At 56.5% G+C, this 57,671-nt stretch carries 51 protein-coding genes and 1 pseudogene (1 of these 52 running past the window's edge); 29 read left to right on the plus strand and 23 right to left on the minus strand.

The window, feature by feature from the left end; genetic code table 11:
• Positions 1-168 precede the first annotated feature (168 nt).
• Both ACIQYF_RS20720 and ACIQYF_RS20725 read right to left on the minus strand, forming a co-directional pair.
• Positions 169-1,389, minus strand: a complete 1,221-nt coding sequence (locus ACIQYF_RS20720; protein WP_402865549.1) for a CaiB/BaiF CoA transferase family protein — start codon at positions 1,387-1,389, stop codon at positions 169-171.
• A gap of 14 nt (positions 1,390-1,403) precedes the next feature.
• Positions 1,404-2,585, minus strand: coding sequence for an acyl-CoA dehydrogenase (locus ACIQYF_RS20725; protein WP_402865551.1), 1,182 nt, complete (start codon positions 2,583-2,585; stop codon positions 1,404-1,406).
• A gap of 158 nt (positions 2,586-2,743) precedes the next feature.
• On the opposite strand from ACIQYF_RS20725, the gene ACIQYF_RS20730 reads away from it, so the two are divergent.
• From ACIQYF_RS20730 to ACIQYF_RS20775, 10 genes are all read left to right on the plus strand, one after another.
• A complete protein-coding gene (locus ACIQYF_RS20730) occupies positions 2,744-3,640 on the plus strand; it encodes a LysR family transcriptional regulator (RefSeq protein WP_402865553.1) in 897 nt (298 codons plus the stop codon).
• Between the two features lie 436 nt (positions 3,641-4,076).
• A complete protein-coding gene (locus ACIQYF_RS20735) occupies positions 4,077-5,198 on the plus strand; it encodes a Re/Si-specific NAD(P)(+) transhydrogenase subunit alpha (protein ID WP_402865555.1) in 1,122 nt (373 codons plus the stop codon).
• Positions 5,199-5,209: 11 nt separating this feature from the next.
• A complete protein-coding gene (locus ACIQYF_RS20740) occupies positions 5,210-5,533 on the plus strand; it encodes an NAD(P) transhydrogenase subunit alpha (RefSeq protein WP_003438157.1) in 324 nt (107 codons plus the stop codon).
• Positions 5,530-6,966 (plus strand): NAD(P)(+) transhydrogenase (Re/Si-specific) subunit beta, encoded by a 1,437-nt coding sequence (locus ACIQYF_RS20745; protein ID WP_402865558.1) that lies wholly within the window; start codon positions 5,530-5,532, stop codon positions 6,964-6,966. The genes ACIQYF_RS20740 and ACIQYF_RS20745 overlap by 4 nt, the downstream gene beginning before the upstream one ends.
• A gap of 180 nt (positions 6,967-7,146) precedes the next feature.
• Positions 7,147-8,637: an acetyl-CoA hydrolase/transferase family protein gene (locus ACIQYF_RS20750; protein ID WP_402865560.1), complete on the plus strand. Its 1,491-nt coding sequence runs from the start codon at positions 7,147-7,149 to the stop codon at positions 8,635-8,637.
• A gap of 317 nt (positions 8,638-8,954) precedes the next feature.
• On the plus strand, positions 8,955-9,170 hold the full coding sequence (locus tag ACIQYF_RS20755) for a DUF1127 domain-containing protein (RefSeq protein ID WP_402865562.1): 216 nt from the start codon (positions 8,955-8,957) through the stop codon (positions 9,168-9,170).
• 345 nt (positions 9,171-9,515) lie between these two features.
• Positions 9,516-9,833 (plus strand): DUF2388 domain-containing protein, encoded by a 318-nt coding sequence (locus tag ACIQYF_RS20760; RefSeq protein WP_402865564.1) that lies wholly within the window; start codon positions 9,516-9,518, stop codon positions 9,831-9,833.
• 226 nt (positions 9,834-10,059) lie between these two features.
• The gene (locus ACIQYF_RS20765) at positions 10,060-10,353 is read left to right on the plus strand and encodes a DUF2388 domain-containing protein (protein ID WP_402865566.1); all 294 of its coding nucleotides are present in this window, start codon (positions 10,060-10,062) and stop codon (positions 10,351-10,353) included.
• Between the two features lie 26 nt (positions 10,354-10,379).
• Complete coding sequence (locus ACIQYF_RS20770; RefSeq protein WP_402865568.1) at positions 10,380-10,700, plus strand: DUF2388 domain-containing protein; 321 nt, start codon at positions 10,380-10,382, stop codon at positions 10,698-10,700.
• The gene (locus ACIQYF_RS20775; RefSeq protein WP_402865570.1) at positions 10,697-12,658 is read left to right on the plus strand and encodes a DUF4105 domain-containing protein; all 1,962 of its coding nucleotides are present in this window, start codon (positions 10,697-10,699) and stop codon (positions 12,656-12,658) included. Before ACIQYF_RS20770 ends, ACIQYF_RS20775 begins: the two co-directional genes overlap by 4 nt.
• 24 nt (positions 12,659-12,682) lie before the next feature.
• On the opposite strand, the gene ACIQYF_RS20780 is transcribed toward ACIQYF_RS20775, so the two are convergent.
• The 7 genes from ACIQYF_RS20780 to ACIQYF_RS20810 all read right to left on the minus strand — a co-directional run bounded on the left by ACIQYF_RS20780 (position 12,683) and on the right by ACIQYF_RS20810 (position 22,128).
• Entirely contained in the window at positions 12,683-13,570 is an 888-nt protein-coding gene (locus ACIQYF_RS20780; RefSeq protein ID WP_402865572.1) for a response regulator, read from the minus strand.
• Positions 13,571-13,734: 164 nt separating this feature from the next.
• Positions 13,735-14,496, minus strand: coding sequence for a phosphate signaling complex protein PhoU (gene phoU, locus ACIQYF_RS20785; RefSeq protein WP_402865574.1), 762 nt, complete (start codon positions 14,494-14,496; stop codon positions 13,735-13,737).
• A gap of 110 nt (positions 14,497-14,606) precedes the next feature.
• Positions 14,607-15,440 (minus strand): phosphate ABC transporter ATP-binding protein PstB, encoded by an 834-nt coding sequence (gene pstB, locus ACIQYF_RS20790; RefSeq protein WP_402865576.1) that lies wholly within the window; start codon positions 15,438-15,440, stop codon positions 14,607-14,609.
• A gap of 112 nt (positions 15,441-15,552) precedes the next feature.
• Entirely contained in the window at positions 15,553-17,223 is a 1,671-nt protein-coding gene (gene pstA / locus ACIQYF_RS20795) for a phosphate ABC transporter permease PstA (RefSeq protein WP_402865578.1), read from the minus strand.
• 15 nt (positions 17,224-17,238) lie between these two features.
• A complete protein-coding gene (locus tag ACIQYF_RS20800) occupies positions 17,239-19,524 on the minus strand; it encodes an ABC transporter permease subunit (protein ID WP_402865580.1) in 2,286 nt (761 codons plus the stop codon).
• Between the two features lie 166 nt (positions 19,525-19,690).
• On the minus strand, positions 19,691-20,677 hold the full coding sequence (locus ACIQYF_RS20805; protein WP_402865582.1) for a phosphate ABC transporter substrate-binding protein PstS family protein: 987 nt from the start codon (positions 20,675-20,677) through the stop codon (positions 19,691-19,693).
• 161 nt (positions 20,678-20,838) lie between these two features.
• A complete protein-coding gene (locus ACIQYF_RS20810; RefSeq protein WP_402865584.1) occupies positions 20,839-22,128 on the minus strand; it encodes an MFS transporter in 1,290 nt (429 codons plus the stop codon).
• Between the two features lie 374 nt (positions 22,129-22,502).
• On the opposite strand from ACIQYF_RS20810, the gene ACIQYF_RS20815 reads away from it, so the two are divergent.
• Both ACIQYF_RS20815 and ACIQYF_RS20820 read left to right on the plus strand, forming a co-directional pair.
• Positions 22,503-22,904 carry an acyl-CoA thioesterase gene (locus ACIQYF_RS20815; protein ID WP_003438129.1) on the plus strand — a complete coding sequence of 134 codons (402 nt, stop codon included), beginning with the start codon at positions 22,503-22,505 and terminating at the stop codon, positions 22,902-22,904.
• A 26-nt stretch (positions 22,905-22,930) separates the two neighbouring features.
• Complete coding sequence (locus tag ACIQYF_RS20820) at positions 22,931-23,830, plus strand: D-hexose-6-phosphate mutarotase (protein ID WP_402865587.1); 900 nt, start codon at positions 22,931-22,933, stop codon at positions 23,828-23,830.
• A 125-nt stretch (positions 23,831-23,955) separates the two neighbouring features.
• Here ACIQYF_RS20820 and ACIQYF_RS20825 read toward each other — a convergent pair whose 3' ends face one another.
• From ACIQYF_RS20825 to purE, 4 genes are all read right to left on the minus strand, one after another.
• A complete protein-coding gene (locus tag ACIQYF_RS20825) occupies positions 23,956-24,492 on the minus strand; it encodes a DUF3299 domain-containing protein (RefSeq protein WP_402865589.1) in 537 nt (178 codons plus the stop codon).
• Between the two features lie 83 nt (positions 24,493-24,575).
• Complete coding sequence (locus ACIQYF_RS20830; RefSeq protein ID WP_322236278.1) at positions 24,576-24,824, minus strand: GlsB/YeaQ/YmgE family stress response membrane protein; 249 nt, start codon at positions 24,822-24,824, stop codon at positions 24,576-24,578.
• Between the two features lie 104 nt (positions 24,825-24,928).
• Positions 24,929-26,014 (minus strand): 5-(carboxyamino)imidazole ribonucleotide synthase, encoded by a 1,086-nt coding sequence (locus ACIQYF_RS20835; protein WP_402865592.1) that lies wholly within the window; start codon positions 26,012-26,014, stop codon positions 24,929-24,931.
• An 11-nt stretch (positions 26,015-26,025) separates the two neighbouring features.
• Positions 26,026-26,517 (minus strand): 5-(carboxyamino)imidazole ribonucleotide mutase, encoded by a 492-nt coding sequence (purE, locus tag ACIQYF_RS20840; protein ID WP_003438120.1) that lies wholly within the window; start codon positions 26,515-26,517, stop codon positions 26,026-26,028.
• 466 nt (positions 26,518-26,983) lie between these two features.
• On the opposite strand from purE, the gene ACIQYF_RS20845 reads away from it, so the two are divergent.
• Positions 26,984-27,538: a reprolysin-like metallopeptidase gene (locus ACIQYF_RS20845; RefSeq protein ID WP_402865595.1), complete on the plus strand. Its 555-nt coding sequence runs from the start codon at positions 26,984-26,986 to the stop codon at positions 27,536-27,538.
• 237 nt (positions 27,539-27,775) lie between these two features.
• On the opposite strand, the gene ACIQYF_RS20850 is transcribed toward ACIQYF_RS20845, so the two are convergent.
• Positions 27,776-28,684 (minus strand): LysR substrate-binding domain-containing protein, encoded by a 909-nt coding sequence (locus tag ACIQYF_RS20850; protein WP_402865597.1) that lies wholly within the window; start codon positions 28,682-28,684, stop codon positions 27,776-27,778.
• A 180-nt stretch (positions 28,685-28,864) separates the two neighbouring features.
• Here ACIQYF_RS20850 and aspA point away from each other — a divergent pair, with 180 nt between their 5' ends.
• The 6 genes from aspA (at position 28,865) to ACIQYF_RS20880 (ending at position 36,550) form a co-directional block, all read left to right on the plus strand.
• Positions 28,865-30,289 carry an aspartate ammonia-lyase gene (gene aspA / locus ACIQYF_RS20855; RefSeq protein ID WP_402865599.1) on the plus strand — a complete coding sequence of 475 codons (1,425 nt, stop codon included), beginning with the start codon at positions 28,865-28,867 and terminating at the stop codon, positions 30,287-30,289.
• Positions 30,290-30,540: 251 nt separating this feature from the next.
• The gene (locus ACIQYF_RS20860; protein WP_402865601.1) at positions 30,541-31,359 is read left to right on the plus strand and encodes an RHS repeat-associated core domain-containing protein; all 819 of its coding nucleotides are present in this window, start codon (positions 30,541-30,543) and stop codon (positions 31,357-31,359) included.
• 493 nt (positions 31,360-31,852) lie between these two features.
• Complete coding sequence (locus ACIQYF_RS20865; protein ID WP_402865603.1) at positions 31,853-33,274, plus strand: alanine/glycine:cation symporter family protein; 1,422 nt, start codon at positions 31,853-31,855, stop codon at positions 33,272-33,274.
• 55 nt (positions 33,275-33,329) lie between these two features.
• On the plus strand, positions 33,330-34,331 hold the full coding sequence (locus ACIQYF_RS20870) for an asparaginase (protein WP_402865605.1): 1,002 nt from the start codon (positions 33,330-33,332) through the stop codon (positions 34,329-34,331).
• A 53-nt stretch (positions 34,332-34,384) separates the two neighbouring features.
• On the plus strand, positions 34,385-35,377 hold the full coding sequence (locus tag ACIQYF_RS20875; protein ID WP_402865607.1) for an AraC family transcriptional regulator: 993 nt from the start codon (positions 34,385-34,387) through the stop codon (positions 35,375-35,377).
• Between the two features lie 135 nt (positions 35,378-35,512).
• Positions 35,513-36,550 carry a histone deacetylase family protein gene (locus ACIQYF_RS20880; protein ID WP_402865609.1) on the plus strand — a complete coding sequence of 346 codons (1,038 nt, stop codon included), beginning with the start codon at positions 35,513-35,515 and terminating at the stop codon, positions 36,548-36,550.
• A 106-nt stretch (positions 36,551-36,656) separates the two neighbouring features.
• On the opposite strand, the gene ACIQYF_RS20885 is transcribed toward ACIQYF_RS20880, so the two are convergent.
• Positions 36,657-38,213, minus strand: a complete 1,557-nt coding sequence (locus tag ACIQYF_RS20885) for a PLP-dependent aminotransferase family protein (RefSeq protein ID WP_402865611.1) — start codon at positions 38,211-38,213, stop codon at positions 36,657-36,659.
• A gap of 89 nt (positions 38,214-38,302) precedes the next feature.
• Between ACIQYF_RS20885 and ACIQYF_RS20890 the strand changes: the two genes are divergently transcribed.
• From ACIQYF_RS20890 to ACIQYF_RS20905, 4 genes are all read left to right on the plus strand, one after another.
• Positions 38,303-38,932 carry an FMN-binding negative transcriptional regulator gene (locus ACIQYF_RS20890; protein ID WP_402865613.1) on the plus strand — a complete coding sequence of 210 codons (630 nt, stop codon included), beginning with the start codon at positions 38,303-38,305 and terminating at the stop codon, positions 38,930-38,932.
• 4 nt (positions 38,933-38,936) lie between these two features.
• On the plus strand, positions 38,937-39,389 hold the full coding sequence (locus tag ACIQYF_RS20895; RefSeq protein WP_402865615.1) for a GNAT family N-acetyltransferase: 453 nt from the start codon (positions 38,937-38,939) through the stop codon (positions 39,387-39,389).
• A 14-nt stretch (positions 39,390-39,403) separates the two neighbouring features.
• Positions 39,404-40,075: a GNAT family N-acetyltransferase gene (locus ACIQYF_RS20900; protein ID WP_402865617.1), complete on the plus strand. Its 672-nt coding sequence runs from the start codon at positions 39,404-39,406 to the stop codon at positions 40,073-40,075.
• Between the two features lie 252 nt (positions 40,076-40,327).
• On the plus strand, positions 40,328-40,561 hold the full coding sequence (locus ACIQYF_RS20905; protein ID WP_402865619.1) for a hypothetical protein: 234 nt from the start codon (positions 40,328-40,330) through the stop codon (positions 40,559-40,561).
• A gap of 251 nt (positions 40,562-40,812) precedes the next feature.
• Here ACIQYF_RS20905 and ACIQYF_RS20910 read toward each other — a convergent pair whose 3' ends face one another.
• The 4 genes from ACIQYF_RS20910 to ACIQYF_RS20925 all read right to left on the minus strand — a co-directional run bounded on the left by ACIQYF_RS20910 (position 40,813) and on the right by ACIQYF_RS20925 (position 46,212).
• Positions 40,813-41,241, minus strand: coding sequence for a hypothetical protein (locus ACIQYF_RS20910; RefSeq protein ID WP_402865621.1), 429 nt, complete (start codon positions 41,239-41,241; stop codon positions 40,813-40,815).
• Positions 41,219-42,316 (minus strand): polymorphic toxin type 44 domain-containing protein, encoded by a 1,098-nt coding sequence (locus ACIQYF_RS20915; protein ID WP_402865623.1) that lies wholly within the window; start codon positions 42,314-42,316, stop codon positions 41,219-41,221. Before ACIQYF_RS20915 ends, ACIQYF_RS20910 begins: the two co-directional genes overlap by 23 nt.
• A gap of 660 nt (positions 42,317-42,976) precedes the next feature.
• Positions 42,977-44,785 carry a sodium-extruding oxaloacetate decarboxylase subunit alpha gene (oadA, locus tag ACIQYF_RS20920; protein WP_402865625.1) on the minus strand — a complete coding sequence of 603 codons (1,809 nt, stop codon included), beginning with the start codon at positions 44,783-44,785 and terminating at the stop codon, positions 42,977-42,979.
• An 11-nt stretch (positions 44,786-44,796) separates the two neighbouring features.
• Entirely contained in the window at positions 44,797-46,212 is a 1,416-nt protein-coding gene (locus ACIQYF_RS20925; RefSeq protein WP_322236307.1) for an acetyl-CoA carboxylase biotin carboxylase subunit, read from the minus strand.
• 190 nt (positions 46,213-46,402) lie between these two features.
• Between ACIQYF_RS20925 and ACIQYF_RS20930 the strand changes: the two genes are divergently transcribed.
• Positions 46,403-47,365, plus strand: coding sequence for a LysR family transcriptional regulator (locus tag ACIQYF_RS20930; RefSeq protein WP_402865628.1), 963 nt, complete (start codon positions 46,403-46,405; stop codon positions 47,363-47,365).
• Here ACIQYF_RS20930 and ACIQYF_RS20935 read toward each other — a convergent pair.
• From ACIQYF_RS20935 to ACIQYF_RS20945, 3 genes and pseudogenes are all read right to left on the minus strand, one after another.
• A complete protein-coding gene (locus ACIQYF_RS20935; protein WP_402865630.1) occupies positions 47,307-47,519 on the minus strand; it encodes a PA3496 family putative envelope integrity protein in 213 nt (70 codons plus the stop codon). The two genes, ACIQYF_RS20930 and ACIQYF_RS20935, sit on opposite strands and share 59 nt — an antisense overlap.
• Positions 47,520-47,708: 189 nt before the next feature.
• Positions 47,709-48,575: a transcriptional regulator HexR gene (hexR, locus tag ACIQYF_RS20940; RefSeq protein WP_402865632.1), complete on the minus strand. Its 867-nt coding sequence runs from the start codon at positions 48,573-48,575 to the stop codon at positions 47,709-47,711.
• Between the two features lie 157 nt (positions 48,576-48,732).
• Positions 48,733-50,412 (minus strand): annotated as a pseudogene (locus ACIQYF_RS20945) (putative bifunctional diguanylate cyclase/phosphodiesterase); the annotation flags it as partial.
• A gap of 456 nt (positions 50,413-50,868) precedes the next feature.
• Here ACIQYF_RS20945 and uvrD point away from each other — a divergent pair.
• From uvrD to ACIQYF_RS20965, 4 genes are all read left to right on the plus strand, one after another.
• The gene (uvrD, locus tag ACIQYF_RS20950) at positions 50,869-53,052 is read left to right on the plus strand and encodes a DNA helicase II (protein ID WP_402865634.1); all 2,184 of its coding nucleotides are present in this window, start codon (positions 50,869-50,871) and stop codon (positions 53,050-53,052) included.
• Between the two features lie 38 nt (positions 53,053-53,090).
• Positions 53,091-53,531 carry an EamA family transporter gene (locus ACIQYF_RS20955; RefSeq protein ID WP_402865636.1) on the plus strand — a complete coding sequence of 147 codons (441 nt, stop codon included), beginning with the start codon at positions 53,091-53,093 and terminating at the stop codon, positions 53,529-53,531.
• Positions 53,532-53,809: 278 nt separating this feature from the next.
• Positions 53,810-54,679: a Tim44 domain-containing protein gene (locus ACIQYF_RS20960; protein ID WP_402865638.1), complete on the plus strand. Its 870-nt coding sequence runs from the start codon at positions 53,810-53,812 to the stop codon at positions 54,677-54,679.
• Between the two features lie 134 nt (positions 54,680-54,813).
• Positions 54,814-55,221: an SMI1/KNR4 family protein gene (locus tag ACIQYF_RS20965; protein WP_402865640.1), complete on the plus strand. Its 408-nt coding sequence runs from the start codon at positions 54,814-54,816 to the stop codon at positions 55,219-55,221.
• 83 nt (positions 55,222-55,304) lie between these two features.
• On the opposite strand, the gene ACIQYF_RS20970 is transcribed toward ACIQYF_RS20965, so the two are convergent.
• Positions 55,305-57,065, minus strand: a complete 1,761-nt coding sequence (locus ACIQYF_RS20970; protein ID WP_402865642.1) for a cation:proton antiporter — start codon at positions 57,063-57,065, stop codon at positions 55,305-55,307.
• A gap of 283 nt (positions 57,066-57,348) precedes the next feature.
• Between ACIQYF_RS20970 and ACIQYF_RS20975 the strand changes: the two genes are divergently transcribed.
• Positions 57,349-57,671: the 5' portion of an acyl-CoA thioesterase gene (locus tag ACIQYF_RS20975; protein ID WP_322236321.1), read on the plus strand. The gene runs 163 nt beyond the window's last position; the window shows 323 of its 486 coding nt (coding positions 1-323); its start codon is at positions 57,349-57,351; its stop codon lies beyond the right edge, outside the window.

Here is a 57,671-nt window from a genome sequence, read left to right on the forward strand (position 1 = left end):
CCAACTCATTGATACACAAGGAGTTTTCCGTTTCGACTGCGCCGGAAGTGGGGCGAATTATAGGCCGTTGAAAATTTGAGTCAAGGGCTAATTGAGCGACTCTATCAATTAACTTCAAATCGACGAAAATATACCTATATAGAGGGGGCTAACGCCCCCTCTATATAGCTACAGCACACCCGACTGTCGCAAAGCCTCCAACACACAGGGTCGCAACCCAAGCACCCGCGCTAAAACCTCTTGGGTATGCTCACCCAATAAAGGCGGAGCATTGCGATATTCCACAGGTGTTTCAGAGAGCCTGATAGGGCTTCTAACTTGCGGCACCAGACCTGCCAGCACATGCGGCAAATCAAATGCCAGCCCGCGAGCCTGTACCTGAGGATCCGCAAACACTTGCGCCAAGTCATTGATCGGCCCGCAAGGTACCCCTACAGCCTCCAACTGTGCGACCCACTCCGCCGTTGTCTTGAAGACAGTTGCCTGCCGGATGAGCGGCACCAGCACAGCCCGATTGGCCACCCGTTGCTTGTTACTCGCAAAACGAGGATCATCCACCCACTCCGGCCGACCCGCCACTTCAGCAAACTTGCGGAATTGACTGTCGTTACCCACCGTCAGAATGAAGTCACCATCAGCAGTCGGAAAATCCTGATACGGCACAATATTCGGGTGAGCATTACCAAGGCGCTTAGGAGAAACACCTGTCGTCAGATAATTCATCGCCTGGTTCGCCAGGCACGCGACCTGCACATCCAGCAGCGCCATATCGATATGCTGCCCTCCCCCATCATGCTGCCGATGAGCAAGCGCCGCCAAAATCGCGACCGTAGCATACAGCCCCGTCAGAATATCCGTCAGCGCAACACCGACCTTCACCGGCCCAGCCCCTTCCTCACCCTCAGGCCGACCGGTCAGACTCATCAGCCCACCCAGCCCCTGAATCATGAAGTCGTAACCCGCGCGTTTGGCATAAGGCCCCGTCTGACCAAACCCGGTAATCGAGCAATAAATCAGCTGCGAATTGACCTCCTTAAGCGACGCATAGTCCAACCCATACGCCTCCAAGCCGCCCACCTTGAAGTTCTCGATCAAAATATCGGACTTCGCCGCCAACTCTCGCACCAAGCGCTGACCTTCAGGCTTGGTGAAGTCGATCGTCACCGATTGCTTATTGCGATTGGCCGACAGGTAATAAGCCGCCTCGCCCGTGCTCTCACCATAAGCATCCTTGAGGAAGGGTGGCCCCCAGGCACGGGTGTCGTCACCATTGCCCGGACGTTCCACCTTGATCACCTCGGCGCCCAGATCCGCCAGAATCTGCCCCGCCCAAGGCCCGGCCAATACTCGCGACAAATCCAACACCCGCAAATGCGATAAAGCACCCATGAGCCAAGCTCCTATTAATAGAACGCCTGCAGACCCGTCTGCGCACGCCCAAGAATCAAGGCATGCACGTCATGCGTCCCTTCATAGGTATTCACCACTTCCAGGTTCACCAGGTGACGCGCCACCCCGAACTCATCCGAGATGCCATTGCCGCCCAGCATGTCACGCGCCATACGGGCGATATCCAGCGACTTGCCGCACGAGTTGCGCTTCATGATCGACGTAATCTCAACCGCCGCAGTGCCTTCATCCTTCATACGCCCCAGTCGCAGGCAACCCTGCAGGGCCAGCGTAATCTCGGTCTGCATGTCAGCCAGCTTTTTCTGGATTAACTGCGTCGCCGCTAACGGACGGCCGAACTGATGGCGGTCCAGCGTGTATTGGCGCGCTGTGTGCCAGCAAAACTCGGCAGCCCCCAAAGCGCCCCACGAGATTCCGTAACGCGCCGAGTTCAGACAGGTAAAAGGACCTTTCAACCCGCGCACATCCGGAAAGATGTTCTCTTGCGGCACAAACACGTTATCCATGACGATTTCGCCAGTGATGGACGCGCGCAGACCGACTTTGCCATGAATCGCCGGTGCACTCAGCCCCTTCCAGCCCTTTTCCAGAACAAAGCCACGAATGTCGCCTTCGTCATCTTTCGCCCACACCACAAACACATCGGCAATAGGACTGTTAGTGATCCACATTTTGCTGCCCGTCAGGCTGTAGCCGCCATCCACCGAGCGCGCACGAGTAATCATCGCGCCAGGATCAGAGCCATGGTTAGGCTCAGTCAGACCAAAGCAGCCAATCCACTCGCCCGACGCCAGCTTCGGCAAATACTTCTGCTTCTGCGCTTCAGTACCGAACTCATTGATCGGCACCATCACCAAGGAGGATTGCACACTCATCATCGAGCGATAACCCGAGTCAACGCGCTCAACCTCACGAGCAATCAGGCCGTAACTGACATAGTTCAGACCACTGCCACCGTACTGCTCAGGAATCATCGCCCCCAGCAAGCCCGTCTCACCCATCTCGCGAAAGATCGCCGGATCGGTCTTCTCATTACGGAAAGCTTCAAGCACACGCGGCGCCAGCTTGTCTTGAGCAAATTGCTCAGCGCTGTCACGCACCATGCGCTCTTCTTCAGTGAGCTGCTGATCCAGCAACAGTGGATCAATCCAGTTGAAGCTTGCTTTACCCGCCATGAAAGAACCCTCGCGAAATAGATCAAATGTCGTTGGCCGATCCTAGGCCCCTCTATATAGGAAGCACAAACGAGGATTCAGCACGGCGTTGTGATAATTTCTCACTCCGTGACGAGCTTAAACGCCATTTCTGCCCACCATTAGTGAGGAAGCCGTACATGCGCCGCAAGATCCCCAGCACTACAGCCCTGATCAGCTTTGAAGCGGCCGCACGCCATGAAAGCTTTACCAAAGCCGCACACGAGCTTTCCCTCACTCAAGGCGCCATTTGCCGACAGATAGCCAGCCTCGAAGAATTCCTGAGTGTAGAACTCTTCAAACGCTCCAAACGTGGCGTAAAACTGACCGAAGCAGGCCTTTCCTACAGCAGACGCGTTGCGACCCAACTCGATGCGGTAGAGCGGGATACGCTGTCCGTAATGGGCCAACAAGGCGCCAACACCATAGAACTGGCCGTCGTCCCAACCTTCGGCACGCAATGGCTACTGCCTCGCCTCAAAGACTTCCAGCAACAGCACCCCGACGTCACCGTCAATCTCACAAACCGCACGCGCCCCTTCCTGTTTGCCGACACCGACTTCGATGCCGCCATCTACTTCGGCGATGCCGACTGGTCGGGTACATCGTCTCACCGCTTGATGGGGGAAAACCCACTCCCTGTGTGCAGCCCTGCACTACTCGGCTCACATCAAAGCCTCAGTGCCCAGACCATTGCCCAATTGCCCCTGCTGCAACAAACCACCCGCCCCTACGCCTGGCGCCAATGGTTTAACGCGCAAGACATCAGCGTACCGCGCGACATGACCGGCCCCCGCTACGAACTGTTTTCGATGCTGGCCCAAGCGGCCATACACGACATGGGCGTCGCACTGATCCCTCCTTTCCTCATTCAGCGCGAACTGGCCGAAAAACGCCTGGTGATTGCCAATCAGCACACATTGCCAAGCACCAAGGCTTACTACCTGATGATTCCCGAACGCAAGATCGAGTCTGCTTCGCTGCAGGCCTTTCGCGACTGGCTTATCAAGCAGGCCGAGGCCTACAGCCTGATTTGAAAGCTCGCATCGTCCAAACAAGTTATGTAGTGACACCTTAAAAACACCTACAGATATACATAAATGTCGCCTTTTAACACGCATGACTTAAGTCTAACTGGACAACCCTGAAGGCCAGTAACCACGCGGCTTACAGGGTATTTCTGAAAGTTATGCAGCGATAACCAAAAGAAATGTGAAAAAAAATCAAAAACAACCTCAAATCTCTACAGCCCCCGTACAACAAGGCTTACAGCCGACAATTGCGACATTCGGTCACTGCATGACTTGTAGTTTAAATTCCGTCACCCTTCATAAGTTCTTGAAAGCCCCAAAAATCGCCAGCAGAATGCCGCGCCCCACCTCATATTTGGTGGGATCGTGCTGATCGGCCGCCCCAGCCGCACCACCCGTAGTGCGCTGGCTTTCTTATAAAAGATCACGCAGGAGATATGACGTGCACATTGGTGTTCCTCTCGAAACCCAAACGGGTGAAACGCGGGTTGCTGCAACCCCGGAAACCATCAAGAAGCTGATCGGCCAAGGCCATAAGGTGACTGTTCAAACTGGCGCAGGCATTAACGCCAGCGTAACTGACAGCGCTTATGAAGCCGCAGGCGCAACTATTGGTAGCGCTACAGACGCCTTTGGCGCTGAGCTGATCCTCAAAGTAGTTGCCCCAAGCGACAGCGAATTGGCCCTGATCAATAGAGCAGCCGTGCTGATTGGCATGCTCAACCCGTTCAGCAATGAAACCATTGCCAAACTGGCCGAGCGTGGGATCACCGCCTTCTCCCTTGAAGCCGCTCCCCGCACCTCCCGTGCGCAAAGTCTTGATGTGCTTTCATCCCAAGCCAACATTGCCGGTTACAAAGCCGTATTGCTGGCCGCGCATCACTATCCGCGCTTCATGCCAATGCTGATGACCGCCGCAGGCACAGTAAAAGCCGCCCGCGTGCTAATTCTCGGCGCAGGTGTTGCCGGGTTGCAGGCCATTGCGACGGCCAAACGACTGGGTGCTGTCATCGAAGCTTCTGATGTGCGGCCTGCGGTAAAAGAGCAGATCGAATCGCTGGGCGCTAAGTTTGTCGATGTCCCTTACGAGACTGACGAAGAACGCGAATGCGCCGTCGGTGTTGGCGGTTATGCGCGCCCAATGCCCGCCAGTTGGATGCAACGCCAGGCGCTGGCCGTGCACGAACGCGCTAAACAGGCCGATATCGTCATCACCACCGCGCTGATCCCCGGCCGCAAGGCGCCTGTGCTGTTGAGCGCCGAAACCGTTGCGCAAATGAAGCCAGGCTCAGTGGTCATCGACCTCGCCGCAGCTCAAGGCGGCAACTGCCCGCTGACCGTGGCTGATCAGGTGGTCGTCGAAAACGGCGTAATCATTGTCGGCCCGACTAACCTGGCCGGAGAAGTTGCCGCTGACGCATCAGCGCTGTACGCCCGCAACCTGCTGGACTTCCTCAAGCTGGTCTTCACCCCCGAAGGACAGTTCCAGATCAACCTTGAAGACGACATCGTCGCCGCGTGCCTGATGTGCCGCGACGGTCAAGTCGTGCGCAAAAACGGCTGAGGATAAAAATAATGGAAGAGCTCATCTCCCCCGGTATCTACAACCTGATCATTTTCGTACTGGCTATCTATGTCGGTTACCACGTGGTCTGGAACGTAACCCCTGCACTGCACACCCCGTTGATGGCCGTCACCAACGCCATTTCTGCGATTGTCATCGTCGGCGCCATGCTCGCCGCCGCATTGACTGTCACACCATTGGGTAAAACCATGGGCACCCTGGCGGTTGCACTGGCAGCCGTAAACGTATTCGGTGGTTTTTTGGTCACCCGGCGCATGCTGGAAATGTTCAAGAAGAAAGCACCTAAAGCTAAAGAAGAGGTGCGCAAGCCATGAGCATGAACCTGGTCACTGTTCTCTATCTGGTTGCGTCAATCTGCTTCATCCAGGCCCTTAAGGGCCTGTCGCACCCCACCACCTCACGCCGCGGCAATCTGTTCGGCATGCTCGGCATGGGCCTGGCCGTTCTGACCACCATCGGGCTGGTCTATAAGCTGGGCGCCGAGATTGCGACCGCAGGCATCGGCTATGTGATTGTCGGCCTGTTAGTCGGCGGCACTGCTGGCTCGATCATGGCCAAGCGCGTTGAAATGACCAAAATGCCTGAACTGGTCGCCTTCATGCACAGCATGATCGGCCTCGCAGCAGTGTTTATCGCCATCGCCGCCGTGGTAGAGCCGCAATCGCTGGGCATCGTCAAGCACTTGGGCGACGCTATCCCGGCGGGCAACCGTCTGGAGCTGTTCCTGGGCGCAGCAATTGGTGCGATCACCTTCTCTGGCTCGGTTATCGCGTTCGGCAAATTGTCGGGCAAATACAAGTTCCGCCTGTTCCAGGGCGCCCCTGTACAGTTCAGCGGTCAACACAAACTGAACCTGGTGCTGGGTCTGACCACACTGGGCTTGGGCATCACCTTTATGCTCACCGGCAACCTCAACGCATTCGCGCTGATGCTGGCCCTGGCATTTGTATTGGGTGTGCTGATCATCATCCCGATTGGCGGCGCCGACATGCCGGTCGTGGTGTCGATGCTTAATAGCTACTCGGGCTGGGCCGCAGCCGGCATCGGCTTCTCGCTGAACAACTCGATGCTGATCATCGCCGGTTCGCTGGTGGGTTCTTCAGGCGCCATCCTGTCGTACATCATGTGCAAAGCGATGAACCGTTCGTTCTTCAACGTGATCCTCGGCGGCTTTGGCGGCGCAGCAGATACGGGCGGCCCGGCCGGCGCTCAAGAAGCCCGTCCGGTCAAATCCGGCTCGGCTGACGATGCAACCTTCCTGCTGACTAACGCTGACACCGTGATCATCGTTCCGGGTTACGGCCTGGCCGTGGCGCGGGCACAACACGCCCTCAAAGAGCTGACCGAAAAGCTGACTCACCGCGGCGTTACTGTGAAATATGCGATTCACCCAGTAGCAGGTCGGATGCCTGGCCACATGAACGTTCTGCTGGCAGAGGCAGAAGTGCCTTACGACCAAGTGTTCGAAATGGAAGACATCAACTCCGAGTTCGGCCAAGCCGACGTGGTGTTGGTGCTCGGTGCCAACGACGTGGTCAACCCGGCCGCTAAAAACGATCCGAAATCGCCGATTGCCGGCATGCCGATCCTAGAAGCCTATAAAGCCAAAACCGTCATCGTTAACAAACGCTCCATGGCCAGCGGCTACGCAGGCCTGGATAACGAACTGTTTTATCTGGATAAAACCATGATGGTCTTTGGTGACGCGAAGAAGGTGATTGAAGATATGGTCAAAGCCGTCGAGTAACATCCAGACCTTGCAACAACGAGAACCCCGGCGCTTAATTAACCGGGGTTTTTTATTTCCCGAAACATCCCGACCAAAGGCTCTAAATCGGCCTGCGGCATTCGACCATGGTAGCGGGACGCTGCGCTTTGAAAATGAATAGACTGCGCATCTTGCTTCCGTTGCCCGAGATAACAATCCATGTACCGTGAACGTATTCGCCTGAACTCCCTGCACGATAAGGTTATGAGCGCCGAAGAAGCCGCCGCCCTTATTAAAGACGGCATGACCGTCGGGATGAGCGGTTTTACCCGTGCCGGTGAAGCCAAAGCCGTCCCGCAGGCTCTGGCCGAGCGGGCCAAGCTCGAACCACTGAAAATCACCCTGATGACCGGCGCCAGCCTGGGCAACGACCTCGACAAGCAATTGACCGAAGCCGGTGTACTCGCACGACGCATGCCTTTCCAGGTCGACAGCACACTGCGCAAGGCGATCAATGCCGGCCAAGTCATGTTCATCGACCAGCACTTGTCCGAAACCGTTGAGCAACTGCGTAATAAGCAACTCACGATGCCGGACATCGCCGTCATCGAAGCCGTTGCCATTACCGAGCAAGGCCACATCGTGCCCACCACCTCGGTCGGCAACTCCGCCAGCTTCGCGATTTTCGCCAAACAAGTGATCGTCGAGATCAACCTGGCGCACAACCCGAACCTGGAAGGTCTGCACGACATCTATATCCCGACCTACCGCCCGACTCGCACACCGATCCCACTGGTAAAAGTCGACGACCGCATCGGCAGCACTGCAATCCCGATCCCGGCTGAAAAAATCGTCGCGATCGTGATCACCAACAAACCGGACTCACCGTCGACCGTGTCCGAACCCGACCATGAAACGGATGGCATCGCTTTCCACTTGATCAACTTCCTCAAACAGGAAGTTGCCGAAGGCCGCATGACCAACAAGCTGGGCCCCCTTCAGGCCGGCATCGGCAACATCGCCAACGCGGTGATGTGTGGCTTGATCGACTCGCCGTTCGAAGACCTGACTATGTACTCCGAAGTACTGCAGGATTCGACCTTCGACCTGATCGACGCAGGCAAGATGAGCTTTGCATCGGGCAGCTCGATCACCTTGTCCGAGCGTCGCAACTCCGACGTGTTCGGCAACCTTGAGCGCTACAAAGACAAACTCGTGCTGCGTCCGCAAGAAATCTCCAACCACCCTGAAGTGGTTCGCCGCCTCGGTATCATCGGAATCAACACCGCGCTGGAGTTCGACATTTACGGCAACGTAAACTCCACCCACGTGTGCGGCACACGGATGATGAACGGCATCGGCGGCTCGGGCGACTTCGCACGTAACGCGCACCTGGCGATCTTCGTGACCAAGTCGATCGCCAAAGGCGGAGCAATTTCCAGCGTTGTGCCTATGGTCAGCCACGTTGACCACACCGAACACGATGTCGACATTCTGGTGACCGAGCAGGGCCTGGCCGACTTGCGTGGCTTGGCACCGCGTGAGCGCGCTCGCGTGATCATCGACAACTGTGTGCATCCAGACTTTCGTGAAGCCCTGAACGACTACTTCACTAAAGCTTGCGCCATTGGCGGCCACACCCCGCACATCCTGCGTGAAGCCTTGAGCTGGCACATCAACCTGGAAGAAACCGGGAAAATGCTGCCGTAACACGCGGACTAGACAACCGCCGGAGAAAACACTGTTTTCCCGGCGGTTTTTTTATGCCAAACAGACAAAAACTGTACTGCTGTACTGGTAATTTCCTACCCTGATCAGGCCTTCCTCCTACTAAAAAAGCCAATCTCGCACCAAATTAGTGCTGACAGGTACAGTTGTGCTCATTTTTGGCCGTACAGCACCTATAAACAGTTAACTGGCCCATCGCAATACAGTTGAACTGTATCTACAGAGCCTGGACAGAGAGGAGGATCATTGGCATCAGTTAAACCACTAGCCAATGCCGCCACAAGCGGAAGGATGCCGTCATGGAACGTACACTCAGTTCCGATCTGTTCAGCGAAAGCAACACTGTCAACACCAAGGCTTCGATGCCTCTGCGCGTACTTGCCAACCTGATGTTGTGGCAGCGCCGTATCTCCAGCCGCCATCAATTAGCTCGCCTGGATTCGCGTCTTCTGGCTGATGCCGGTATCAGCGAAGCACAGCGTTACGAAGAACTGAGCAAGCCGTTCTGGCGCTAATGAGCGCTCGCTGGCCCTGACCATCGGTCCACTGCCAGCACCCAGAATTGAAAAAACAAAACCCGTCGCGGGCAATCGCGACGGGTTTTGTCGTTTCAGACGCCTGATTTCAAAGGCGTGCCAGCAGATAGATACAGTTTTAACAAATCAAAAAACAATAAGTACAGTTAACCAAAAGTCTGATCCAGAGCATTATTCCTACGCCAATTGTCAAAACAACCTTTGCGCCAATCAGCCCTGCGCCTACTATTCGCCCCATAACCGAAATGTTGTGCTCGCTTCTACAAGGGCCACGTTGGCTTCATAACCGTCTATTTTTATATGTTCATATTCTGGAGTAACACCATGCCCACTCTTCGCCTGTTTGGTGCCGCTGCTTTGCTGACACTTGCTGCTAGCGCCAGCGCATCCAGCTTCATCGTCACTACCGATGCCATCGTGAACGCTCTCAAAGCCACCTCCGACCTGACTTCGGACGCCACCGGCTCCCTGCGCAACAACAAAATTGTGCGCGAAGCCCGGGACGACGCTGCCAGCTTCGTCGCAAGCGAAGGCGTTATTCGCGGTGTGAAACTGGAAAGCGCATTTGACACCATTCGCCAGCAAGCACCTCAACTGCAAGCCACCGATGCCCAACTGGCGCAGGCCATTCTGGCGATCTGATGGTTCATGCCCGCTTCATCACTTGTGGGAGCGGGCTTGACCGCAATGGTATCGACGCGATTTAACAGAAAAAACGTGCCGTCTGCATCGCTGCCAAGCCAGACCCCACAGGTTTCGCACCACCGCCACGCCTCGTGTCACCGAAAAGATGAAGATCCCGGCCCCGTACTGGTTCTGCCCCGGCCATTGCGCTAGCCTTGGGCCTCGATCACACAGAACGAGACCCATGCGTTTTTCTTTATTAGCTCTGCTTGCACTCTGCTGGACCCACTCAGCTTTCGCCTTCGATACGACCACCCAAAATGTGGTGCTCAGTGGTTACGTCACCAGTAAAGTGACGTCCGCCCCTTTCGATAACAAACTGATATGTGCCGCCCAGGATGACGCCGCCGTCTTTATTGCCAGTGATGGCCAACGACGAGGAGCACAGCTGGAGTCTGCCTTGCGCTACCTGCGCCAGAATCAGCCAAAATTGAGTGCCTCCGACCTTGAACTGGCACAAGCAATTCTCGTCCAATAAGCACCCGCGTTTTCTGGAGATGTTTCATGCGTAACCCTTTAATTGTCGCCACCCTCGGTCTGTTGCTGATCGCCGATATGGCGCAGGCACACACCGTCGTGCAGACCAGTAACATCATCGTGCGCGCGTTTGGTCGCACCATCGACTTCACATCCGACACCACCACGTCCATTCGTGACTCTAAAGTAGTTCGTGAAGCCCACGACGACGCAGCCACATTCGTTGCCAGCGAAGGCACTATTCGCGGTGCGCAACTGGAGTCAGCCTTCAACACCCTGCGTGACCGGGTGCCTGAAGCGCGTAACGCCAGCGACCACGATCTCGCTGAAGCTATCCTCGCTCTGTGAAACAACTGACTGGCTGGCTTGCGGCATGCGCCCTGCTGCTTATCGCCAATAGCGCGCACGCAGCCCTCCATTTGCAGCTCAAGACAGATGGCCTCACACCTGCGGAGCAGCAAGCCAGCCAGGCGCTGCTCAACGAAGCCATGCAAAAGCTTCCACCGCGCTTTATCGAGCAACTGGATCGTCAGATTGTGGTTGGCTGGAGCGATGACATGCCCAGCAACGCTTACGGCCAGGCGTCATTGGTATCTGAGCTGGACTTGAATCGCAGCTTGCTGGCCGGCCTGACCGATGGCTCGGCCGCGGCCCAAAAGACCAACCGCCCTCACGGCACCGTGCGCCAGGAAATGCTTGCCACCGTGCTGCACGAACTGACCCACCTCTACGACCGCGCTCGCTTCTGGCCAGCTGCAGAGCGTGCCGTCATCCAGCGCTGCACACGACAAAACAGCAGCGCGGGGCTGATTGGCCTGCCAGACCAATGCCGCGGACAAACCGAGCGCCGCTACACCCTCAGCGATGACCCTCGCCTGCTTGACCTGGCCGGCTGGCAACAATATGTAGGTCGCCGTGGTGAACGCGAACAAGACAACCACCAGATCGTGCGCAGCCCCGATCTGTATGAAGTCAGCAACCCCAAAGAATTCGTCGCGGTCAACATGGAGTACTTCCTCCTTGACCCAGCCTATGCCTGTCGGCGACCCGCACTGTATCGCTACTACAAAGAACGATTCGGCTGGGCCCCCGCCGCCAAGGACGAATGCCCCAAAGCCTTCCCCTTCCTGAATGCCGGCAACGACTTTGGCAAACAACCGCTCGGCAGCGTCGACCCAGAGCGGGTGTACGCCGTCGACTACCTGCTGGCCGAGGCCAATCAGGAATGGGCCAGCCGTTGGGGTCACAGCATGCTGCGCCTGGTGATTTGTGCTCCCGGTCGTCCACGCGGCCCGGACTGCCGACTCGACCTACAAGAACACTTGGTGCTGTCCTACCGGGCATTCGTTAACGACGTACAGCTTTCCAGCTGGGACGGCCTAACGGGCGCCTACCCTTCGCGGCTGTTTGTACTGCCGCTGGCTCAAGTCATCGACGAATACACCAAGACCGAACTGCGCAGCCTTGCTTCGGTGCCGCTCAACTTGAGCCGCCCGGAAATCGAAGAAGTGGTTGAGCACGCCGCCGAGATGCATTGGAGCTATGACGGCAACTACTACTTTGTGTCCAACAACTGCGCAGTCGAAACCCTGAAACTACTGCGCAGCGGCAGCGACAACGCACAACTCAAAGGCTTGGACAGCATCGTGCCCAACGGCCTGCTTGAAGTGCTCAAGGCCCGAGGTCTGGCAGACACCAGCGTGTTGGACGATCCCCGCGAAGCCCTGCGCATGGGCTATCGCTTTGACTCCTACCGCGACCGCTATCAAGCCATGTTCAACGTTTTGAAAACCCGCCTGCCGATCCAGCAAAAAACAGTCGAAGACTGGATGGCCCTGAATGCCGACGCGCGTCGTCCTTGGTTTGAACAAGCCGACCTGCGTGCCAGCGCGGCCATGTTGCTACTCGAACAAGCCAGCTTCCGGCGCCAGCTGTTATTGGCTCAAGACGAAGTGAAACAAAAGTACCTGGGCGCGCGCGGGATCAAAGATGGCGGCATGGATAAAGCCAACAAAACCCTGCAAGAAATACTCGCCAGCAGCGGCTTCCTCAGCCGCCCGGCCGAGCTACTTGGCAGCAGCGGCTATGGCCTGCCACAAGCCAAAGAATGGGAAATGCTTGAATCCGAAAGCAGCCAGCGCCAGAAACAACTGCTGCGCCTGACGGGTGATCTGGACAAAGAAGTGCGCAGCTTGCTGGAGCCTGCCCGAGCCGCCGAAATCGCCGCCACCGAAGCCAACGTCAAACAGATTGCAGAACACCTGCGCGCGATTCATAAAGCCTCGGGTGGCCTGCAACTCCCGTAGCCCACAGGATTGACGTCGCACACGTTATGCACCCGGCACAAAGTGCTTTTGCGCTGTGCCGTGGGCGATCAACCGCGACAGGTAATTCATTTTCTCGGCATCCTGATCCACAAAACGGAAGGTCAGTTGCAACCAGTCGCTGTCAGGTTTGGGCTCGTACGCCACAATGGCATGCAGATAGCCGTTCAAACGCGCCACCTCGCCCCGCTCGCCTTGCTCAAGGTCCAATACCGCGCTGGCCAGCACCTGTGGCAGTACTTCGCCACGACGCACCACCAGCAGCGCCTCCTTGAGGCTCAGGGCTTTAATCACACAAGGCTGGGTGCCCGAGGGCAAACGCAGTTGTCCTTGACCACGACCCGCCAGTGTCTGGGCAGCCGGTTTGGCCACGGGAGCGGGTGCCTGTGCTGAACGCGCCGCTGGCGAAGGCGCCACAACCTGCGCCTTGCCGCCCGTCAGCGCATTCAGTGAATCATTTGCCAGGGCCGTGCTGACTCGCGTCGGCGCGCTGGCCATCACCGCTTCCAACAGACCAGCCTTGGTGAAGGCTTTTTTCACTTTGGTCAGCAGTTGCTCATTGGTGAACGGCTTGCTGACAAAGTCCGAAACGCCCGCCTGGATCGCCTGCACCACGTTCTCTTTGTCACCCCGACTAGTGACCATGATGAAGGGCAACGTTTTCAGGCTGTCCTGCTCACGGCACCACGCCAGCAACTCAAGGCCGGACATCTCCGGCATTTCCCAGTCGCACAGCACCAAGTCAAATGGCTCGCGGATCAGCAAGGCCTGGGCTTTGCGGCCGTTGACCGCGTCTTCAATCCTGATACCGGGAAAATAGTTACGCAGGCAATTTTTCACCAGATCGCGAATAAACGACGCGTCATCCACCACTAACACACTGACCTTGCTCATCGACTGCTCCTTTAAAATCCTGACAACCATGCGCCCAATGATGGCTAACTGCCAAGACCGATCAGCACCTCCGACAACCCGACGGTTCACGAAGCGCCTCGAATATGAACACCAGAAACCAAAACGCCCGGCAATGAGCCGGGCGTTTTTTGTCTCGGGCAATCTTATTTATCGTCAGGCAGCGACTCAACATTAACTTTATTGGCGCCAGTGCCCTCAACCTCTTCGCGCATACGCTTGAGGCCCATGTGCCGTACGTCAGTGCCGCGCACCAGATAAATCACCAATTCCGAGATATTGCGCGCATGGTCGCCGATACGCTCCAACGAACGCAGCACCCAGATGATGCTCAATACACGCGAGATCGAACGCGGGTCTTCCATCATGTAGGTGGCCAGCTCACGCAAGGCTGTCTTGTATTCGCGGTCGATGATTTTGTCGTACTGCGCGACGGACAACGCCAGCTCAGCGTCGAAGCGGGCGAACGCGTCCAGCGCATCGCGCACCATGTTGCGCACCTGATCGCCAATGTGGCGCACTTCCACGTAGCCGCGTGGGGCTTCACCCTCTTCACACAACTGAATCGCTCGGCGGGCGATCTTGGTCGACTCATCACCAATGCGCTCCAGATCGATCACCGACTTGGAGATGCTGATGATCAAACGCAAGTCAGAAGCCGCCGGTTGGCGACGAGCCAGAATGCGCAGGCACTCCTCGTCGATGTTGCGTTCCATCTGATTGATCTGCTCATCAATCTCACGCACTTGCTGAGCCAACCCTGAGTCAGCCTCGATCAACGCAGTGACAGCGTCGTTAACCTGTTTCTCGACCAGACCGCCCATCGCCAGCAAGTGGCTGCGCACGTCTTCGAGTTCCGCGTTGAACTGAGCGGAAATGTGATGGGTGAGGCCATCCTTTGAAATCATGGTCTTGCTCCGCAAAAGCCTCAAGCGACAAGCTTCAAGCTACAAGTTAATGGTGTCGTTACGCCGATCTGCTTTCTCTTGCCGCTTACAGCCACGGCTTGCAGCTGCGTCTAGCCGTAGCGCCCAGTGATGTAGTCTTCGGTCTGCTTTTTGGCCGGGTTGGTGAACAAGGTGTCGGTATCACCGTACTCAACCATTTTGCCCATGTACATGAACGCGGTGTAGTCCGAAACCCGGGCTGCCTGCTGCATGTTATGCGTCACGATCACGATGGTGAACTTGGACTTGAGCTCGTAGATCAGCTCTTCGACTTTCAGTGTCGAGATCGGGTCGAGTGCCGAACACGGCTCATCGAGCAACAACACTTCGGGTTCGACTGCGATGGTCCGGGCGATCACCAAACGCTGTTGCTGGCCACCGGACAAACCCAGCGCCGATTCGTGCAGACGGTCTTTGACCTCATCCCACAGCGCCGCGCCTCTGAGTGCCCACTCAACCGCTTCGTCAAGAATGCGCTTTTTGTTGATGCCCTGAATCCGCAAGCCATACACCACGTTTTCGTAGATGGTCTTGGGGAACGGGTTAGGCTTTTGAAACACCATGCCCACGCGACGGCGCAGTTCAGCCACGTCTTCGCCTTTACGGTAGATGTTGTGGCCGTACAGGTTGATCTCACCCTCTACGCGGCAACCATCCACCAGGTCGTTCATGCGATTGAACGTGCGTAGCAGCGTGGACTTGCCACAGCCAGACGGGCCGATAAACGCCGTTACCCGTTGCTTGGGAATGTTCAGGCTCACGTCGTACAGCGCTTGTTTTTCGCCGTAGAAGAGGTTCAGGCCCGGCACTTCAATGGCGACGGTTTCGTCAGCCAGGCTCAGGCTTTGTTTGCTGCGACCCAGGGCCGACATATTGATGCCGTGGGCTGAGGAATCATGCTGCATGGGCTCACTCCGTTCGTAGCTGCAGGCTTCTGGCTGCAAGCTGCAAGTGTTTAGCAAAAGCGGCGGCGGCATTGAACTTGCCGCATGTAGCTTGCCGCCTGGGGCTTATCTATCAGCTATCCAGCGCCTTGTACTTCTCGCGCAAGTGGTTGCGTATCCACACGGCTGACAGGTTCAACGTCGCGATCACCAGCACCAGCAGCAGCGCGGTGGCATACACCAGCGGGCGGGCCGCTTCAACGTTCGGGCTCTGGAAGCCAACGTCATAAATGTGGAAGCCCAAGTGCATGATCTTCTGATCAAGGTGCAAGTAGGGGTAGTTGCCATCCAGCGGCAGCGAAGGCGCCAGCTTGACCACGCCCACCAGCATCAGCGGCGCAACTTCACCGGCCGCACGGGCCACCGCCAGAATCATCCCGGTCATCATGGCCGGGCTGGCCATCGGCAGCACAATCTTCCACAGCGTCTCGGCTTTGGTCGCGCCCAGCGCCAGTGAGCCTTCACGCACCGTACGCGGGATGCGCGCCAGCCCTTCTTCGGTGGCCACGATTACCACCGGCACTGCCAGTAGCGCCAAGGTCAGCGAGGCCCACAACAGGCCCGGCGTGCCAAAGGTCGGCGCCGGCAAGGCTTCGGCGAAGAACAGTCGGTCAACCGAGCCGCCCAGTACGTAAACAAAGAACCCCAGACCAAACACCCCGTAAACAATCGCCGGGACGCCAGCGAGGTTGTTGACCGCGATGCGAATCACCCGGGTCAACGTGTTCTGCTTGGCGTATTCACGCAGGTACACCGCCGCGAGCACGCCGAATGGCGTCACGATCACAGCCATGATCAAGGTCATCATCACGGTGCCGAAAATCGCCGGAAAAATCCCGCCCTCAGTATTAGCTTCACGTGGGTCCTGGCTCAGGAACGCCCAAATGTTGCTGAAATACATCGCCAGCTTCTGCCAACTGCTCATGGCATTCGGCTGGTAAGCCTGGACCACTTTGCCAATGTTGATTTCCAGCTCTTTGCCGTTGGCATCACGGGCCGTGAGGCTGTCGCGGTTGAACTGGGTGTGCAAGTCGCTCAAGCGCTCTTCGATGGCTTTGTAACGCGCATTCAGCTCGGCACGGCCAGCGTCCATATCGGCTTGCGCTGCCGCATCCAGATTGCCGGCCAACTCCAGCTTGCGGCCATGTAGACGAATGCGTTCAAGCCCGGCGTTGATGGCGCCAATGTCTTTCTTTTCCAACTGGCTGAGTTGCGATGCCAGATCATTAACGCGTTTGACTCGGGCTTGCAGCTCAGGCCATGCCGCCGCACCTTCTGCCACGACCTTGCCGTTTTCTTTCACATTGACCAGGTAACCGTAGAAATTGCCCCACTCGCGGCGCTCAATGGCCATCAGTTCAGGCGGCGTGGTCTCACCGGTCAACCATTCACCGACCACCCAGGTAAAGTCGTTGCCGTTCAGATCACGGTTACCCACCTTGATCAGCTCGCGCGTCATGAACTCCGGGCCTTGTGCAGGCACCGGCAAGCCAGCACTTTTGAGGCGCTCACGCGGCACTTCTTCTTTTTGCACCACTTCGCCGATAACCAGATGATTGGCATCACCGGGCACGTCGTAGTGCGCGTGGATCAGATCGGCGGGCCAAAAGTGACCCAGACCGCGCACGGCAATCACCGACAGCAAGCCGATGGTCATGATGACGGCGATGGACACTGCACCACCGCTGATCCAGACGCCGGGGGCGCCGCTCTTGAACCAGCCTTTGAGGGAGTTCTGTTTCACAGACTTCTACCTTCCTTAAAGCGACGAATATTTCTTGCGCAGACGCTGACGAATCAGCTCAGCGAGGGTGTTCATGATGAAGGTGAACAACAGCAGCACCAGCGCCGAGAGGAACAGTACGCGGTAATGACTGCCGCCCACTTCCGACTCCGGCATCTCTACTGCCACGTTCGCCGCCAAGGTGCGCAAGCCTTCGAACAGGTTCATTTCCATGACCGGGGTGTTACCCGTGGCCATCAACACAATCATGGTCTCGCCGACCGCACGGCCCATACCGATCATCAGTGCCGAGAAGATCCCCGGGCTGGCGGTCAGGATGACCACGCGGGTCATGGTTTGCCACGGCGTGGCCCCCAACGCCAGCGAACCCAGGGTAAGGCCGCGCGGCACGCTGAATACGGCGTCTTCAGCGATCGAGTAGATGTTCGGAATAACCGCAAAACCCATCGCCAGTCCCACCACCAGAGCGTTGCGCTGATCATAGGTAATGCCCAGGTCATGGGAGATCCACAGGCGCATGTCGCCACCAAAGAACCACGTTTCCATGTGCGGGCTCATGTACAGCGACAGGCCACACACAAACAGAATCACCGGGATCAGGATCAGACTTTCCCAGCCCTCTGGCACACGCAGGCGAATCGATTCAGGCAGGCGGCTCCAACCAAAGCCCGCCACCAGAATGCCAACCGGCATCAGCACCAGCAGGCTGAAAATACCCGGCAAGTGACCTTCAACATAGGGCGCCAGGAACAGGCCCGCGAAGAAGCCCAGGATCACCGTCGGCATGGCTTCCATCAGCTCGATGACCGGCTTGACCTTGCGGCGCAGGCTCGGCGCCATGAAATAAGCGGTGTAGATTGCAGCGGCAACGGCCAGCGGTGCGGCCAGCAGCATGGCGTAGAACGCCGCCTTCAACGTACCGAAGGTCAATGGCGCAAGGCTCATCTTCGGCTCGAAGTCGGTGTTGGCTGCGGTCGACTGCCACACGTATTTAGGCCCGTCGTAGTTCTCGTACCAGACCTTGCTCCAAAGCGCGCTCCAGGACACTTCCGGGTGCGGGTTCTTCAAGGTCAAAGGCAGCAGCTTGCCGCCCTCTTCCACAATGATCCGGTTAGCGCGTGGCGACAGCGCCATGACGCCAGGGCCTTCAGCAACTTTTTCGACCAGCAAGGTACGGTGCGCAGTGCTGTGGAACACACCGATTTCACCGGCGGCATCCAGGGCCAGGAAGCCCTTGCGACGTTGCTCAGCGGTAATCTCAACAATCGGCGAAGTGCCCATATGGAAACTGCGGATGTGCTTGAAGCGCTGCTCACCATCCGGATCACGGGCCATGAACCACTGGCTCAGGCCGCCGCTCGAATCACCGAAGATCAACGAAATACCGCCCACCAGCTGCGTGCTGGCAGTGATTTCGGTGTTGGCATCTTCCAGCAACTTGTAACGACCATTCAGGCTCTTGTCGCGCAAGCTGAACACATCAGCCTGGGCACGACCGTTCACCACATACAACCACTGCTGACGCGGATCGACATACAGCGCCTTGACCTTCTCGGTCATCTGCGGCAAGTCGATACGGTTCTCAGATTTCGTGACCTCGCCGGTCATCGCGTTTTCTTCGCTGCTCAACGACAGCACGCTCAGCTGCGAACCCGACGAACCCGCAATCACCAGCGTTGAATCGTTGACGCTGAGGTTCACGTGATCCAGCGGATGCCCTTGCGGGTCAAGCGTGATCGGGTCTTGGCCATAGGGGTATTCAATGGCCGGCGAGATGGTCTTTTTGCCATCCGGGTAGCTGACTTTATAGGTGTGACGGAACACCAGCGCCTGACCATTGGACAGGCCCAGAATCACCACCGGGCTGCCGGGCTGATCTTCGCCGAGCGACGTCACATGCGTATCAGCTGGCAGTGGCAAATCCAGCCGTGAAAGCTCTTTGCCATCCTTCACGCTAAAGAACAACACCATGCCCTTGTCGGACACTCGCATCCCTACCTGATTCTGCTCCTCAACCGAGATCATCAGCGGCTTGCCAGCGTCCTGCATCCAGACAGGCGTAATCGCCGGCTTGGCATTCAGGTCTGCGCCCTGAAACAGCGGGTACACCACATAACCGAGAAAGAAGAAGATCAAGGTAATTGCGCCCAGCACGGCAAGACCGCCGATAAAGACATACCATCGGGTCAGGTGATCTTTGAGCGCGCGAATGCGGCGCTTGCGCTGCAATTGCGGCGTATTGAAGTCAATGCGCTTGGGAGCGGATGTCGTAGTCATTGTGGAATTGGCCAGATCATTCATGCGCACACCCTAGCGGTCCTATATGACAGAAAGATGACAAAGCGGTGACGCAAAAAAGCCGCCGCGCAATAGTGCTGGCAGCTAAGTGAAATATTAGTGGATGCAGGGACGCGTTAACCCGCCCCCTGCATCACGCCTGAAACCACGTTCAGGCGTTTACGGCGTCTTACTTGCCTTCATGCAGGCCCAAATCAGTCAAGGCCTTGGCAGCCACTTTGGCTGGCAGCGGGATGTAGCCGTCTTTGACGACCACTTCCTGACCTTGTTTGGACAGAACCAGCTTGATGAACTCGGCTTCCAGCGGGTTCAACGGCTTGTTAGGCGCCTTGTTCACGTACACGTAAAGGAAACGCGACAATGGGTATTTGCCGTTCAGTGCATTTTCTTCGGAGTCTTCGATGAACTCAGTGCTGCCTTTTTTGGCCAGCGCTACAGTTTTCACGCTAGCGGTTTTGTAACCGATGCCCGAGTAACCGATGCCGTTCAACGAGGAACTGATCGACTGCACAACCGACGCAGAACCGGGTTGTTCGTTCACGTTTGGCTTGTAGTCGCCTTTGCACAGGGCTTCTTCTTTGAAGTAGCCGTAAGTGCCGGATACCGAGTTGCGACCGAACAGTTGAACGGGCTTGTTGGCCAGATCGCCGGTCACACCCAGGTCGCCCCAGGTTTTCACGTCAGCTTTAGCGCCGCACAGACGAGTCGACGAGAAAATGGCGTCAACCTGTTCCATGGTCAGGTGCTGGATCGGGTTGTCCTTGTGCACGAACACCGCCAGGGCATCCACAGCCACCGGCACTGCGGTTGGCTTGTAGCCGTACTTCTGCTCGAAAGCAGCCAGTTCGGTGTCCTTCATTTTGCGGCTCATCGGGCCCAGGTTAGAGGTGCCTTCAGTCAGCGCAGGTGGCGCGGTGGCAGAGCCAGCGGCCTGAATCTGGATGTTTACGTTCGGATATTCTTTCTTGTAAGCCTCAGCCCACAACGTCATCAGGTTCGCCAGGGTATCGGAACCAACGCTGGAGAGGTTGCCAGACACACCGGTGGTCTTGGTGTAAGCCGGGATAGTCGGATCTACACCCGTCGCAACTGCGTTAGCAGCCGCAACACCCGCGGCGACAAAAGTCAGGGCCGCCATCACACGCTTCAGTTTCATGCCTTACTCCTAGCAAACCGGGTTAGATGAATCGGGGCCAGTATCAGCAGGCCATGTGACCACTCTATGAACCGATTGTGACAGTTAGATGAAAGGCCATCATTGAGTTACACAATGATGGCCTTCGAGGAGAGGCAGAAAATGTAGAGCGAGTAAGCCGATCAGCGCCCCTTTTTCCACAGATAAGCGCCCACACACAGGCCCATCAGGGAAATAATCGCCACGTAATACGCCGGGCCCATCGGGCTTTCTTTGAGTAACAAGGTCACGGCCATAGGCGTCAGGCCGCCAAAGATGGCGTAAGCCAGGTTGTACGAGAACGACAAACCGCTGAAACGCACCACAGGCGGGAAGGCTTTAACCATCACATACGGCACCGCGCCGATGGTGCCTACAAACAGACCGCTCAAGGCATACAGAGGGAACAGCCAATCAGGGTGCTGCAACAGGCTGTGATAGAAGACCCACGTGGTCGCCAGCAATGCAGCACACCCCACGACGAATACTTTACCGGCGCCAAACCGGTCAGCCAAAGCACCCGAAGCGATGCAGCCCAAGCTCAGAAAGACGATGGCCAGGCTGTTGGCTTGTAACGAAGTGGTAGCCGAAAAGCCGTACACCGTTTGCAGCACAGTTGGCGTCATCAAGATGACGACGATGATCCCGGCCGACAGCAACCAGGTCAGCAACATTGAGACCACAATCGCACCACGATGGTCACGCAGGACGGTTTTGAGGGGGACTTCTTCGGCCAATGCCTTACGCAGTTGCAGCTCGGCAAACACCGGGGTTTCGTGCAGCCAGCGGCGCAGGTACACCGAGAACAGCCCAAATACACCGCCCATCAAGAAAGGAATCCGCCAAGCGTAATCAGAGACCTCAGCCGGGGTGTAAATCGTATTGATTGCTGTGGCCATCAATGAGCCCAGCAAAATACCCGCCGTCAGACCACAGGTCAGGGTGCCGCAGGCGTAGCCAACGTGACGTGGCGGCACGTGCTCAGCCACAAATACCCATGCACCGGGCACTTCACCACCAATGGCCGCGCCCTGGATGACGCGCATCAGCAGCAAGAGAATCGGTGCCCACATCCCGATCTGCGCATAGGTGGGCAGCAGGCCCATGATCAGGGTCGGTACGGCCATCATGAAGATGCTCAAGGTGAACATCTTTTTACGCCCCAGCAGGTCGCCGAAGTGTGCCATGACGATGCCGCCCAATGGGCGCGCCAGATAACCTGCGGCAAAAATACCGAAGGTTTGCATCAGGCGTAGCCACTCCGGCATGTCCGCTGGGAAAAACAACTTGCCGACCACCGTGGCAAAGAACACAAAAATAATGAAATCGTAAAACTCTAGCGCCCCGCCCAAAGCAGACAGCGACAACGTTTTGTAGTCATTACGGGTTAACGGTCTCGAAGGCGGCGCTGCGCTGGAGGGCTCAGTCATCATGGGGTAATACTTCTCTTATTAGGCTCGACGAAAAGTTGCATCAACGCCGGCAGGGCTTGGCAGGTTTTGAAAGATAACAAATTGTTTGCAAAAGCACAGAGCTAGACGCGCGGCGTGCTCAAAAAGGCGTATGAGGAGGTCGTCGGGCGGGCGATGGCCCGATATACTCGCAGGCCGTAAGAAATATTCAGCAACTACCAAAGTTGCTGTGCGAAACGCCTGCTGGGCACACTCCAGCCGATTTCGCTGAGTTTCCCTTCGCGCGGCTTATGAAGAACGTGACGAACGTAGTATGTTCGGGCTGAATCGTTTTTCTAAAGACGTCTTTTCACCCGCAGTACACATGATGAATCACGGGTCAGAGGCCCTTTGGCATGCTAGAGCTCGAACAAGAAGATCCAATCCCGCAAGGTGACCTGGCCTTGCAAATCACCGCCCTGCCACGCGAAACCAATGGTTTCGGCGATATTTTTGGCGGCTGGCTAGTCTCGCAAATGGACTTGGCAGGCACCGCAATGGCCAGCAAGGTCGCCGGTGGACGTGTTGCCACTGTCGCGATTGATCGCATGGCATTTCTGGTGCCTGTGGCCGTCGGCGCACAGTTGTCGTTCTACACCCAGGCACTGGAAATCGGCCGCAGCTCGATCCAGATGATGGTTGAAGTCTGGAGCGACGACCCGCTCTCCAGCGAATGGCGTAAAGTCACCGAAGCCGTGTTTGTGTTCGTCGCCATTGATGGCAGCGGCCGTACACGCTCTGTGCCACCACGCCGCTAACCCGCCCCGAATAAAGAGAGCCTGCCATGCACCACATTGAGTCTGTCACCCTGGACGAACTGGAGTGCTGGCACTTTCAGCATGGCCAGGCCCAGCTACTGGTCGCCAAACAGGGCGCGCAAGTGCTCAGCTATCAGGTTGGCGATGAGCCGCCGATTGTCTGGCTCAATGAAAAAGCCCAGTACAAAAAAGGCAAAGGCATCCGCACGGGTATGCCCGTGTGCTGGCCATGGTTCGGTAATTTGGCGCGTAACCCGCAAAGCGTACAGGCCATGCGCGTCAACGATGAGCCCGCCACCGCTCACGGCCTGGTGCGCACCCGTGAATGGGAAATGCTGGACATCGATGATGCCGGCGAAGCGCTGCACATTGAATTGGGCCTGCCCCCTATCGAAGGTGGTCTGCCTGGCTGGCCGCACGACGTGGCACTCACCCTGAGCATCCGTCTCGATACCCAGTTGCACGTCAGCCTTACCAGCCATAACCGCAGCGATAAACCGGTCAGCATCAGCCAAGCGTTGCACAGCTACTTCGCAGTCAGTGATGTGCGTAATGTTCACGTCGACGGCTTAGACGGGCTGACGTACATCGAAACGCTCGACGACTGGAAACACGTCCAGCAAAACGGCGCCCTGACCTTCAGCGGCGAGACCGACCGTATTTACCTCGACACACCGCAGCAGTTGAGCATTGTCGATACCGACTGGCACCGCAGCATAGAACTGACCAGCCGTGGCTCGCGCACGGCTGTGATCTGGAACCCGTGGACCGACAAGACCGCCACCTTCAGCGACATGGCGCCCGATGGCTGGCAGCGCATGCTGTGCATCGAAACCGCCAACGTGATGAATGACGTGATCACCCTGGTACCGGGCGCGAGTCATACGCTGGGCGTGAGCATTGGCAGCAAACAGCTTAAAGCCTGATAGAGACCCTGTAGCCGCTGCCGCAGGCTGCGATAGGCTGCGAAGCGGCCCGACAAGAGCGAAGGTCCTGCGGGCCTTATCGCTGCCTGCGCCAGCGACTACAGGGCATACCTTACTGGCCCGGATTACAAATCCGCCTCAACCACAACCCGCACCTTGCTCGCATCCAGCGCATAGGCGGTATCCGCCAAGTCATTACTGACCTTCTCGGTCTTCAGCGTGCCCATCACCCACAGCGGCGTGTAGATGTCATCCAGTTTCAAGCCTTTTGGATAGCGCACCAGTACCAACTGGTTCGGTGGCGGCGGTGGCACATGGATGCAGGCACCTGGGTAAGGCACCAAGAAAAACAAGGTGCTGCGGCCCTTGGCATCTGTTTCCAATGGCACCGGATAACCGCCCAAACGGATATTTTTGCCGTTCATGCTGGCGACGGTTTTGTTGGAATACATCACGGCCGGCAGACCTTTGCTTTGTTTCAAGCCACCCTTATCGGTAAACGTGCCCTGGGCTTCAGGGGAGTCGTGATCGATTTCGGGCATTTCTTCGAGGGCTTTTTGATCCGACTTGGGCATCAGATCAAGCCAGTCGGTTTCGGGCAGTTCTGCCGCGTGTACCAGGCCGCAGCCCAGCAAAAGAAAAATCGCTACAAGACGACGCATGAAGGGCTCAGTAAAAGAGGGCTGATGACGGCGCGCATTCTAGCTCTCTCTGTCACTCAGACAGAGAGAGCCAAAGGCTTGAATCAGCTCTTTTTCGTTACCAGGCCGTAAATCACCAACAAGACGATCGCGCCAATCACGGCACCGATAAAACCGGCGCCCTGGCCTGCCTGGTAGATACCCAGCGCTTGGCCACCATACGTCGCCGCCAATGAACCACCGATACCCAGCAAAATAGTCATGATCCAGCCCATGCTGTCGTCGCCGGGTTTCAGGAAACGAGCCAACAGGCCGACGATCAAGCCGATAAAAATGGTTCCGATGATACCCATAGACGCGTCCTCTCTTTAGATGGCGTTAACCAAAGCCTAGTCAGCACTTTGGTATCACGCCATCAGAGAGCAACAAGAACCGAATGGTTCCATGGACTGCCGGCTTATGCCTCGTCGATCAGCGCCTCAACACGCAGGATCTGCGCTTTCAGGGTCGCCATGTCGGCGCAGCGCAGGTTTGCGTGGCCGACCTTGCGGCCAGCCTTGAATGCCTTGCCGTAGTGATGCAAATGGCAGTCGGCAATCGCAATGACCTTCTCAACCGGCGGCACGCTGCCAATAAAGTTAAGCATCGCGCTCTCACCCACTTTGGCCGTCGAACCCAGCGGCAGGCCAGCGATGGCACGCAAGTGGTTTTCGAACTGGCTGCACTCGGCGCCTTCGGTGGTCCAGTGACCGGAGTTGTGCACCCGCGGGGCAATTTCGTTGGCCTTGAGGCCACCGTCGACTTCAAAGAACTCGAACGCCATCACGCCGACATAATCCAGTTGCTTGAGCACGCGACTGGAATAATCTTCGGCCAAGGCTTGGAGCGGGTGATCGGTGCTTGCCACCGACAACTTGAGAATGCCGCTGTCGTGAGTGTTGTGCACCAACGGGTAGAACTGTGTTTCGCCATCACGGCCGCGCACAGCAATCAGCGATACTTCGCCCGTAAACGGTACAAAACCTTCCAGCAGGCACGCTACGCTGCCCAGTTCGGCAAACGTACCCACAACATCAGCCGGTGTACGAAGCACTTTCTGACCCTTGCCGTCATAGCCCAAGGTGCGGGTTTTGAGGACGGCAGGCAGCCCGATAGTGGCCACCGCGGCGTCCAGATCCGCCTGGGACTGAATGTCGGCAAACGCAGGCGTCGGAATGCCCAGGTCTTTGAACATGCTCTTCTCGAACCAGCGGTCACGCGCGATGCGCAGCGCTTCAGCACTCGGATAAACCGGGACGAATTGCGAGAGGAAGGCCACGGTTTCAGCCGGAACGCTTTCGAATTCAAAGGTCACCAGATCGACTTCGTCGGCCAACTGACGCAAATGATCAGGGTCACTGTAATCCGCACGAAGGTGCTCACCCAACGCTGCTGCGCAGGCGTCAGGCGCTGGATCCAGAAAAGCGAAGTTCATACCCAGCGGAGTTCCCGCCAGAGCCAGCATGCGGCCCAGTTGGCCGCCACCGATTACACCGATTTTCATCGTCAAAAACCTCAGGCTTCGCGCGGGTCTGGATTGTCCAGCACGCTGTCAGTCTGCTCAGCACGGAATGCTTTCAATACGGTGTGAAACTGCGGGTGCTTGGCGCCCAGAATGCTCGCTGACAGCAAGGCAGCGTTAATCGCGCCCGCTTTGCCGATCGCCAGAGTGGCAACCGGAATACCGGCCGGCATTTGTACGATGGACAGCAGCGAATCGACGCCCGAGAGCATCGCTGACTGCACCGGCACGCCGAGCACTGGCAAATGGGTTTTAGCGGCACACATGCCTGGCAAGTGGGCTGCGCCACCGGCTCCAGCAATAATGACCTCGATCCCGCGGCCTTCGGCCTCTTCGGCATACTGGAACAGCAAGTCCGGAGTACGGTGGGCAGAGACCACTTTCACTTCGTAAGGAATGCCGAGTTTCTCCAGCATATCGGCGGTGTGGCTGAGGGTGGACCAATCGGACTTGGAGCCCATGATCACGCCTACCAGTGCACTCATCGTCGCGCCTCTTCTCTTGGGCGCCCGCAGGCGCGTCAAAAAATAACAAGCCACGTGGAGGATCCGACGTGGCTTGTTATAGAAATTAAGGCCGGTCAAGCCAGCCGAAGGCCGCGCAGTATACCCCAAACATGCCGCTTGAAAGCACCTTTGGCGACCATCTGTCTGCATGCAAATCAAACCCGCTAACGGCCGATTTCACTGACCTTAAAGTCAATAATCGGCCGCCTTAGGGAGGGTCTGAAAAAACCCCGCACCTATATAAAACACTCCTCTCACCTACCGCAAAACTTACAATCCGAGGTGATGTTTATTACCTGTCTAATCGAATTCTACGCATCACAAAATAACGCACCATCGCCTTAACTCTTTATGTGACACCCACAAAACTAAACCCCTGCAAGGAATGCAGGTGGCTCCCACAACCTTAAAAAGATTGTCAGGGCCTTAATTAAGGATGATTAACATGAAACCAATCACGCTTTATATATTTGTTCACGACGATGTCCCCGACAGCATAGCCAACACGCTGGGCCGCGGCTATTTCAAAGAATTTACCGATGAGATTTCGGCCATTACCGGGAGAACTTTCGTTTTCAATGAAGTGCGTCGAGTACGCGGTGTGACAGACCTGAACTATAAAAGCCAAAACACAGATGAAGTGTTACGCAATTGGCAAATAGCCGCCATCGGATACAAAAATGACAAAGGCCTGGAGTGGGGTAAAACCGAACGCTATATTCTGGTCACCAAAGACCCGATCAACGAGGCTGTTCTAGGGTCCGCCTATCCCGGCAAACCTGCCGTCATTGCCAGCACCCAATCCTATCAAGTGATCGCCCATGAAGTCGGTCACAGTTTCAACGCGACCCATGAAGATGCCGAACTGGGCTGGAATGCCTGGGGCGGGGAATGCGAGACGTTCATGTACCCACACATTTCTAATGTCCGAGGTAAGTGTTACCGCTATACGCGAAAAAACCGAGAGCACATTAAAGCCTTCCTGAGCGATGCCCCATAACTCATCAATCTCTCACCCTGTTACCCCCCTCTTTGCTAGAGGTATTGGCGATGTTCCCGATTAATATTAATACCTGTGTCCCTGACCCTGTCAGGGTAACGCCCCATCACCCCTTACTTGCGCACTTTTCGCTTCAGCGATAAGAACCGAGAACACATGCGCAAGTCTGTCAGCCCATTGGGCTGACCCCGTTTAGTTGCAAGCCAATGAATGAAGGCCATCACGCTCGGCCTTCATTCAACTGGTTGATGACGATCCGCCTTCCAGCTTGCGCCACAATAGCCGCACGTTCGCCTTGCGCACCAACGCACAGCGATACAGGCGAATCTCCAACGGCACGTGCCATTGCGAGCCTCCACACACCACCAACTCACCGCGCGCCAACTCAGCCCGCACACTTAAATGCGGCACCCAGGCAATACCCAACCCTTCAAGCGCCATGCTTTTGAGACTGTCAGCCATGGCCGTTTCATAAATAGTGGTAAAGCGCAGACTGCGTTGGCGCAGCAGCAAATTCACCGAACGCCCCAAAAAGGCCCCGGCGCTGTAAGCCAATAACGGCACGCTGGCTTCACCTTCCAAATCGAACAGCGGCTGACCGTCCGCGTCGGCAGCACACACAGGCAGCATTTCGGTATTGCCCAAGTGCAAGGACGGAAAAATCTCCGGGTCCATCTGCAATGCCGCATCCGGATCGTAAAAAGCCAGCATCAAATCGCAGCCACCTTCACGTAATGCATGCACCGCGTCTCCGACGTTAGTCGCAACCAGCCGCGTGGCGATGTTCAGCCCTTCGTTACGCAATTGAGCAATCCAGCGCGGGAAAAAACCCAGCGCCAGCGAGTGCGCTGCAGCCACTTGCATGACCTCACCCTGCCCGCCTTCTAAGTGATGAAGGTGGCGCAACACCTCACCCAACTGCTCCACCACGGTACGTGCCGTGACCAAAAACAGCTGACCGGCCGCAGTCAACTCAACCGGGGTGCGGGAACGATTCACCAAGGTCAAGCCCAGCGCCGCTTCCAGGCTGCGAATACGCCGACTGAAGGCAGGCTGAGTCACGAAACGGCGCTCCGCCGCCTGAGAAAAACTGCGGGTAGCAGCCAAGGCACTGAAGTCCTCTAACCATTTACTTTCGAGATTCATCGAGTCCTCCCGGACGCGCACCAAATTGGGTCACACGTTCGACGCGGCCGTCGCGTCACGTCGGTATTATGCCGTTTCTGCATAGGATAGTGTTTAAAGGCATTGGCCCAAAATAGTCTGCAAGCCTAGGATCCGCAGCGTTCCGGCCCAGACCGGGTTCTTATCGAGATGATTTCTATCATGTCCTCTGCTGCATCTTTCCGTACCGAAAAAGACCTGCTTGGCGTACTCGAAGTACCCGCTCAAGCGTATTACGGCATCCAGACCCTGCGAGCGGTGAATAACTTCCGTCTCTCCGGCGTTCCGATTTCGCATTACCCGAAGCTGGTCGTGGCCCTGGCCATGGTCAAGCAAGCTGCAGCTGACGCCAACCGCGAATTGGGCCACCTGAGCGACGCCAAGCACGCTGCCATCAGCGAAGCCTGTGCCCGCCTGATCCGCGGTGATTTCCACGAAGAGTTCGTGGTAGACATGATTCAAGGCGGCGCTGGCACTTCAACCAACATGAATGCCAACGAAGTCATCGCCAACATCGCACTGGAGGCCATGGGCCACCAGAAAGGCGAGTACCAATACCTGCACCCGAACAACGACGTGAACATGGCGCAGTCGACCAACGACGCTTACCCGACGGCCATCCGTCTGGGCCTGCTGTTGGGTCACGACGCACTGCTGGCCAGCCTCGACAGCTTGATCCAGTCGTTCGCAGCCAAAGGCGTTGAGTTCAACCACGTCCTGAAAATGGGCCGTACTCAATTGCAAGACGCCGTACCGATGACTCTGGGTCAAGAGTTCCGCGCGTTTGCCACCACCTTGGGTGAAGACCTGGCCCGCCTGAAAACACTGGCGCCAGAGCTGCTGACCGAAGTGAACCTGGGCGGCACTGCAATTGGTACCGGCATCAACGCCGACCCGCGCTACCAGCACCTGGCCGTGACACGTCTGGCAACCATCAGCGGTCAGCCACTGGTACCGGCTGCCGACCTGATCGAAGCCACCTCGGACATGGGCGCCTTCGTTCTGTTCTCCGGGATGCTCAAGCGTACGGCGGTCAAACTGTCGAAAATTTGCAACGACCTGCGTCTGTTGTCCAGCGGTCCACGCACCGGCATCAACGAAATCAACCTGCCAGCGCGTCAGCCGGGTAGCTCGATCATGCCAGGCAAGGTCAACCCGGTTATCCCGGAAGCGGTTAACCAAGTGGCGTTCCAGATCATCGGTAACGACTTGGCCCTGACCATCGCGGCTGAAGGTGGCCAACTGCAATTGAACGTGATGGAGCCTTTGATCGCTTTCAAGATCTTCGACTCGATCCGTCTGCTGCAACGCGCCATGGACATGCTGCGCGAGCACTGCATCACCGGCATCACGGCCAACGAAGCACGCTGCCGCGAACTGGTCGAACACTCCATTGGTCTAGTGACAGCCCTGAACCCGTACATCGGCTACGAAAACGCCACCCGCATCGCCCGTATCGCCCTTGAAAGCGGCCGTGGCGTGCTGGAACTGGTGCGCGAAGAAGGCTTGCTCGACGACGCCATGCTCGACGACATCCTGCGCCCGGAAAACATGATTGCCCCGCGTCTGGTGCCGTTGAAGGCCTGATGCTGTAACACGCGCTACCGATTTATTGCTCACCAGGTCGAGGGACTAGACACCTCTCACCTTTTGAGGGCTTGCAAATACGTTTGCAGGCCCTTTTTTTTGCCCGCTGTTTGAGCTAACACCTGCGCGTAGGCGCTGCCTTGCACCCAGAGCTACCCCTTCCAGCCCCTACCTATTACTTCTGCTAGGTATTCAGCCTGAGAAAAAGGTAATACAACTGTAAAACCTCTTTCAGCCATAGGTCGTTGGCTATGAATCACTCACTGAGAAAACACGCCCTTATTTACAGATATGACCCCCTAGACCGCTTGGTCGATACGCCCTCCGGTAAACGCTTTTATCTAGGCTCTCGTTTAACCACCGAAACGATGGAGGGTATTACACGTTGCGTTTTTCAACATGAAACTCAAGCCCTCGCACAGTTTCAACAAGAACCAGGCACCCGCACCACAGCGTTAATGACAACCGACTTTCAGGGGTCAGTGATTGAGAGCGTCACTCAACAGGGGCACATCACACGCAGCTTCAACCCTTTTGGCTATGGGCCGCCCGAACAGGAGCGCGGCTTGCTATTGGGTTTTAATGGCGACTACCCAGACCCGATAACAGGTCATTACTTATTAGGACAGGGCTACCGAGCTTACAACCCAGTGCTGATGCGATTTAACAGTCCGGATACGTTAAGTCCATTCGGGGAAGGTGGCTTTAATACCTATGCGTACTGCGAAAATGATCCGATTAATTATGCAGACCCCTCGGGACACATAAAGCTTTACTTCTTAGAGCGCAGGCTTTTCCAGGCGTTAGACATATCCGACGCCAACACTCGGGTTAAAAAAAGCATGGGAAGCATACAAAAAACTAGAAAAACAACACATCCTCGCGCTGAAAAACCAAAGGCAGATACACTGCCGAGACTTGAAAAAACAAGAACATCAAGCAAGCCATCGACAGACACCACCCCCGCCCATAGGCCCACCCCCCCGCAAAAGCACTCGCATACCAGCGCCCGCGCCCGCAACAGTAGAACCACAGGGCATCCTCCCTATTCGCAACTATGCCGATCCTGATCAGTGGCTCGTATTGCTCACTAAAAAACCTGTGAACTCAGTCTCCCGCATAAACAGCAGCCTCCCCCTTCGCCCCATTTATAATTTTGCTCGTCGTGACCTATGGAAAGTGAAGCTGAACCCTCCGCAAGTTAGTGTTACCTTGGTGCGGCTGACGCCTTAAACGGAACCTGCCCGGCCCGAAATACGCAGCAAATACCGGCTCAAACACGCGTTCATGAGCCGTTCAAAACGCCCATCCGGCGACTCACACATGAAAAATCAGTCACTTATAGAGACGCTTCCTACGCTCCTAGGTATAGTGCCCGCCCTCTTGCCATGCGTCGGCCCCGCAATAGCGGCCATCAGCAGCGTGCAAACAGCATCGTAAACCAAGCAGCAACATGGCCTGTTTCACTTTGATCGCCTACGTTTATGCCCTGTCTTGACGGGCGTAATGCATGATCTCGATCCGGCCGTTTTGCCATCAGATAAAAACAGCGAGGAATAATCCATGCTAGAAGTCATCAATGACTTCCTCTCAGGGAAAGTACTAATCGTGCTCATGGTTGGGCTCGGTGGCTACTTCACGATCCGCTCGCGTTTCGTTCAGTTTCGTTACTTCCTGCACATGTTTGCCGTTTTCAAAGACAGCCTGCGCAGCAGCGCCGGCCAACTCAGCTCGTTTCAGGCATTGATGCTGAGCCTGGCAGGCCGCGTAGGCGCGGGCAACATTGCCGGTGTCGGTATCGCCGTGACCCTTGGCGGCCCCGGTGCGGTGTTCTGGATGTGGGTGACCGCCCTGGTCGGCATGTCCAGCAGCCTGATCGAATGCTCGCTGGGCCAGCTGTACAAGCGTCGCGACGCTGAAGGCCAACTGCGCGGTGGCCCGTCCTTCTATATGAAGCACGGTCTGGGCAAAAGCTGGATGGGCAAATTGATGGCCGTCTTGCTGCTGGTCACCTTTGGTTTTGCCTTCATGGGCTTGCAAGCGCACGCGGTGACCCACTCGCTGGAAAACGCCTTCGGTTTTGACGTCAACTACACCGGTGTGGTCATTGCCGTGCTGTTGGGCCTGGTGTTTATCGGCGGTATCAAGCGTATCGCTTCGGTCGCGGACCTGCTGGTACCCGTCAAAACCCTGGCGTACATCGCCGTGACGATTTACGTGATCGTGCTGCAATTCGATCAAGTACCCGCCATGCTCGGCCACATCGTGAAAAGCGCCTTCGGCATGGACCCGGTGTTTGGCGGTCTGATCGGCAGCGCGATTGTGATGGGCGTAAAACGTGGTGTTTTCGCCAACGAAGCCGGTCTGGGCAGCGCCCCGAACGTAGCCGCGGTGGCCGACGTAGAACACCCGATCGCCCAAGGCGTGGTCCAGGCGTTCAGCGTATTCCTCGACACCTTCGTGATCTGCACCTGCACCGCGTTGCTGATTCTGTTGTCCGGCTTCTATACCCCGGGCTTTGAAGGCGACGGCATTGCCCTCACCCAAAACTCGCTGGCCGCTGTCGTCGGCGAATGGGGCCGGGTGTTCATCAGCGTGGCACTGGCGTTGTTCGTGTTCACCTCGATGCTCTACAACTACTACCTGGGCGAAAACAACCTGCGCTTCCTGGTCGGTGAAAGCCGCAAGGCGCTGCTGGGCTATCGCATCCTAGTCTTGGTGTTGATTGTTTGGGGCTCGATTGAAAACCTGCAAACCGTCTTCGCCTTTGCAGACATCACCATGACAATGTTGGCCTTCGTCAACCTGATCGCCCTGGCGATGCTGTTCAAGATTTGCATGCGCGTGCTCAAGGACTACGATGACCAGCGCCGTGCAGGGATCAAGACACCCGTGTTCGATTCCAGTAAATTCCCGGATCTGGATCTGGACTTAAAGGCTTGGCCGCCTCTGCCACCGGCCAAGACCGAAGAAACAAAACGCTAATAACGACGCGGCGGTTCTGACAGAACCGCCGCGTTTTTGCTTATGGGGACTTTAAATGACAGCCACTCATCACATTGCCCAGCGTGTCATGGTGCTCTACACCGGCGGCACCATTGGTATGCAAGCCAGCGCCAACGGCCTAGCCCCTGCATCTGGCTTTGAAGCCCGCATGAACGACTACCTGGCCAGCCAACCGCAACTGCACGTACCACAATGGCGTTTTCGTGAGATGAGCCCGCTGATCGACAGCGCCAACATGACGCCCGCTTACTGGCTGCGCCTGCGCGCAGCGATCATCGAAGCCATTGAGCAGGATGGCTGCGATTCGGTATTGGTCCTGCACGGCACCGATACTTTGGCCTACAGCGCAGCCGCCATGTGCTTCCAACTGCTGGGCTTGCAAGCCCCCGTACTGTTTACCGGCTCCATGCTGCCTGCGGGCGTGCCCGACAGCGATGCCTGGCCAAACGTCAGCGGAGCATTAAGTGCTTTGGGCCAAGGCCAGCCTCATGGTGTGCAACTGTACTTCCACGGCGAACTGCTAGCCCCGACTCGCTGCGCCAAAGTACGCAGCTTCGGCCACCACCCGTTTGTTGCGCTCAAACGTAACGGTGGCAGCGCGAAGGCCGAATCCTTGCCGCTCGCACTGACTTATCAACAGCCCAAGCAAGAAGCCAGCGTCGGAGTATTGCCGCTGGTGCCGGGGATCGGCGCCGCACAATTGGACGCCATTCTGGGCAGCGGTATTCAGGCCTTGGTGCTGGAATGTTTCGGCAGCGGCACTGGCCCCAGCGACAACCCGGCGTTCCTGGCCAGCCTGCAAGGGGCGTACGAAAAAGGCATCGTGGTCGTCGCCATTACACAATGTCATGAAGGCGGTGTGGAACTGGACGTGTACGAAGCAGGCAGCCGCTTGCGTGGGGTTGGCGTGCTCTCGGGCGGCGGCATGACCCGCGAAGCAGCGTTCGGCAAACTGAATACCTTGCTGGGCTCGGGCTTGTCGGTGGCTGATGTACGCCGTCTGGTCGAATTAGACCTGTGTGGCGAGTTGGCTTAACTGCTCCGGCACACAACTTGCTCGCTTCCAGCACCTCCACGCAGGAAGCGAGCATGCTGCATTCACACCTCACCACGCTTAATGCTGTTTCGCTGGTACTCAGCACCTTCGAGGCCGAAGGCTTGCCCAGCGAGGCCCTGCTAACAGGCAGCGGCATACGGGCCGCGGACTTGAGCCGCGCAGACATTCGCATCACCACCAATCAAGAAATGCGCGTGTGCGCCAACGCTGTCGCCCTGCGGCGCGAAATCGGCCTGGAACTGGGTCGCCGCATGCATGTGTCGTCCTACGGCATGCTGGGTTATGCCCTGCTCACAAGTGCCACCTTAGGTGACGGTTTGCGCTTGGCCATACGCTACCCGGCACTGCTGGGAACACTGTTTGAGCTAAACCTGAGAGTCGAAGGTGATCAGGTTTGGTTCTGTGCAGACCAGTACCAAGAAGACCCGCAACTGGCCGTGTTCAATGCGCAATTGTGCATGGTGTCGCTCAAGGTTATTTGCGAAGACCTGATCGGGCAGTCACTGCCGTTAGTGGCCGCACGCTTCGCACACAGCAAGCCCGACTACCACGCCCGCTACGAGCACACCTTCAATTGCCCGCGTCTGTTTGATGCGCCCGACAACGGGTTCGCCTTTGCCAAACAGTGGCTTGATCACCCGTTACCGCTGGCCGATGCCATCACCCACCAAGCCATGGCTGAGCGCTGCCGCAAACAAAACCTGGAGTTCACCGGTCGCCAAACCTGGCTATCGCGCATCCGCCAACTGCTCGCCGCCCAACTGCATGCCGCACCGGGACTCGAAGGCCTGGCCGAACAAATGAACTGCTCGCCGCGCACCCTGCGTCGGCACCTGCATGACGCCGGGTGCAGCTATCAAGGGCTGCTCGACGAGCTGCGTTTTGAACGCGCCAAGCTGTTGCTTCACGAGACCGAATGGCCAATTTATCGAATTGCCGACACATTGGGTTTCAGCGAAACAGCGAGCTTTCGTCATGCGTTCGTGCGCTGGAGCGGCGTCTCGCCGAGCCAATTTCGGGCATAAATGCCCTGAAAGGGGGCGAATTTCGGACAGCTATTTCGGCCATATTGATCTCCTTTTGGCCGCTCCTGCCGTTCTCTGAAACATCCGGCACCGCAAAACTGTAGGCCACCGATCAAGCCTACGGAGAATAAGAAAATGCTGACTATCTATTCTGATGATCACCATCTGCATCATGGCCGCTGCGAGTTGATCGACGGGCAATTGCTGCCTTGCTTCGAAATGCCCTCACGCGCAGACCATATTCTGCAGCGGGTACAGGCCCGCGAACTCGGTCCCGTGCAAGCCCCGCATGACTTCGGCCGCGATCCGATCCAGCGCATACACAGCGCGGCCTACCTGGACTTTTTCCAGGGCGCCTGGGACCGCTGGACCGAGCATGGCCGCGAGGGCGACTTGCTCCCCTACACCTGGCCAGCTCGCACACTGCGCGCCGTATTGCCCACCACCCTGCACGGCCAACTCGGCTACTACAGCTTTGACGGTGGCGCACCGATTACAGCAGGTACATGGCGCGCAGCCTACAGCGCAGCGCAAGTCGCGCTGACCGCGCAGGCCGCCATCCAGAACGGCGCTCACAGTGCATTTGCGCTATGCCGTCCGCCGGGCCACCACGCGGCCAGCGATTTGATGGGCGGATATTGCTACCTCAACAACGCTGCCATTGCCGCACAAGCGTTCCTTGATCAGGGCCGCAGCAAGGTCGCAATCCTCGACGTGGATTACCACCACGGCAACGGCACCCAGTCGATTTTTTATGATCGCAGCGACGTGCTGTTCACCTCGATTCACGGCCATCCGGAGGCGGAGTTCCCGTTTTTTCTGGGCTATGACGATGAACTCGGTGAAGGCGCGGGCGAAGGCTTCAACTTCAACTACCCGTTGGCGGCCGGTTCAGCCTGGGATCGTTGGAGCGCAGCCCTTGAGCAAGCCTGCGCTGAGATTGAGCGCTATGACGCCGACGTCATCGTGGTTTCGCTGGGTGTCGATACATTCAAGAACGACCCGATTTCGCAGTTCAAACTCGACAGCCCGGACTACCTGCTCATGGGTGAGCGTATTGCTCGCTTGGGCAAGCCGACGTTGTTTGTGATGGAAGGCGGCTACGCGGTAGAGGAAATCGGCGTGAATGCGGTCAACGTGCTGGAAGGGTTTTTGAAGGTGTCTAAAGGCTAAAACATCCCTTGTAGTCGCTGCCGAGGCACGAGGCTGCAATGCAGGCCGCAGGACCACCGTTTAGGGTCGCTGCGCAACCCATCGCAGCCTCGTACCTCGTCAGCGGCTACAGGGTTTTGCTCCATGCCCTTCTCAATCGCCCCAGCGCCGCTTTGATATCCGCCTCCGGCACCGCGGCAAACCCCAGCACAAGCCCCGCCCGTTTATCCACAGGCTCCACCGAGTCGTCCAACCAGTAACGGCTTAAACCGTTGACCTCAACCCCTACCTGGGCAGCCTGCGCCAGCAAGGTTTGCTCGCGTTCGAAGCTGCTGACCGACACGGCCATGTGCAAGCCCGCCACCACGCACGGTGCCGCGCCCAGCCCTGGAATATCGGTTGGCCAATCCGCCAGCAAGGCATTACGCCGTGCCAATGCAGCGCGGCGCATACGCCGGATATGGCGCTGGAAATGCCCCGCCGACATGAACTCCGCCATCACCACTTGCGTGCTGACTTCTGAATGGCGCATGTCCAATGCACGCCGCTGGGCAAATGGCTCCACTAATGCAGGCGGCAATACCACATAACCCAAGCGCAACGCCGGAAACGCCACCTTGCCGAAAGTACCCACATATATCACCCGGCCCTGACGGTCCAATGCCGCTAGCGGAGCCAACGGCGCGCCCGAATACCGGTACTCGCCATCGTAGTCGTCTTCGACTATCCAGCCCTCTACGCGCTCTGCCCACGCCAACAGTTCAAGACGCCGAGCCAGGCTCATCGTGACGCCCGTCGGGTACTGATGTGAAGGGGTCACGTAGGCCAGCGTGCAATCGTTTAACCCCGCCAGCGCCGCACAGTTCATGCCTTCCTGATCGACCGCCACACCCTGTACATGCGCCCCCGCAATCGCAAAAGCTTGAGCCGCCGCACGATAGCCTGGGTTTTCCACAGCAACACCCCGCCCAGGCTCTACTAACAGCTGTGCACAAAGGCTAATTCCCTGCTGTGCGCCACTGGTGATCAAAATTTGCTCAGGCGTGCAAGATAAACCACGCGAGGTGCGCAAATAGACTGCAATTAATTCTCGCAGCCGTTGTTCACCTGCCGGGTCGCCGTAGCACAGATAGTGCAAATCTGGTTTGCGCCAAAAAGCCGCCTGGAGCTTGCTCCAGACCTCAAACGGGAACAAATCATAGGCTGGAACACCCACCCGAAATGCCCGTGGTGCTCCTTTGGCTGGCAACGGTAAAGGATGCTGAGTAACCCTCCCCAAGGCAGCGCTGTGGATAACTTTACTGGATGTAATTACAGGTAAATCGCCCGTTTTTGTGGATAAACCTGTGGGTAAGCTTGTTGAAAACCCTGTGGATAACTTGGTGGACAACTTTTTGAGGGGTAACGCTTTTTCGGGCAATCGAGCCACATAGGTCCCGTCCCCTACCCGCCCCTCGATAAAACCTTCGGCATAGAGCTGATCGTAAGCGCGCACCACACTGTTGCGCGAAACCCCAAGGGCTGCCGCCAAGTCGCGAGTGGCCGGTAACCGCGAGCCACTGCTAAGACGACCGTCGAGCACCCTTTGGCGCAGCGCCTGATACAGCTGAGCGCTCAAACCTTTTTTGGGGTCCAGCTCGATTCCGGCCGGATTGAAAGCAATGGATAGCGCTGAATCAGGCATGGATTGGACCTATAAAAATGACCCGAAATGGCTCTTACAACCAACCAATAGCCTGCCTAGGATGCAGCCATACGCCAAGGAAAATTTCTATGTACGTCCCCCACGCCTTCGCTGAAAACGACACCGCCACCTTGCACGAACAGATGCAAGCCTCGCCCCTGCCCGTGCTGATCACCCACGGCAGCCAAGGCCTTCTCGCCAGCCATGTTCCGTTACTGCTCAACCCGACCGAAGGCACCCATGGCACGTTATACGGGCACCTGGCGCGGGCGAACCCACAGTGGCAGGCATTGGCCGAAGGGGTCGAGGCGCTGGTGATTTTTGCGGGCGAACAGGCCTACATCAGCCCGTCGTTCTACCCGAGCAAAGCCGAACACGGTAAGGCGGTGCCTACCTGGAACTACCTGGCCGTGCATGCCTATGGCCAGCCCGATGTGTTCGACGATCACGACCGTTTGCTGGCATTGGTCAGCCGGCTGAGCAGCAAACATGAAGCCAATCGACCCGAGCCGTGGGCGGTGAGCGACGCTCCGCGCGACTACATCGACAGCATGCTCAAAGCCATTGTGGGTTTCAGCATTCCCGTCTCACGGCTTATCGGTAAACGCAAACTCAGCCAAAACCGCAGCGTTGCCGACCAGATCGGGGTGCGCGACGGCCTGTTGGCCAACAGCACTGCACACGACCACGCACTCGCTCAATTAATGGCTAAGGAATAGCAACATGGCTCAGCAACTACAGATAAAACCCGCCACTGGCGCCGATCACGACCAGTGGCTAGCCCTGTGGCAGGCGTATCTGACGTTCTATAAAACCGAACTGCCCACTGACGTCAGCCAATCGACCTGGCAGCGCTTTCTCGACCCGGCCGAACCCACCCATCTGGCTATTGCCTGGCAGGGCGACAGGGCGGTGGGCATCGTGCAGTTCATTTATCACCGCTCCAACTGGAGCATTGGCGACTCCTGCTACCTTCAAGACCTGTTTGTCAGCCCCGACATGCGCGGCACGGGTGCCGGTCGCCTATTGATCGAGCACGTCTACGCCCAGGCTCGCGACAAGCACTGCGCCAAGGTCCATTGGTTGACCCATGAAACCAACGCCACCGCGATCCAACTCTACGAGCGCATTGCCGAACGCCCTGGCTTTATCCAGTTTCGCAAAGCCTTGTCATAAATAAGGAACCCGTGATGCCTCAATCTCTAGAAGACTGGCAGCCCGCCAAGCGCCCACACAATCAGCTAATTGAGGGACGTTACATTCGTCTGGAAAAACTAGACCCGCAGCGTCATGGCGATGACCTATGGCTAACCTTGGAAGGGCCTGAAGGCGACCCCAAACTCTGGGACTACATGGCCTACGGCCCTTTCACAGAACGCGCGGCATTTGATGAGTGGCTCAACAGCAATGCCGCAAGCCTCGACCCTTACTTCTACACCGTCATCGACCCAACCAATGGCCAGGCGCAAGGCCTGCTCAGCCTGATGTCCATCGTGCCCGAGCACGGGCGCATCGAGATAGGCCACGTGACCTTCGGCGCCGCCATGCAGCGCTCGCCGAAAAGTACCGAGGCGGCCTACTTGCTCGCTAAGGAATCGTTCGCCCTGGGCAACCGCCGCCTGGAATGGAAGTGCAACAGCGAAAACGCCCGATCCAAACGTACAGCAGTACGATTGGGGTACACATACGAAGGTGTCTTCCGCCAGCATATGGTCGCCAAAGGCAAGAATCGTGATACCACGTGGTACAGCATTATCAGTACGGAATGGCCCGCTATCGCGATAGGCTTTGAAAAATGGCTGGCACTGGATAACCAACCCAAAAGCGGCCAAATCAAGACGCTCGAACAATGCAGAGCCTAACGTGCACATAAAATGATCAATGCGCCCAACAAGGACTGTTGGGCGTTTTTTGTACAGAAGGGATTAAAACTATCGCGGCAGACGAACCACACCAACTCGAGGCACTGGACAGGCTCTCGCTTTCAAATATTGCATTCGATGCCTCGGGATCATTTACCTCAGTCGAACGTCAGGTCGCGTTTCTGGATTTGACTGGGCGTGATATTGAGTTTCGCAATCAGACGCTTGATCTACCCGATCAGCTAAACAGCGGTGACTTTAAAGTGCCCTGGCGATGCTGTGCTGACTGCGGTGGTTGATAAAGAAGGCGTTGGCACTTGGATCAATATCCCCGTAAAGCAATTAATCGCCCAAGGGCTGTACCTTGGCCTGATCGAGTCTGCCGCAGATCAGCGTTTGCCCACTCCACTCACCAAAGCACCAGAGAAATACATTGACCCGCAAGCCTCCAAAGACCGAAAGGGAATCGTCGTACGAAATGCCTGATTTCACCCCCGCGTAGTAGCAAGCTTGCCTTGCGATCTTTTGATCTTTAAAAGATAGCGAGGCAAGCTTGCTCCTACGGGGTCGGTGTCAAATCTCGGGTTAAAAAAAGGGGAGCGCATGCTCCCACGGGGTTTAAAACGTTTGAATCAATGGCGTATCGAGCTTCGATTTCGATCTGGGTTGCGCCCGAGTTAACGCGGTCGACCGCCTTGCTCACGCCACCCGCATCAGGAATCGGCAGCAGCCCATCCCTAAGGGGCAGTAGCATCAAGTTCAAACCTTACCATCTGAATCTCTCCATTTAATTTAAATATTGAGACACTATGAAACTTATAAATCGTATTATTAGTCTTTAATTTCACCTTATCTCCTGTAACTTCACTAACAGCATTGCCACTCTTGGTAACGAGGAATGGCTCCATCTTTTTGGATTTCTCAAGGACTGCTTCGTCACTGGGCTGAACCGCCATGAGGAAATACCTATAAGTGTCCGCCACAGTGGCGCCTCCAGTGTCGTACAGCACTTCATAAACGGCTCCACCTCCGCTAACGTTGGTGGCTGATACCACTTTGCTAGGGTCTGGCCTGAATGGAGAAGATATAAAGATATAGAGCGCCTGTACCAGGCAAATAACCAAAAGCCCCCAGAACGCCCACTTAATAGCCCTTTGATTTTGCATAATCTATGCCCGCCTTAATCCACACTTGGTCAACCGGATCATCCCCATAAGGCGCATCACCCCAAAAGTAACCAAAAATTTCTTCAGAAGTACCCGCCTTCATCTGCGCGGCCCCAGCAGCTCTCAAAAGTACCGCCTCTGGAATTTTGGCAGCCGTACCAACTGCCCCATAATGAAAATTACCAAAACTTTCATATTGAGGCTGTCCTTTTTTGTAATCCCACGGACCTCCGTTTCTAACTTTCATATAAAACCAAGAATAAAAATGCGCAGAGCCACGGGATGGAAAAAACTGATCGTGTTCCAAAGCCTCCTGCATATTGTTATCTAAAGAGACTCCCGGTGGAGCACCAGGAAATTTTCCTAATCGGACCAGCTCTTTCGCAGCCTCTAAAGCCGCAGCGTCAGCGGCGGCCAACTGGAGTGATAGTGCCGCTGACTGACTTACAAGCTGGTTAATAACTTGTCTCAGCAAGAAGGCGTCTTTAGCCGCCACGTAGGAGGTTGCGTAACCATCCAGTTGCTCTCTGGCACGCTGAGGGTAGAGACCTATAGTAGATCCCATGCCTTTCATAGCAATTTGTGTTCGCTGCGATTGTGTGAGCGTCAGCGGATCGCTCCCGGAATAAAGATGGGATGTTGCAATAAAAGCGGCCAAATTCTGCCCACTGATACTGACCAAGCCATCAACAATTTTTTTATTGTTCGCTATATTTCCTCGAGCGTCGCTGTGGGAATAGCCAGACTTAGAAAGCTCTTGCTCCACAATAAGATCTGTGAGGGCAGATGTGTCGGCATACAGGCTATCAATATTATTTTGAGCTTGGGCGAGCGCAGGTATTATTCTCCCGCGCAGATGATGAACATTAAGATCTTTCGTCATGCGCCTAAGATCGAAGTTAGACAAGTCTCCCCAATCTGCTTCAAATTGGGAGACTGTTCTACGCCCAATATAATCCATAGCACTGGGACGACCACTTGGACTATTAGTTGAGTCAACTACGTAGTTATTACTTATGATCTGGGGTTTCATAGGTATACCGCGATCGACTAAAATATTTTTTTCTTCTGGCACAGTTATTTCCTTTAATCCTAATAAATATTCTTGGATTGCTTTTCAATAAAATATCTAGGCAGAGCAAAAAAAACGATTGACTATTGAAGTTATACGCTATGACACCGACTAACTGTACGCGCACAGACACGTTAAATTTCGATACATATGTATCGAAATTTAACTCAGACGTACATGTTTAAGACGCGCGTAAACCTTTAAATTAAGCCCAGACACCAAAATAAACGATGGGGTGGCAGCCGCACGCAGGTTAGTCGACCGGCACACTAGGAAACCCGGCGCGCCCAAAGGCGCCCTGCGCACGGCCACCATAAAGCTGAGGCCGAAAAAAAGCGCCTCGCAGAGGTGGCGCATTGCGCCTAGTGAGAACCGGGCGACTAAACCCGATCGCTGATGTGCAGCGACGGGCCGAGACTAGACCCCGATTTTGGCTGGCGCAAGCGATGCGGATCTTCTCGGAAGTTTCTGTGAATTGAAAGGGAAACGTCGTACGAAATGCCTGATTTCACACCTGCGTAGGAGCGAGCTTGCCTCGCGATCTTTTGATCTTGAAAAGATCGCGAGGCAAGCTCGCTCCTAAGGGTCGGGGTCAAATCTCGGGTAAAAAAAAGGGGAGCACATGCTCCCCCGAGGTTTAAAGCGTTTGGATCAAAGGCGGTATCAGGCTTCGATTTCGATCAGGATTTCGCCCGGATTCACGCGGTCGCCTTTGATGACGTGGATGGTGATGATTTTGCCCGCGATGGCAGCCTGTACTTCGGTCTCCATTTTCATGGCTTCGGTGATCAACACCGATTGACCGGCCTTGACGACGTCGCCCACGTTGACCAGTACATCAACGATGTTGCCCGGCATGGTGGTGCTCACGTGACCCGGCTCACTGGCTTGTTTACGCTTGCCGATGGAGCTGCCCACGAATTCGTTGAGCGGCTCGAACACCACTTCCTCCGGCATGCCGTCGATGGACAGGTAGAAGTGACGCTTACCTTCGGATTTGACGCCGACACCCGTGATGTCGACGCGGTAGCTTTCGCCGTGCACGTCGATCACGAATTCAGTCGGTACGCCTTCGCCGCCAGCCTTGCTCACGCCACCGGCCTCAGGAATCGGCAACAGCACTTCTGGGGCCAGGGTGCCCGCTGCACGCTCTTCCAGGAACTTGCGACCGATGTCCGGGAACATGGCGAAGGTCAGGACGTCTTCTTCGGACTTGGCCAGTGCGCCAATTTCGGCACGCAGTTTGACCATTTCTGGCTTGAGCAGGTCTGCAGGTCGTACGTCGATCAGTTCTTCGTTGCCAATAGCCTGACGACGCAGTTGTTCGTTCACAACACCTGGCGCTTTGCCGTAGCCGCCTTGCAGATAAAGCTTCACTTCGTTGGTGATAGTTTTGTAACGCTCACCCGCCAGCACGTTGAAGAACGCCTGCGTGCCCACGATTTGCGAGGTCGGTGTCACCAGCGGCGGGAAGCCCAGGTCTTCACGCACACGCGGGATTTCGGCCAGCACTTCGCTCATGCGGTTCAGAGCGCCTTGCTCTTTAAGCTGGTTGGCGAGGTTGGAGATCATCCCGCCCGGCACCTGGTTCACTTGTACGCGGGTGTCGACGGCGGTGAATTCGCTTTCGAACTGGTGATACTTCTTACGCACGGCATAGAAGTACAAGCCAATTTCCTGCAACAGTGCCAAGTCGATACCGGTGTCGTATTCGCTGCCTTTAAGAGCCGCAACCATGGATTCGGTGCCCGGATGACTGGTGCCCCACGCGAAGCTGGAGATCGCGGTGTCGATGTGATCAGCGCCATTCTCAATGGCCTTGAGTTGGCACATGCTCGCCAGACCGGCCGTGTCGTGAGAGTGGATAAAGATCGGCAGGCTGATTTCAGCCTTCAGTGCCTTGACCAGGTCGCCCGTGGCGAACGGTGTCAGCAGGCCAGCCATGTCCTTGATCGCGATCGAGTCGCAGCCCATGGCTTCCATTTGCTTGGCCTGAGCCACAAATGCATCAACGGTGTGCACCGGGCTGGTGGTGTAGGCGATGGTGCCCTGAGCATGCTTGCCAGCGGCTTTTACAGCTTCGATGGCCACGCGCAGGTTACGCACGTCGTTCATGGCATCGAAGATGCGGAACACGTCGATACCGTTGACGGCGGCTTTGGCGACGAACGCTTTAACGACGTCGTCGCTGTAATGGCGATAGCCCAGCAGGTTCTGACCGCGCAGCAGCATTTGCAGACGGGTGTTAGGCAATGCGGCACGCAGTTGGCGCAGACGCTCCCACGGGTCTTCTTTCAGAAAGCGTACGCAGGCGTCAAAGGTCGCGCCGCCCCACACTTCCAGCGACCAATAGCCGACCTTGTCGAGCTTGTCGCAGATGGGCAGCATGTCTTCGGTGCGCATGCGGGTGGCCAGGAGCGACTGGTGGGCGTCACGCAGGATGGTGTCAGTTACAAAGATCTTCTTGGACATAAAAATATTCCTCACAGGCCTGCGTGGGCGGCGATGGCGGCGGCGATGGCCAGGGCCAGCTCTTCGGGTTTGCGCTTGATCGAGTAGTTGGTCAGTTCTGGATGGCTTTCTACGAAGCTGGTGTTGAACTGGCCACTACGGAATTCCGGGTTACGCAGGATTTCCTGGTAATACGCAGCGGTGGTTTTAACCCCTTGCAGACGCATGTCGTCGAGGGCGCGCAAACCACGGTCCATCGCTTCTTCCCACGTCAGCGCCCACACCACCAGTTTCAAACACATGGAATCGTAATAGGGCGGGATGGTGTAACCGGTGTAGATCGCCGTGTCGGTACGCACGCCTGGCCCGCCGGGCGCGTAATAACGGGTGATCTTGCCGAAGCTCGGCAGGAAGTTGTTTTTCGGGTCTTCGGCGTTAATCCGAAATTGCAGGGCAAAGCCGCGATGCTGAATATCTTCTTGCTTGATCGACAGCGGCAGGCCGGAGGCGATGCGGATCTGTTCGCGAACAATGTCGATCCCGGTGATTTCTTCGGTGATGGTGTGTTCCACCTGCACACGGGTATTCATCTCCATGAAGTACACCTCGCCCTCGGCGAGCAGGAACTCCACAGTACCGGCGTTTTCGTAACCCACGGCCTTGGCTGCGCGCACCGAAAGGTCGCCAATGTAGGCGCGCTGTTCAGGGGTCAGTTGTGGGCTTGGAGCGATTTCGATGAGCTTTTGGTTGCGACGCTGGATCGAGCAGTCGCGCTCAAACAGATGCACCACATTGCCGAAGCTGTCACCCAGGATCTGCGCCTCGATGTGCTTGGGGTTCACGATGCATTTTTCGAGGAACACTTCAGCCGAACCAAACGCTTTGGTGGCTTCGGAAATCACTCGTGGAAAGGCTTGTTCCAGTTCTTCACGGCTGTTGCAGCGACGAATACCGCGACCGCCACCGCCCGAGGTGGCTTTGAGCATGACGGGGTAGCCAATGCGATCACCTTCGATCAGCGCTTCGTGGATGTCGGCCACGTTGCCTTCGGTGCCCGGCGTTACCGGCACACCGGCTTTGATCATGCTGCGGCGAGCTTCTGTCTTGTCGCCCATGCGGCGAATGACTTCTGCAGCCGGACCGATGAACTTGATGCCGCGTTCGGCACAAATATCCGCCAGCTCAGCATTTTCTGACAAGAAACCGTAGCCCGGATGCAAGGCATCGCAGCCGGTTTCAACCGCCAGGTTCACCAGCTTGCGCGGGTTCAAATAACCGGCCAGCGGATCTTCTCCAATGCTGTGCGCTTCGTCGGCACGCTTTACATGCAATGCATGACGGTCAGCGTCGGAATACACCGCTACGGAGCGAATGCCCATCTCGGCGCAGGCTCGCACGATGCGCACGGCAATTTCTCCGCGGTTGGCGATCAGGATCTTTTTTATCACTTGGATTTTTCCCTAAAGCCCATGGAACAAACGACCTGCTAGACCAGGTCAGCACGTGTCCAAATGTGTCTGAACCGTTGCGTTGTCACACTAGCCCTCTGCATGAATAAACAAAAATCAATATTTCTTGGGTCGTGCATAAGTAAAGACTTATAGTCATGCGACCTGTCTCTCTGAAGATTTTTATAAAATGCGTAAGTCATTGATGCGTATCACTTTTCGACAGCTTCAGGTGTTCAACGAGGTCTGTGATTTACGCTCTTACAGCCGTGCGGCAGAAGAAATGTCGCTGACGCAACCCGCCGTAAGCCTACAAATTCGGCAGTTGGAAGAGCTGATTGGCCAGCCTTTGTTCGAATATGTAGGCAAAAAGCTGTACATGACCGAGGCGGCTGAAGCGCTTAAGCTGGCCAGCCGAGACATTTTTGGGCGCCTCGAAAACCTCGATATGCAGCTGTCGGACATGCTGGGCTCGCTCCAGGGTCAGTTGAAATTGGCCATCGAATCGAGCGCTAAATATTTTGTTCCGCACCTGTTTGCCGCGTTCAAACGCCAGCACCCCGAAGTCAATTTGCAGCTCACGGTGGTCAATCGTGCGCAGGCCGTACGCAGGCTTTCAGACAACCGCGATGATCTGGTGATCATGTCGATGGTGCCGCAGGACATGGGCCTGGAGTTTCTGCCGTTTTTGAATAACCCCATCGTCGCCGTCGCTCCGAACGACCACCCGCTGTGCGAACGCGGACCGTTGCGCTTGCAGGACCTGGAGCCATATACCTTGCTGATGCGCGAGCAAGGTTCGGGGACGCGCCTGGCGTGTGAGGAGTACTTCAAAGAGAAGCGCGTGCACTTCAATCAAACGCTGGAAGTGTCGTCCAACGAATCTCAACGTGAATGTGCAGTGGCCGGGTTAGGCGTGGCGCTGTTAACGCGCCACGCCGTTAGCCTGGAGCTAGCGACCGGCCTGCTGCGCGAGCTACCGGTCGAAGAGTTGCCGCTGTATCGCAGTTGGTGCGTGGTGCAGGCCAAGGCTAAGCGCCTGTCACCGGTAGCGCATGCGTTTCTGGGATTTATCCGCAGTGAACGCCAACAGATCAGTACGCTGGTTGAGCGTTTCGACGGCCACTTGCCGACGCAGTCTGCCAATAATTGATGACGCCGAGGTCAGGGTAATCGGCGGTTTCCAGGCGCAGCTGGCGCTGGTCCGTAAGGTCTTCAATCGCACGACGAAAGGCCATGCGACGCTGGTCTTCTTGTTGACGGCGGGTCTTGACGGCGCTGTTGCGTTCTTCGTAAGGCTGAGCCATTTCGAGTCTCCCAAGGCGTGTACGGGAGTTTTACGATGGACTTTGTTTATGACGACTTGGGGAAAGGGGGATGACAGGAAAATGAAGGCTGACGAGGTGCCTTAACTGTAGAAACGAGCTTGTCTCGCGATCTTTTGATCTTTAAAAGATCGCGAGACAAGCTCGCTCCTGCAAGTGCTGTACGAATGCTTAGTCGTCGTGGTTTTTTAGCGACTTGGGTGACAGACGCAGACTGCGAAGGCTGCGTTTGACGCTCTTGAGGTGGTTAACCAGACTCGGACCACGCGCCATGGCAACGCCCATCGCCAGCACGTCGATCACCACCAGGTGAGCGATACGCGACGTCAACGGGGTGTAGATTTCAGTGTCTTCGTGCACGTCAATCGCCAGGTTCACGGTCGCTAGCTCAGCCAGTGGCGTTTGGCTCGGGCACAGGGTGATCAAGGTCGCGCCCGTCTCGCGGACCAGGTTGGCTGTGATCAGCAAGTCCTTGGAGCGCCCAGACTGCGAGATGCAAATCGCGACGTCAGTGGACTTTAAGGTCACGGCCGACATGGCTTGCATGTGCGGGTCGGAGTACGCCGCTGCGGTCAGCAACAGGCGGAAAAACTTGTGTTGGGCATCCGCAGCCACAGCGCCCGAGGCGCCAAACCCATAGAACTCAACCCGCTGCGCTTGCGACATCGCGGTCACGGCCTGCTGCAACGCTACCGGGTCGAGTTTTTCGCGCACGTCCATCAACGTGTGCAGCGTGGTGTCGAAGATTTTCAGGCTGTAGTCCGCAACCGAGTCGTCTTCATGGATCGCGAACTGACCAAAACTGGCCCCCGCCGCCAGGCTTTGCGCCAGCTTGAGTTTTAAGTCCTGAAACCCGGAACAGCCAATCGCCCGGCAAAAACGCACGATGGTCGGTTCGCTAATGCCGACACTGTGAGCAAGGTCTGCCATGGAACTGTGCATTACAGCCGCAGGATCAAGCAGCACGTGATCGGCGACCTTGAGTTCCGATTTACGTAACAAGTGGCGTGACTGGGCGATATGTTGCAGCAGGTTCAAAGGGCAGGACTCGGTCTGTAAGCGGCGGGCGCCGGGGATGTAGCAATCTTGTAGTTATACTACAAGAATTCGTTTTTTGCCCAACCAATACGTCGCCATATCCCCAACCTGACCCGCTAAATACAGCAATATCGGTACTTTGTAGCCTTCAAGGACACTACAAAAGTGTGACACCGGTGCGTAACAAGTCACCTAGCGCTGCGGCGTTGATCGGGGTACTGATCAAATACCCCTGCACTTCGTCGCACTGGTGCGCCTTGAGAAACGCCAGTTGCACCTCGTTTTCAACGCCTTCGGCCACCACTTTTAACTCCAGACTGTGGGCCATGGCGATGATTGCTTTGGTGATGGCATCGTCCTCGGCACAAGTCCCGACGCCACGAATAAACATTTGATCAATCTTCACGTAATCCACTGCAAACCGCTTGAGGTAGCTGAGCGATGAGTAGCCGGTGCCAAAGTCATCAATCGCCAGTTTCACACCCAGCTCATGCAGTTGCTGGAAGGTTGCAATCACGTATTCAACATTCTCAAGCAACTGACTTTCCGTCAGTTCAAGCTCCAGAGATTGCGGCGCCAGCCCGGTGTCTTCGAGTACCTGCCGCACAAGACTGACCAGGTTGCCCTGGCGCAATTGATGGCCCGACAGGTTCACCGACACCCGTATAGGCGCCAGCCCCGCACGCCTCCATTCACTGGCCTGGCAGCAGGCTTGGCGCAATACAAACTCGCCAATCGCACCGATCAACCCCGTTTCCTCGGCCAGCGCAATAAAGTCGCTCGGCGAGACGCTGCCCAACTGCGGATGATCCCAACGCACCAGCGCTTCGACGGCCTGTAGCCGTCCTGTTTGCAGGCACAACTTGGGCTGGTAGAAAACACTGAGCTGGCGATCGGTGATGGCTTTGCGCAGTTGGTTCTCCAACTGCAAACGCTCAAGGGTACTGTGTTGCAAGCTGTGACTGAAAAACTGAAACGTGCCGCCGCCGACGTGCTTGGCCTGATGCATGGCGTTGCTGGCCTGACTGACCAACAGCGCAATGTCACGGGCGCTGTCCGGCAACAAACTGATACCGATTGACGCGCTGACCACCAGTTCATGGCCATCCACCACCAGCGGCCGCTCCAGCTTGCCGAGCAGCCGCGTCGCCACCCGCGCCAGACTGCTCAGGCTGCCATAGGCATCGAACAACACGGCAAACTCATCGCCGGACAGTCGTGCAATCGTATCGGCCTCTGGCAAGGCCTTGGTCAGGCGCTCGGCAATTTTTTGCAGCACTTGATCGGCCAGCTCATGCCCCAGGCTGTCATTGAGCAATTTGAAGCGGTCGAGGTCGATGTGCAGCAGCGCGAGGTTGCGCGACGTGCCCTGACGGATGCGCTGATTCGCCTCTTCCAGACGCTCTTTGAACAACAATCGATTAGCCAGGCCAGTCAGCTCATCAAAATGCGTGAGATGACGTACCCGCGCCTCAGAACGTCGGCGCGCCGAAATATCGCTGATAAAAGCCACGATGTGGCTGACCTGCGCGGCAGCATCGCGCACCACTTTGAGTTGCAGCCATTGCGGGTAAAGCTCGCCGTTCTTGCGGGTCTCAACCAATTCGCCCTGCCAGCTGTCCTGCAGATCGAGTGAAGCCTGAATGATTGGAAAATGCCGATGTGCGTCACGGCTACAGGCCAGCTCATCAACGCGACGCCCGACCAGATCATCCACCTCATAACCACTTATCCGGCTAAACGCCTGATTAACCGCCAGCATTTTGTACGTGGGGTCGAGAATCACAATGCCTTCACTGGCCGCTTCAAACACGGTCGAGGCCAATCGGCGCTGCTCTACCTCGCGGGCGAGCTCCGCGTTCAACTGTTCGCTGCGGACATTGGCTTGCTGCAGGTCTTCAAACAACCCCTGGTGGAACTGGCGACGTAACAGGCGACGCTGATTAATCAGATTGATTTGCCAGGCAAAAGCACCCAGCAGCGCCAGAAAAAGCCCGAACCCTAAACCGGAATAAACTCCCAGCGAGGTAAAACTCTGATTCATCGGCAGCGTTCTTATTAAAGTGAATGAGCCAAAACGTCGCGCGAGCATACACAAGCCCTGCCCTCTACCAAACGGTGAAACGTCAAAAAACAGACTAAATAGAGCCAGTGAGCTAAGCCGGCTATTTAACATCCTATATGCGCTCATTTTTGACACTCGGCTCACAGCTGCGACGGACGGCCAGGCAGACCTGCACATAGAACAGGATTGGGGTTTGCCCGGTGGGACCCAGCACCCTAGAATGCGTCGATGCGCGAAGACCTCTCTCTCTTATTAAATACCCTCAACGATGCCCAACGTCAGGCCGTTTCGGCCAGTATCGGGCGTCAGTTGGTTCTGGCCGGCGCAGGTTCCGGCAAAACCCGTGTGCTGGTGCACCGTATCGCCTGGTTGATCCAGGTCGAGAACGCGTCCCCGCACTCCGTGCTGTCGGTGACGTTCACCAACAAAGCCGCTGCCGAGATGCGCCACCGCATCGAGCAGCTAATGGGTATCAACCCGGCGGGCATGTGGGTGGGCACGTTCCACGGGCTGGCTCATCGCCTGCTGCGGGCACATTGGCAAGAGGCTGGCTTGAGCCAGACCTTTCAGATCCTAGACAGCGATGACCAGCAACGCTTGGTCAAACGCGTGATGCGCGAGCTGGGGCTGGATGAACAGCGCTGGCCAGTGCGCCAGGCGCAATGGTTTATCAACGGCCAGAAAGACGAAGGCCTGCGCCCACAACACATTCAAGCCAGTGGCGATCTGTTCCTGGCCACCATGCGCAGCATTTATGAGGCCTACGAGGCCGCGTGCCAGCGCGCAGGCGTGATCGACTTCTCTGAGCTGCTGTTGCGCGCACTCGACCTGTGGCGCGACAACCCCGGCTTGCTGGAGCATTACCAGAAACGCTTCCGCCATATCTTGGTCGACGAATTTCAAGACACCAACGCCGTTCAATACGCCTGGCTACGCTTGCTGGCCAAAGGCGGCGACAGCTTGATGGTGGTGGGCGACGACGATCAGTCAATTTACGGCTGGCGCGGCGCCAAGATTGAAAACATTTACCAGTACTCGACCGACTTCCCGGACGCCGAAACCATTCGCCTGGAGCAAAACTATCGCTCCACGGCGGGCATCCTCAAAGCGGCCAACGCCCTGATTGCCAACAACAGCGGGCGCATGGGCAAAGAGTTGTGGACCGACGGTGGTGAAGGCGAAGCGATCAATTTGTACGCTGCCTTCAACGAGCACGACGAAGCGCGCTACGTGGTCGAAACCATCGAAAGCGCCTTGAAAACCGGTCTTGCCCACAGCGACATCGCCATTTTGTACCGCTCCAACGCCCAATCGCGGGTGCTTGAAGAAGCGTTGCTGCGCGAACGAATCCCGTACCGCATCTATGGTGGCCAGCGCTTCTTCGAACGCGCTGAAATCAAAAACGCCATGGCCTACATGCGCTTGCTGGAAGGCCGCGGCAACGATGCGGCACTGGAGCGGGTGATCAACGTTCCAGCGCGCGGCATTGGCGAAAAGACCGTCGAAGCCATTCGCGAGCACGCACGCCACAGCGATGTGTCGATGTGGGAGGCCATGCGCCAGCTGATCGCCAATAAAGCCCTGCCCGGCCGCGCCTCTGGCGCCATCGCAGGCTTTGTCGAACTGATCGAGAACCTCGCCGCCAAAGTCATGGACATGCCGCTGCACTTGATGACCCAAACCGTCATCGAGCAAAGCGGGCTGATTGCCTACCATGAAGCTGAAAAAGGCGAGAAAGGCCAGGCCCGGGTAGAAAACCTTGAGGAACTGGTGAGCGCTGCGCGCAACTTCGAAAACAATGAAGAAGACGAAGAACTGTCGCCGCTGGCGGCCTTCCTTGGTCACGCTTCACTGGAAGCGGGTGACACGCAGGCCGAGGAACACGAAGACGGTATCCAGTTGATGACGCTGCACAGCGCCAAAGGTCTGGAGTTCCCGTATGTGTTCCTGGTCGGGATGGAAGAAGGCTTGTTCCCGCACAAGATGAGCCTGGAAGAACCGGGGCGCCTTGAAGAAGAACGCCGTCTGGCCTACGTGGGCATCACCCGGGCGATGCACAACCTGGTCATGACCTATGCTGAGACACGACGCCTGTACGGTGCCGAAACCTACAACAAGGTTTCACGCTTCGTACGTGAAGTGCCAAAAGGTCTGATTCAAGAAGTTCGGTTATCCAACAGCGTCAGCCGTCCTTTCGGCGGAGGTCAAAAACAAAGCGCCAGCACTCTGTTTGGCGGTTCGGAGATCCCGGAAACCGAATTCAAACTGGGCCAGTTGGTCAAGCACGCAGTCTTTGGCGAAGGTGTCATCCTCAATTTCGAGGGCGCTGGCGCTCAGGCTCGCGTACAGGTGAACTTCTCCGAGGGCAGTAAGTGGCTGATGATGGGCTACGCCAAGCTTGAGGCCGTCTGACAGCAACCCGACAGCGATCCAACGATAAGGTAGGCAACATGGGCTCAGGTTTTTTTTCTTCCTGGACATTCTGGGCCCTGTTGTCAGCCACCTTTGCGGCGTTGACAGCCATTTTTGCCAAAGTGGGCATCGAGAACGTCAACTCCGACTTTGCGACCTTGTTGCGCACCATTGTGGTGCTGGTGAGTCTGGCGCTGATTCTCTATGCCACCGGGCAATACCAGTCCCTGAGTTCGATCTCGCCCCGCAGTTACTTGTTTTTGCTGCTGTCGGGGTTAGCCACCGGAGCTTCGTGGATCTGCTACTTCCGCGCCTTGAAAGTGGGGCCTGCGTCGCTGGTTGCTCCGGTGGACAAACTCAGCGTGGTACTGGTGGCTATCATTGGCGTATTGCTGCTGGGTGAAAAACTCGACCTGCGCCAATGGAGCGGAATTGGTTTGATCACAGCCGGCGTGGTGATGCTGGTACTCAAGCGTTAGGCATGCGTTTGTAGAAGCTGCCGAAGGCTGCGATAAGGGCCGAAGGCCCTTCGTTGCGGCTCAACCCGCGGGTGTGCCAAGCCCCCATCGCAGCCTGCGGCAGCGGTCACAAGAGGCCGTGTTTGCCCTACAAACTTGTATTTTCCATATAAGCCACAAAATACAGAGAAGAGTCTTACCACTGTTCAGGCAAAAGCCCGAAACATTTCACTGCTAGCCAGTCACACCTCACCTGTGCAACATGGCGCGCGTGTCATCCACAAATGGGAATTCCCTTTATGAAACGTTTTCTTAGCATCGCCATGGCGTTGTGCATCGGTTTGACGATGAGCCTCGACGCGAACGCCAAACGCTTCGGCGGCGGCAAAAGCTCCGGCGCAGCGCCGAGCCACCAGACTAGCCAAATGGCCCCTTCTGCGGGTGCTGGCGGTGCTGCTGCCACCGCAGGTGCTGCCGGTGCCGCAGGCGCGGCTGCCAAAGCCGGCGGTGCTTCGCGCTGGTTAGGCCCTCTGGCCGGTATCGCAGCCGGTGGTCTGCTGGCGTCCATGTTCATGGGCGGCGGCTTCCAGGGCATGCAGTTCTTCGACATCCTGATCATGGCGGTCATCGCCTTTGTGATCTTCCGCTTCATTGCTGCTCGCCGTCGCAAACAGCAAGAGGGCATGGCTGCGGCTGGCGCTCCTATGCAGCGTGAAGTGTTCGAGCAAAAGCCTGCCATGGGCGCGATCTTCGGCGGTTCGGCTGCACCTGCTGCTGCCCGTCCAGTGATCAACGCACCGGCCTGGTTCAACGAAGAACGTTTCGTTGAAGCGGCGCGCAACCACTTCCAGTCCCTGCAGCAACACTGGGACGCCAACGAAATGGATAAAATCGCCGAGTTCGTGACTCCGCAACTGCTGGAGTTCCTGAAGCGCGAACGTGCCGAATTGGGCGATGGCTTCCAGTCGACTTACATCGACGACCTGCGCGTACAGCTCGAAGGTGTGGATGATCGCGCCGACAAGACTATCGCGACCCTGACCTTCAGCGGCGTGTCGAAAACCTCGCGTTTCGACCAGGGCGAAGTGTTCAGCGAAAGCTGGAACATGGAACGTCCACAAGGCGAAAATCAGCCTTGGCTGGTTGCCGGTATCCGCCAAAACGGCTGATTCCTCAGGCATCACACGTTGTAACCAAAGCCCCGGACTTGTCCGGGGCTTTGCATTTCACGATTGCACTTATAACGAGCTACTGTATAAAGCCCGTCATATAAACCGCGCCATAGAGCATGAGGATTGAGGTCGTGGAAGAAATCATCGAACAATTGCGTGAAGCCAATGAACCTGTGCCTGTTCCCCTGGAACTGCCTGACGAAGACCAACTGGTAGAAATCGAAGAACAATTGTTCATCGACATTCCTTTTGTCTTCAGAGAGTTTTTGCTGACCGTCAGCGACGTCGTGTACGGCAGCCTGGAACCCGTCACTGTGACCGACCCGCAGTCGCACACTTACCTGCCCGATGTAGCCGCAAACGCCTGGGACGCTGGCGTTGATCGCAGCATGATCCCGATCTGTCAGGACGGCGACAACTACTACTGCGTCGAAGAAGACGGCACCGTGGTGCTGTGGTCGGGCGAAGAAGAGCTAGTGACCGAAGAGACCTGGGAATCGGTCTGGCACTGGGCACGGGACGTCTGGCTGGAAAGCTGATGCACGCCCTGTAGGAGCGAGCCGGCTCGCGATCTTTAGAGATTTAAACGATCGCAAGCACGCTCGCCCCTACAAGGAAAACGTCAGTGCCCGCCTTCCTTATGGTTATCCAGCGTCTCCAGCAACGCGACCTGCATGCGCGTATGGATACGGATAAACCAGCGCCACAATAGCGCCGCAACCCCCGCCGCCACTACCGCAATCACGATGAGCAACTCGTTAGTGGGCAGAATGCTCGCCGACAACGCCGACAGCAGCAGAAAAATCACCAGCAACGACAAAATCGGGATCACTTCAGAGATCACCCTGCGCACACGCTGCGTGTGCCGCCCAGCCACTTCAGGCTTGACGCCCATCTCCGCCAGCAGCATCGATAGCGCCTTAAGCTTGCGATAGGCCGCGATTAAAAACGGCAGCGACAGCAGCAAGGCAAAACCCCAGATCAGTGCTTTCTGCCCGCTCGGCTCCAGAATCCAGCCCTGCAAATACTGACCGATGCGGGGGGCGAAATAACCGCCCGCAAAGAAAATAGCGATGACCAGCGCCAGGTTAACGCCCACCTGCAGCAATATTTTTCGGATCATGGCCGCGAGTAAAGCGCCCTCTCCCTGCGGCTGAATACTGCGCAACCATTCGCCATACAATCCAAAAACCCGCGAAACCCGGCTGGGTACGACCTTCGCCAGCTTCAACGAGAGCGGGTCAGCGGCCCGAATCAGGTAAGGCGTCATCAATGTGGTCAGAACCGATACCGCGACTGCTACGGGGTACAGGAAGCTGCTGGTGACCTGCAAGGTCATTCCAAGCGCCGCAATGATGAATGAAAACTCCCCGATCTGAGAAAGCCCCATCCCTACCCGCAGTGAGGTACGTCCGTCATTGCCTGCGATAAAGGCTCCGAGCCCGCAGGAAAGCATCTTTCCCAACACCACAGCGACGGTGATCACCACGATTGGCAGCGCATACTCCATCAAAATGGCAGGGTCGAGCATCAGCCCGATGGCGACAAAAAAGATCGCGCTGAACAGATCACGCACCGGCTCGATCAGGCGTTCGATTTTCAGCAACTGACGCGATTCGGCCATGATTGCACCGATCAAAAATGCGCCCAATACCATGCTGTATTCCAGCTTGACCACCAGCAGGCAGAAGCCGAAACACAGACCCAATACGGTGATCAGCAACATTTCATTACTTTCAAACCTGGCCACATACGCCAGCACCCGCGGCACCAGCAAGATGCCAATGACCAGCGCCACAATCATGAACAGCGACAGTTTACCGACCGTCGAAAAGACTTCTTCGGGACTTACACTGCCACTGACGGCAATGCTCGACAGCAAGGCAATAATCCCGATACCCAAGATGTCTTCGACGATCAACACGCCAAAAATAAGCTGCGCAAAACGCTCATTTTTCATCTTCAAGTCATTAAGTGCCTTGACGATGATGGTGGTCGAGGAAATCGCCAGAATGGCGCCCAGAAACAGCGAGTCCATGGTGTTCCAGTCAAACCAGCGGCCAATTTCATAGCCGATCCAGATCATCAGCGTAATTTCCATAAACGCTGCGATAAACGCCGTGGCCCCGACCTTGAACAACTTACGCAGGCTGAATTCAAGGCCCAGGCAGAACATCAAAAAAATCACCCCCAACTCGGCCAGGGTTTTGATCGTTTCTTCATCGTGGATCAAGCCAAAAGGCGGGGTGTGCGGGCCGATAATAAAACCCGCCACGATGTAACCCAGCACCACCGGCTGCTTGAACCGGTGGAACAGAATAGTCACCACGCCTGCGACCAGCATGATGACTGCCAAATCCTGAATAAAGCTGATGGCATGCATGGCGTGACGCTCCTTTTTGATTTTTATCCAGCAAGAGAACGACAGACACAGCCTAGCCGTGCATATCGTTTGTTTTAAATGTAGGAATTGTCCGATTAAAGGACTTTTGCAGGTTAACACCGCGACTTCCGACAGAAAGGCGGTGCAATATATGGAAACAGATACGTAAGTGAGTGACGGCAGCCAAAACGGCAACGTCCCGTTATTAACTGTTTCAAAAAATCGCAAAGTATCCGCAGAGATACCCATTTCACTGCTGCAACACAACCGCGAGCCTGCTGCTATGGAACCCGGAAACTCCCAATTGTCGATGACGGTCTTGATGACCCCGGACATGGCCAACTTTTCTGGCAATGTTCACGGCGGAACCCTGCTCAAGTACCTCGACGAAGTGGCCTACGCCTGCGCCAGCCGTTACGCAGGACGTTATGTGGTCACCTTGTCGGTGGATCAGGTTATTTTCCGTGAGCCGATTCATGTCGGCGAACTGGTGACCTTCCTGGCATCGGTCAACTACACCGGCAATACCTCGATGGAAGTCGGAATCAAAGTCGTCACCGAAAATATCCGTGAACGCTCAGTGCGCCATACCAACAGCTGCTTCTT

The sequence above is a fragment of the Pseudomonas sp. NPDC096917 genome (genome assembly GCF_044762555.1).
Lineage (GTDB): Bacteria > Pseudomonadota > Gammaproteobacteria > Pseudomonadales > Pseudomonadaceae > Aquipseudomonas.

Bases quoted from the DNA above. Each gene is read 5' to 3' on its own strand.
- aspA (WP_402865599.1), top strand. From the start codon at position 28,865: ATGTCCTCTGCTGCATCTTTCCGTACCGAAAAAGACCTGCTTGGCGTA.
- ACIQYF_RS20935 (WP_402865630.1), bottom strand. From the start codon at position 47,519: ATGGCTCAGCCTTACGAAGAACGCAACAGCGCCGTCAAGACCCGCCGT.
- ACIQYF_RS20835 (WP_402865592.1), bottom strand. From the start codon at position 26,014: ATGAAAATCGGTGTAATCGGTGGCGGCCAACTGGGCCGCATGCTGGCT.
- ACIQYF_RS20955 (WP_402865636.1), top strand. From the start codon at position 53,091: ATGGGCTCAGGTTTTTTTTCTTCCTGGACATTCTGGGCCCTGTTGTCA.
- ACIQYF_RS20805 (WP_402865582.1), bottom strand. From the start codon at position 20,677: ATGAAACTGAAGCGTGTGATGGCGGCCCTGACTTTTGTCGCCGCGGGT.
- ACIQYF_RS20820 (WP_402865587.1), top strand. From the start codon at position 22,931: ATGCACCACATTGAGTCTGTCACCCTGGACGAACTGGAGTGCTGGCAC.
- ACIQYF_RS20725 (WP_402865551.1), bottom strand. From the start codon at position 2,585: ATGGCGGGTAAAGCAAGCTTCAACTGGATTGATCCACTGTTGCTGGAT.
- ACIQYF_RS20870 (WP_402865605.1), top strand. From the start codon at position 33,330: ATGACAGCCACTCATCACATTGCCCAGCGTGTCATGGTGCTCTACACC.
- ACIQYF_RS20750 (WP_402865560.1), top strand. From the start codon at position 7,147: ATGTACCGTGAACGTATTCGCCTGAACTCCCTGCACGATAAGGTTATG.
- ACIQYF_RS20885 (WP_402865611.1), bottom strand. From the start codon at position 38,213: ATGCCTGATTCAGCGCTATCCATTGCTTTCAATCCGGCCGGAATCGAG.
- uvrD (WP_402865634.1), top strand. From the start codon at position 50,869: ATGCGCGAAGACCTCTCTCTCTTATTAAATACCCTCAACGATGCCCAA.
- ACIQYF_RS20960 (WP_402865638.1), top strand. From the start codon at position 53,810: ATGAAACGTTTTCTTAGCATCGCCATGGCGTTGTGCATCGGTTTGACG.
- ACIQYF_RS20730 (WP_402865553.1), top strand. From the start codon at position 2,744: ATGCGCCGCAAGATCCCCAGCACTACAGCCCTGATCAGCTTTGAAGCG.
- ACIQYF_RS20930 (WP_402865628.1), top strand. From the start codon at position 46,403: ATGCGTAAGTCATTGATGCGTATCACTTTTCGACAGCTTCAGGTGTTC.
- phoU (WP_402865574.1), bottom strand. From the start codon at position 14,496: ATGATTTCAAAGGATGGCCTCACCCATCACATTTCCGCTCAGTTCAAC.
- ACIQYF_RS20860 (WP_402865601.1), top strand. From the start codon at position 30,541: ATGAATCACTCACTGAGAAAACACGCCCTTATTTACAGATATGACCCC.
- ACIQYF_RS20845 (WP_402865595.1), top strand. From the start codon at position 26,984: ATGAAACCAATCACGCTTTATATATTTGTTCACGACGATGTCCCCGAC.
- purE (WP_003438120.1), bottom strand. From the start codon at position 26,517: ATGAGTGCACTGGTAGGCGTGATCATGGGCTCCAAGTCCGATTGGTCC.
- ACIQYF_RS20880 (WP_402865609.1), top strand. From the start codon at position 35,513: ATGCTGACTATCTATTCTGATGATCACCATCTGCATCATGGCCGCTGC.
- pstB (WP_402865576.1), bottom strand. From the start codon at position 15,440: ATGCAGCATGATTCCTCAGCCCACGGCATCAATATGTCGGCCCTGGGT.
- ACIQYF_RS20970 (WP_402865642.1), bottom strand. From the start codon at position 57,065: ATGCATGCCATCAGCTTTATTCAGGATTTGGCAGTCATCATGCTGGTC.
- ACIQYF_RS20740 (WP_003438157.1), top strand. From the start codon at position 5,210: ATGGAAGAGCTCATCTCCCCCGGTATCTACAACCTGATCATTTTCGTA.
- ACIQYF_RS20890 (WP_402865613.1), top strand. From the start codon at position 38,303: ATGTACGTCCCCCACGCCTTCGCTGAAAACGACACCGCCACCTTGCAC.
- oadA (WP_402865625.1), bottom strand. From the start codon at position 44,785: ATGTCCAAGAAGATCTTTGTAACTGACACCATCCTGCGTGACGCCCAC.
- ACIQYF_RS20830 (WP_322236278.1), bottom strand. From the start codon at position 24,824: ATGGGTATCATCGGAACCATTTTTATCGGCTTGATCGTCGGCCTGTTG.
- ACIQYF_RS20800 (WP_402865580.1), bottom strand. From the start codon at position 19,524: ATGAATGATCTGGCCAATTCCACAATGACTACGACATCCGCTCCCAAG.
- ACIQYF_RS20720 (WP_402865549.1), bottom strand. From the start codon at position 1,389: ATGGGTGCTTTATCGCATTTGCGGGTGTTGGATTTGTCGCGAGTATTG.
- ACIQYF_RS20850 (WP_402865597.1), bottom strand. From the start codon at position 28,684: ATGAATCTCGAAAGTAAATGGTTAGAGGACTTCAGTGCCTTGGCTGCT.
- ACIQYF_RS20745 (WP_402865558.1), top strand. From the start codon at position 5,530: ATGAGCATGAACCTGGTCACTGTTCTCTATCTGGTTGCGTCAATCTGC.
- ACIQYF_RS20895 (WP_402865615.1), top strand. From the start codon at position 38,937: ATGGCTCAGCAACTACAGATAAAACCCGCCACTGGCGCCGATCACGAC.
- ACIQYF_RS20770 (WP_402865568.1), top strand. From the start codon at position 10,380: ATGCGTAACCCTTTAATTGTCGCCACCCTCGGTCTGTTGCTGATCGCC.
- ACIQYF_RS20760 (WP_402865564.1), top strand. From the start codon at position 9,516: ATGCCCACTCTTCGCCTGTTTGGTGCCGCTGCTTTGCTGACACTTGCT.
- ACIQYF_RS20825 (WP_402865589.1), bottom strand. From the start codon at position 24,492: ATGCGTCGTCTTGTAGCGATTTTTCTTTTGCTGGGCTGCGGCCTGGTA.
- ACIQYF_RS20780 (WP_402865572.1), bottom strand. From the start codon at position 13,570: ATGAGCAAGGTCAGTGTGTTAGTGGTGGATGACGCGTCGTTTATTCGC.
- ACIQYF_RS20900 (WP_402865617.1), top strand. From the start codon at position 39,404: ATGCCTCAATCTCTAGAAGACTGGCAGCCCGCCAAGCGCCCACACAAT.
- ACIQYF_RS20875 (WP_402865607.1), top strand. From the start codon at position 34,385: ATGCTGCATTCACACCTCACCACGCTTAATGCTGTTTCGCTGGTACTC.
- ACIQYF_RS20755 (WP_402865562.1), top strand. From the start codon at position 8,955: ATGGAACGTACACTCAGTTCCGATCTGTTCAGCGAAAGCAACACTGTC.
- ACIQYF_RS20865 (WP_402865603.1), top strand. From the start codon at position 31,853: ATGCTAGAAGTCATCAATGACTTCCTCTCAGGGAAAGTACTAATCGTG.
- ACIQYF_RS20765 (WP_402865566.1), top strand. From the start codon at position 10,060: ATGCGTTTTTCTTTATTAGCTCTGCTTGCACTCTGCTGGACCCACTCA.
- ACIQYF_RS20910 (WP_402865621.1), bottom strand. From the start codon at position 41,241: ATGCAAAATCAAAGGGCTATTAAGTGGGCGTTCTGGGGGCTTTTGGTT.
- ACIQYF_RS20815 (WP_003438129.1), top strand. From the start codon at position 22,503: ATGCTAGAGCTCGAACAAGAAGATCCAATCCCGCAAGGTGACCTGGCC.
- ACIQYF_RS20810 (WP_402865584.1), bottom strand. From the start codon at position 22,128: ATGATGACTGAGCCCTCCAGCGCAGCGCCGCCTTCGAGACCGTTAACC.